This window comes from Sporosarcina pasadenensis (assembly GCF_047228845.1).
Lineage (GTDB): Bacteria > Bacillota > Bacilli > Bacillales_A > Planococcaceae > Sporosarcina.
In genome coordinates this window covers 57672-115342 of record NZ_JBFEGM010000004.1, presented here as the reverse complement: position 1 = coordinate 115342, position 57671 = coordinate 57672, and the positions used below count along the sequence as shown (strand labels likewise).

The following is a 57671-nucleotide window of genomic DNA, read 5'->3' as shown; positions in this document are numbered from 1 at the left end:
CCCGTGAGCTGCCGCTTGGACCAGTGCTAACTGTAAAGGCGTGCCGGTAGAGGGCCGTTATCCCAAATGAAGTGATTATGCGTTCTGCATAATAATCAGGGTGGTACCGCGAACTCGTCCTCGTCCCTTTTTGGGGGCGAGGTTTTTTTATTTTGGCTCTGTTTTATTACATTGTAGATTTCAGGAAGCTTCTTCTTGATTGTAGCGAAAGGCGGCGACTCCTGCGAAAGCCGTTACGAAGAACGGCTTTTGCGAGGAAAAGCGCAGCGTTGCGAGCAGGATATGGCGGATGCCTTAATTTCTGCAAAGTCCGCAGAAATACGGCAAATCGAACCCTTCGCAGTTCGATTGGCTGAGGCGACGCCCGCGGAAAGCGTCCGCCTGTAGCGGAAATCTATAGTCTAAGTAAACAAAGCCGTTTATTTTGAAAGGAGAATGACAATGGAGCAACAATTGCAGCAACTGAAAGAAGAAGCGTTGACGAAAATCCAGGAAGCGACGACCGTCAAGGAATTGAACGACGTCCGTATCGCTTATCTCGGCAAGAAAGGTCCCATTACTGATTTATTAAAAGGGATGGGAAAACTGCCTGCTGAAGAACGTCCTAAAATGGGAGCTTTAGTCAATGTCATCCGTGAAGAGGTTACGGAAACATTGGAAGCGAAAATGACAAAGCTTGAAGAAGAAGCGATTAATGCTCAATTGGAAAAGGAAGCGATCGATGTTACATTGCCTGGCCGTCCGGTTCCAACTGGCAACCATCATCCGCTTACACGTGTTGTTGAAGAGATCGAAGACTTCTTCATCAGTATGGGCTATGAAATCGCAGAAGGTCCTGAAGTCGAAAAAGATTACTATAACTTTGAAGCGCTAAACTTGCCAAAAGGGCATCCGGCGCGTGATATGCAGGATTCTTTCTATATTTCAGAAGATGTTCTTCTTCGTACACATACATCTCCTGTCCAAGCGAGAACGATGGAAGCTAAAGGCGGAGGCGCTATTAAAATCATCTGCCCGGGGAAAGTGTATCGCCGGGATAGCGACGATGCGACTCACTCCCATCAATTTACGCAAATCGAAGGGCTCGTTGTCGGAGAAGATATCCGCATGAGCGATTTGAAAGGGACGCTTGACCTGTTTGCGAAGAAAATGTTTGGCGCTGACCGTGAAATCCGTTTGCGTCCTAGCTTCTTCCCATTCACCGAGCCGTCAGTAGAAATGGATATTTCCTGCTTCAAATGTGGCGGGGACGGCTGTAATGTATGTAAGAAGACAGGGTGGATTGAAATCTTAGGCGCAGGGATGGTGCATCCGAACGTATTGAAGATGGCTGGCTATGACCCTGCAGTCGTAACAGGATTCGCATTCGGCATGGGGCCCGAGCGGATTGCGATGCTGAAATATGGTGTGGAAGATATCCGTCATTTCTATACGAATGATGTTCGCTTCATATCACAATTCCATCGGACGGAAGCTTAAGGAGGAGATTGCATGTTAGTATCAACAAAATGGCTAAATGAGTACGTCAATATAAACGGGATAGACCCTGCTGACTTAGCGGAAAAGATTACGCGTTCAGGCATCGAGGTGGACTCCATCATCGATCGGGCGCAAGGCATGACGAATGTAGTTGTCGGACATGTGTTGGAATGTGTGAAGCATCCGGAAGCGGATAAATTGAACATTTGCCAAGTCGACGTTGGAGAAGAGACGACCCAAATCATTTGTGGTGCGCCGAATGTCGCGCAAGGTCAAAAGGTGATCGTTGCACGACCGGGAGCAGTCCTTCCAGGTGATTTCAAAATCAAAAAAGCGAAGCTGCGCGGTGAAGAATCGAACGGTATGATCTGTTCATTACAAGAGCTTGGAATCGAAGGCAAGCTCGTTTCGAAAGCTTATGCTGAAGGAATTTATGTTTTGCCTCAAGATACAGTGCCGGGTGAAAATGCCCTCCCATTGCTTGGCTTGGATGATACAGTGCTCGAATTCGACTTAACTCCAAACCGCTCCGATGCGTTGAGTATGCTAGGCGTCGCTTATGAAGTGGGTGCGATTTTATCCCAAGGGATAGCACTTCCAAAAATCAATTATCCTACGTCGACTGAAAAAGCGGAAGATAAGCTTAAACTCCGTATCGATGCTGCAACGGATAATCCGATGTATGTTGCGAAAGTCGTAAAAAATATTAAAGTAGCAGAGTCACCTTTATGGTTGCAAAATGCTTTAATGGCTGCGGGTGTACGTCCTCATAATAATGTTGTCGACATTACGAATTACGTCTTAATGGAGTACGGCCAACCGTTGCACGCATTTGACTATGATCGTCTCGAGACAGGCGAAATCGTCGTCCGTCACGCAGAAGAGGGCGAAACGATGACGACGTTGGATGATGTTGAACGGAAATTGAACTCGCATAACCTTGTCATTACGAATGGAAAAGAGCCTGTTGCGCTGGCTGGCGTCATGGGCGGGGCCAATTCGGAAGTTCATGATGGAACAACGACGGTCGTCATCGAATCCGCATACTTCTCACCAGCATCGGTACGTCGTACATCCAAAGAAGTCGGGCTTCGAAGCGATGCAAGCACCCGATTCGAAAAAGGGGTCGATCCGAACCGTGTTGAAGAAGCGGCAGAACGAGCAGCACAGCTAATGGCTGAACTCGCTGGCGGGGAAGTCCTAGCGGGATCGGTCGTCTTTGATGAACTTGATAAAACGGCTGAACGTATTACAGTTTCTCCGGACTATATTAATAGCCGCCTCGGCATGAAGATTTCGTTGGAAGAAATGCTTTCCATTTTGGAGCGCCTGCGTATTCCGACGCAAGCAATCAATGGACAGCTTGTCATCGACGCGCCGACACGTAGACAGGATTTGAAGATTAGGGAAGATATCATCGAGGAAATTGCACGTATGTACGGTTACGATGAAATTCCGAAGACACTTCCAGTATCCGAGTCAACACCTGGAGGATTGACACCATACCAGGCAAAACGCCGGATCGTACGCCAATTCCTTGAAGGTGCCGGACTTTACCAGGCAATAACGTATTCATTGACATCCAAGGAGCAAGCCCAATCATATGCATTGGAAACGGCTCCGGTAACGGAATTGCTTATGCCGATGAGCGAAGACCGGAGCATACTCCGTCAAAGCTTGATCCCCCATTTATTGGAGGCGACAACGTATAACGTCGCGCGTCGTATTGATTCAGTCGCACTTTACGAAACAGGCTCTGTTTTCCTCGGGGAAGAAGAGGATGGCCTTCCTCGTGAAGTGGAACATTTGGCGGCGGTCTTGACTGGCAAGTGGGTCGATCATGCTTGGCAAGCGGAGACGAAGAAAGTTGATTTCTACGTTGTAAAAGGGATTGTTGAAGGCATGATGGATCTTCTCGGTCTGCTTGATGGCTTGTCGTTTGAGAAAGCAGTAATCGATGGCATGCATCCTGGACGGACGGCGAATGTTTTATTGCGTGGAGAGCGCATCGGCTTGATTGGCCAAATCCATCCGACCGAGCAGAAAAAACGTGACTTGAAAGAGACGTATGTCATGGAGTTGAATCTTGAAAGAATCCTATCTGTCGAAACGGATGAGCTTCTGTATGTTCCGGTTCCACGTTTCCCATCCATCTCAAGGGATATTGCACTCGTTGTCGCGAGCGGAACTTCCGCAGGCATGCTGGAAACAATCATCCAGAAGGCGGGCGGCAAACTGTTGAAAGAAGTGAAGCTGTTCGACTTATACGAAGGGGATAATGTAGAGGATGGCAAGAAATCACTCGCCTTCTCATTGACCTATTTCGACCCGGAACGCACTTTGACAGACGAGGAAGTCGTCAAAGCGCATGAAAAGGTATTGAATGCTTTAACTGTAGAAGCAGACGCTCAGCTTCGCGGATAAAGGTTATGATAAGAATAGTGAAAGACCGCTTATGGAGACTAATCCTCCATGAGCGGTCTTTTTTGTTGGAATTTACAGATGTTTATTTTTCATGGATGCAATCTTTTTCGCCTTCTGTGCATTGGCAAAATGCCATTTCGTCATCGATTTCAAAGTCGCTTCGCCGCTCTTCAATAAAATCTTCGCGGCTGCTTCATCCACTACTTTTCCTGCACCTTTAGGAAGCCGTACGCCTGCAATTGCACTCAAACGATCCATCTCTTCCAAAAAAGCAACCCTTGCAATAATGGATGCTGCAGCGACAGCTATATGCAGGCCTTCAGCTTTCGTTGAAAACAATACGTTTTCACGAACGATTTCAGGTTCGTTTTTAATATGATTGTAATAAATTCCGCGTTCCGCGAACTGGTCGATAAGAATGTAATCAGGCTTTTCGTCATTCATTTTGCGTAAGACATGTTTAAGTGCCTGATTATGAAGCAATGCCTTAATTTTACCTTGCGACCATCCGCTTGCTTGCACCTCGTTATACTTCTCATTCGGCAAGGTCAAAACGCTGTGTACGAGTGTTGCTTGAAGATCCGGTGCTATTTGCCGCATCCAATCATCGGTTAACTGCTTGGAATCTTTTACACCTAATTCACGTACGAGCTCGATTTGGTCGGAGCTGACGAAACAGGCGGCAACCGTAACAGGGCCGAAGAAATCACCTGTGCCCGTTTCATCAGAACCGAGGACGGAAAGCTCTGAGAAACGTTCAGGCAAAGTCTCTCCTTTTGCATTGGTCTTTTTAAGGGTCGGCGTATCGATAGTTCCCCAGTTAGCAGCCTCCCGAAGCGCACCTCCGCCTTGGAAAAGCACTTTCCCCGATTTGTATGCCGTAATGGCAACATCCGGCAACTTTGCCGCAAAGACGACACCAGGTGCATTTCGTACAACTTTAAAGGCGGCATAATGCGCCATCAGCTTATCCAACTTTGCTTTATCCATTTGAAGCACACTTTGGCTCATATACTACTTCCTTTCCTACCTTACCTTATTTGTATATTGTACAATAATAACGAAGGAAGATATATCAAGGATATGTACGATACATAGAAGGAAGATATATCAAGGATATGTACGATACATAATAGTTGATTGAAGTGAAAGGCGGCGACTCCTGGGGGATTAGCGAACGCCGTTACGAAGAACGGCGTTTGCGAGCAAAAGCAAAGCGTTGCGAGCAATGTTTTCTGTGACCCAAAGGGAGCAGGCTGCCTTAATTTCTGCAAAAGGCGCAGAAATACGGCAAATCGAACCCTTCGCTGTTCGATTGGCTCACCGCCCGCCCCCGGAAAGCGTCCGCCTGAAACGGAAATCGACGGCTGCACCTTTTCCGAACTATTTTTCCAATCCCACAAGCGAAACCATCCCCTTCCCTTTTCAACTAAAACGATTTCATGGTATGATTGGGTACAGGATTTCAGATGGTATCATTATGTATATAATTTGAATGGGGGGGTTCATCATTGGCAGACGAGCAAAAGACGCGCGTTGCGGTTGACATATATGGACAGACGTATACTATTGTCGGGACCGAATCGAGCAATCACGTACGGCTCGTCGCATCGATGGTCGATGATAAGATGAGGGAGATCAGTTCTCGCAACCCATATTTGGACATATCCAAAATTGCTGTCCTCACAGCTGTAAATAGTGTACATGATTATTTGAAACTGAAAGAACGCATTGAGCAATTGGAAGAAGAATTGAATAAGTTGAAGGGTTGACGGTCGTATATGCTTGATTTACTAATTTTAATCCTCTTTTTAGGGGGATTGATCACCGGATTTAGGCGGGGGCTTATCGTACAGCTTATACATATGACAGGCTTCATCATCGCTCTTGTCGTCGCTTACATATATTATAAACCATTATCTGAGAAGTTCGTATTATGGATTCCGTACCCTGGCGTTACTGCAGGTTCCAAATTGAGTTGGACGGTCGAACAGCTTGATTTGGATCAGACGTTTTACAGGATGCTGGCATTTGTCATCATCTTTATCGTAGTTAAATTCGTGTTGCAGCTGATCGCGTCCATGTTTGATTTCCTGAAGTTCCTGCCGGTATTAGGTTTTTTATCGCGTTTCGGTGGAGCTGCTTTAGGATTTATCGAGTTTTATATTCTCATATTCCTACTACTCTATCTACTGGCGATGCTGCCGTTAGAGTTCATTCAAGGGCTAATTGGAAAATCTCTTTTGGCGGATGCAATATTCGAACATACTCCGATCTTTTCGGAAACAGTGAAAAAATGGTGGTATATATATATGAAATGACGTATCACAGCTTGTACAAAAACGCAGGCTGTTCTATACGAACTATCGGTACGGCTTCCCCCCTGGTTGGAGGGAAGCCTTTTTTCAAGAACGATTCGGGTTAAATGGAGGAGTGGTTACTCATGAACAAGAAAACGATCATTCGCACATTTGAAAAAATCGCGTTGTATATGGAGTTGTTAGGGGAAAATCCTTTTAAAGTAGGAGCGTTCAGGAAAGCGGCGAATGTGCTTGAGTTAGATCCGCGGAGCCTATCCGAAATGGATGACATTTTAAAGTTAAAAGGGATCGGCAAAGGGACAGGCGCGGTCATCATCGATTTAATGGAAAAAGGGGAGTCCGATTTGTTGAAGGAGCTTGAAGAGGAAGTTCCAAAAGGGCTCATTCCGCTATTGAAAGTCCCTGGACTTGGTGGCAAGAGAATTGCCAAGCTTAGAGAAGCAATTGGAATCGATTCCATCGAATCTTTGCGCCTCGCTTGTGAATCGAACAAAGTGAGCGTGATTCCTGGATTCGGCAAAAAGACCGAGGAGAAGATACTGCATGAACTTGAACAGCTCGGCACTAAGAAAGGGAAGTTGCCGGTTTGGCAAGTGGAATCGATTGTTAATGCAATCGAGGAGGAATTGCGTGAAATAGAGGAAATCATCCGTTTTTCAGTGGCGGGGAGCTTCCGACGTGCTGAGGAGGAAAGCAGCGATGTCGACTTCATCATCGTTACGGATGAACCGGCTGTTGTTCGGGAAAAACTGATGGAAGTGATGCCGATTGAGGAAACGGTTGCGGCCGGTGATTCTAAGCTTTCCGTCGTCCTCGACATGGCCGAATTGGTCGATGCGGACTTCCGCTTCGTGACGAAAGACCAATTCGCGACGGCATTGCACCATTTTACAGGCTCGAAAGACCATAATGTGAAAATGCGTCAACTAGCCAAGTCAAAAGGGATGAAAATAAGCGAATACGGTGTTGAAATGGAAGATGGAACAGTAAAGACTTTTGAATCGGAAAGCGACTTTTTCGCCTTTTTTGATCTGCCATTCATCCCTCCTTCTTTGCGCAAGGACGGGACGGAAATCGACCGCGCTCAAGAAATTGCGGATGTAGTGACGTTCGAAGATATCCGTGGCGACTTTCACATGCATACGACATGGTCGGACGGTGGATATTCCATACGGGAAATGGTCGAAGCCTGCAGGGAGCGGGGATACTCGCATATTGTCATTACAGATCATACGCGATATTTGAGAGTGGCAAACGGATTGACGCCTGAAAGGGTTCGAAGCCAAATAGAAGAAATACGGCGATTGAATGAGGAATACGAAGATATTGAGATTTTCTGCGGGACGGAGATGGATATCCTGCCGGATGGGACACTTGATTTTGATGACGATTTATTGCAAGAGTTGGATTTTGTCATCGCCTCCATCCATTCAAATTTCAATCAGTCGCAAGAGCAGATTATGAATAGGCTGCATGCGGCGATGAAGAACCCATACGTTTCGATGATCGCTCATCCAACAGGCCGGATCATCGGTCAGAGAGACGGCTATAATCCAGATGTGCCGCAATTGATCGAATGGGCGAAGAAGTACAATAAAATACTTGAATTGAACGGCAATCCGCATCGGTTCGACTTGGCTGTCCGCTATTTGGAGATGGCGCAGGAGGCGGGCGTCAGAATTGCTGTGAATACCGACGCGCATACAATTGATCAATTAGAACATATGGAAATCGGTGTGCAATACGCGCAAAAGGCATGGTTGAAAAAAGAGACGGTCGTGAACACATGGCCGCTTGAACAATTCATCCGGGAAATCGTCCGGAAATGAAAGGAAGTGTAAGGCATTGGAAAACCGTGTCTTGAAAACACTTGAGTTTGATAAAATCCGGGATGTCGTAGCGACATACTGTACGTCATCCGCAGGAAGATCATATATGGAAAAACTGGTTCCTGTAAGCGATTTTCAGGAAGTTGTCCGCTTGCTCGAAGAGACGGACGAAGGGCTCGCTATATTGAGAGTTAGAGGGAACGTGCCAATGGGGGGCATCAGCGACGTACGCCCGCATGCAAAACGTGCGCAAATCGGCGGTGTGCTCAGTGCATATGAGTTGATGGAGACTGCGAATACGATACGTGCGAGCAGGATTCTGAGACAATTCATCGAATCGGTCGATGAGGATGAGGATATTGAAATCCCTCATTTTATAGCCAAGAAAGAGGCATTGCCGATCCTTACCGGACTTGAGCATGAGATCAACGCTGCCATTGACGAAAATGGACATGTCGTCGACAGTGCTTCAGGCACGCTCCGATCGATTCGTCAAAGCTTGCGCATCCAAGAGGGGCGTGTCCGCGAAAAGCTCGAAGGGTACACACGTGGACGGAATGCATCGAAAATGCTATCAGATTCAATCGTCACGATTCGGAACGACAGATACGTCATCCCCGTAAAGTCCGAATACCGATCTCACTTCGGGGGAGTCATCCATGATATGTCATCATCCGGGCAGACGTTGTTCATAGAACCGGATGCTGTCGTGCAAGCGAATAATGAAATCCGCAACTTGAAGATGAAAGAGAAGGATGAAATCGAAAAGATCTTGCAGGAGCTGTCCGTGAAAGTGCAACAGGTTGCCCATGATCTTTTTGTCCTTGTGGATATATTATCGGAAATCGACATCATTCTCGCAAAATCGAAATATGGAATTGCCCATAAATGTACGAAGCCGGAAGTGAATGATGAAGGTTATATCCGCCTGGCGAAAGCACGCCATCCTTTGTTGCCGATCGATCAAGCAGTTGCCAATACGATTGAATTTGGCAAGGATATTACTACAATCGTCATTACGGGCCCGAATACAGGAGGGAAGACCGTCACGTTGAAGACGGTTGGTCTATGTACATTGATGGCTCAGGCGGGGCTACCAATTCCTGCACTTGATGGGTCGGAAGTTGCCGTTTTCGATTCCGTATACGCGGATATAGGCGATGAACAGTCGATCGAGCAAAGTCTCAGTACGTTTTCATCTCATATGGTGAACATTGTCGATATCCTGAAAAAATTCGATTCGCGTTCGTTGCTCATTTTCGATGAACTAGGTTCAGGCACTGATCCACAGGAAGGGGCCGCATTGGCTATCTCCATATTGGATGAAGTGCATGGGACTGGCGCTAGAGTGATGGCAACTACGCACTATCCCGAGTTGAAGGCTTACGGCTATAATCGTCCTGGTGTGGCGAATGCGAGCGTGGAATTTGATATTGATACGTTGAGTCCGACTTATCGTTTGTTAATAGGGGTACCAGGTAGAAGTAACGCATTTGAAATTTCAAAACGTCTCGGTCTGAATGAACATATCATCAATCGGGCGAAGAAATTCACGGGAACAGACCGCGGAGAAGTGGATTCAATGATCGCCTCATTGGAATCAAGCAGAGTCCAATCCGAAAAAGACGCCGAGCAGACACATGCCTTGCTCATTGAAACGGAAAAACTGAAACGTGAATTGGAGACGAAGCTTTCCGAATTCGATGATATGAAAGAAAAGCTAATTGATGGTGCAAAAGAGAAAGCGAAAAAAATTGTGGAAGAAGCGCGTGTCGAATCGGAAGCAGTCATATCCGATTTGCGGGCAATGCGCTTAAATGTTGGAGCGAACGTCAAAGAACATGAGTTAATTGAAGCCCGTAAACGTCTCGAAGGTGCAGCGCCGGAAGAGAAGAAGAAAAAGCTTCAAGCGAAGGCGGCTCCAAGGCCTTTAGAAGCCGGTGATGAAGTGAAGGTCATCACATATGGGCAGAAGGGGACGCTTGTCGATAAGGTTTCCGCAAATGAATGGATTGTCCAAATCGGCATTTTGAAAATGAAGCTGGATGAATCGGTGCTGGAATATACAAAGCCTGAAAAAGTAAAGGACACTGTCGTCTCCGCATCTGTAAGAGGAAGGGATTCGTACGTCAAGTTGGAGCTTGACCTACGTGGTGAACGATATGAAGATGCATTGCTCCGAACGGAAAAATATTTGGACGATGCATTGCTATCCAATTATCATCAAGTATCGATCATCCACGGAAAAGGGACAGGTGCATTGCGGCAAGGGGTTCAAGCATACTTGAAAAGCCATCCGCGCGTGAAAAGCTACCGTTATGGGGAAGCGGGTGAAGGTGGCCACGGAGTGACAGTCGTAGAGTTGAAGTGAAAAGTTAAAGGAAAAATGAAACTTTCCCGGTTTTCTTTCGTAGAGGAAAGGATGAATGAATTTCAAAGGAGTCAAAATGAATGACGAAAACTGAGTTTTGGAGTCATCCCCTTGTGGAAACTACAGGCTATTTCAGTGTTGTAGTCCTTTGCCTCATCTTTTCGATGGTGCTATTTGAACTTGTAACGAAATATAACAACTGGGAAGAAATTCGGAAAGGGAATATGGCGGTCGCGATGGCGACTGGCGGAAAAATATTTGGAGTGGCAAATATTTTCCGATATTCAATTGAGCAGCATAATACATTGCCGCAAATGATCGGATGGGGTCTATTCGGTTTTATCCTGCTCGTCATCGCGTACATCCTTTTTGAGTTCCTAACGCCGAAGTTCAATATTGATAAGGAAATCGAAGAGGATAACCGATCCGTCGGTTTCATTTCACTGACAATATCGGTAGGCTTATCGTTTGTCATCGGTGCCAGCATTTCATAGGAGACTTATTATGGAAAAACTATCTAAGATATTAATCGTCGTCTGTGTACTTTTTGTTGTTGTAGGAGTCTATTGGATGGTAACGAATACGCCTTGACTGAAATTTGCCGGTCAAGGCATTTTTTCTCTATATAAATAATATTCTATTTGAAAGCGGATTCATTTACCGATATAATATATAAAGAAGGAATTTTCTAAGTATTGGAATGGGAAAAGGGGGGTTACAATGATAGAAAGACCATGGCTGGATATGTATCCGCCAGAAATACCGAAGTCGATCGACTATGATCGGATTCCGCTTCAAGAATTCTTGACGAGATCAAGTACCAAGTTTCCCGCAAAGACGGCAATGCATTTCATGGGCAAGGACATTAGCTATAAAGAATTCCATGAATCGGCATTAAAATTTGCTAACTATTTGCATTCGCTAGGCATTGAGAAGGGAGATCGCGTCGCAATCATGCTTCCGAACTGTCCTCAAAGCGCAATCGCCTACTATGGCATCCTCTACATGGGAGGAATTGTCGTGCAGACGAATCCGCTCTATACAGAGAGGGAATTGGCTTATCAGATGGTGGATTCCGGAGCAAAGGCGATCATCTCACTCGATATTCTATTCGGACGGATTACGAAGGTCGTCAAGGAGACAAAGTTGGAGCATGTCATCATAACAGGAATTAAAGATTACTTACCATTTCCGAAAAATCTTATTTATCCGTTCATCCAGAAAAAAGAACATGGTATCATCGTGAAAGTGGAACATCGGGGTATGAACCATCTTTTTACCGAAATAATGAAAATAGCAAAACCAGATCCGGTTTCATATGATTTTAATTTCGAGGAAGATATTGCATTGCTTCAGTATACAGGGGGAACGACGGGACCGCCGAAAGGTGTTATGCTGACTCATGCCAATCTGATCAGCAATGCGCAAATGTGCAATGCATGGTTGTATAAATGCAAGGATGGCGAGGAGACTGTGATGGGAATTCTGCCATTCTTCCATGTGTATGGAATGACGACTGTCCTCGTCTTATCGGTCATGTTGGGCAATAAGATGGTGTTGATACCAAAATTCGATTTCGATACTGCGTTGAAGGCGATCGATAAACAAAAACCGACTCTATTCCCGGGAGCTCCGACAATTTATATCGGATTGCTGAATCATCCGGAGCTGGCGAAATATGACCTATCATCCATCAAAGCGTGTATAAGCGGATCAGCTGCGTTGCCTGTCGAACTGCAGGAGCGATTTGAAAAGGTTACCGGAGGGAAGCTTGTTGAAGGATATGGTTTGACAGAGACATCACCTGTAGCCATCGCGAATTTCGTATGGGAGGAAAGGCGCGTGAAAGGCTCAATTGGTGTTCCTTGGCCGGATACGGATGCGTGTATTCTAGGTCCGGAATCGACGGAGCCTCTGCCGAATGGTGAAGTTGGGGAGATTGCAGTAAAAGGCCCTCAAGTGATGAGAGGTTATTGGAACCGACCGGAGGAAACTGCTGAAACATTCCGGGATGGATGGCTATTGACTGGAGATTTAGGGTATATGGATGACGAAGGCCATTTCTATGTCGTTGACAGGAAAAAGGATATGATCATTGCGAGTGGCTTCAACATATATCCGCGCGAGATCGAAGAAGTCCTCTACGAGCACGAAGCAATTCAAGAGTGCGTCGTCGCGGGCATTCCAGATCCATATCGAGGAGAAACGGTAAAAGCGTACATTGTTCTAAAAGCAGGGAAGTCGGTGACGGAAGAAGAACTGGATACGTATTGCCGTGAACATTTGGCTTCATTTAAAGTGCCGCGCAAATATGACTTCAGGAAAGAGTTGCCGAAAACTGCTGTCGGAAAAATATTGCGGCGCGCTCTCGTAGAAGAAGAGAAGAAAAAGATGGAACAGGAATTGCAAACTTCCTGACGAAAGACTTGACGACAATCAAATAAACGATTAATATGAAAATATGAATGAATCATCATTCATATTTTCTTTTTTTGGTGGTGAAAAAATTGAAACGCGATAAACCTAAATATAAACAGATAGTGGATGCCGCCGTCATCGTCATTGCCGAAAACGGTTATCATCAAGCGCAAGTCTCGAAAATCGCCAAGGAAGCAGGCGTTGCCGACGGAACGATATACCTTTATTTCAAAAATAAAGAGGATATCCTTATTTCCGTCTTCCGGGAGAAGATGGGCGTCTTTGTCGATAACGTGAAAGAGATCTTGCAAAAAGAAATCTCGGCGACAGAGATGCTTGCAAAGATGATTGAAAACCATTTCAGTTTGCTCAATGGCGACCGCCACCTAGCCATTGTAACCCAATTGGAATTACGGCAATCCAACAAAGATCTTCGATACAGGATCAACGAAGTATTGAAGGAGTATTTGACGTTGCTCGATACCATTTTAAAAGAAGGTATCGAAAAATGTGAGTTTGATGAGCATATCGACATCCGGCTGGCACGTCAAATGGTATTCGGGACGATAGACGAAACAATCACCTCATGGGTAATGAATGATCAAAAATATGATTTAATGAAATTGGCACCAGAAGTCCATCGCTTACTTTTAAATGGAATGAAAGCGTAAATCCGGAAACGAATGAGCGATGTGGAAACGAGCATTTCGGAAAGGGTGGGAATGAATGGAGTTCTTGAAAATCGTTGTTGAAGATGGAGTAGCATCCGTTGCAATCGACCGACCGCCGGCCAATGCCCTATCTAGCGGTCTAATCCAAGAGGTTGACCAAATGTTGGATAAAGTGGAGAATGACGAATCCGTCAGAGTCATCGTGCTCCACGGAGAAGGAAAATTCTTTTCAGCGGGTGCCGACATTAAGGAATTCACGACAGTGACATCCGGCGAACAATTTTCACAGCTTGCTTCAGCAGGTCAGGACGTGTTTGAACGGATGGAAAGCTTCAAAAAGCCGATCATTGCCGCCATCCATGGAGCAGCGCTCGGTGGAGGATTGGAATTGGCGATGGGTTGCCATATCCGGTTAGTTACGGAGAAGGCTAAACTCGGATTGCCGGAATTGCAATTGGGTCTCATTCCCGGGTTTGCCGGCACACAGCGCTTGCCACGGTATGTCGGGGTGGCGAAAGCGGCAGAAATGCTGTTGACGAGCGATCCAATTTCCGGAGAAGAAGCTGTCCGGTGGGGACTAGCTAATCATGCATTCTCGGAGGAAGAGCTGCTTCCAAAGGCAATGGAATTGGCAAAGAAGATTGCGAAGAAAAGTCCTATTGCAATGAAGGCAGCCCTTCGCATGCTTCAATACACGAAGACAGACTCGTTCTACGAAGGGGTTAAGGCTGAGGCCGATTCATTCGGAGAGGTTTTCGTCTCAGAGGATGCAAAAGAAGGTATCCAAGCATTTATTGAAAAAAGGGAACCACAATTCAAAGGGAATTAATAAGCCAGGGAGGTTTACGATATGAACATTTATGCATTGGTGAAACGGACTTTTGACACTGAGGAGAAGATCGCTGTAGCAAACGGGAAAATCGTTGAAGATGGCGCGGAATTCATCATTAATCCTTACGACGAATATGCAATTGAAGAAGCGATCCAAGTACGCGATGAGCACGGCGGCGAAGTGACAGTCATTACAATCGGTGACGAAGAAGCGGAAAAACAACTTCGTACGGCGTTGGCAATGGGGGCGGACAAAGCTGTCCTTATTAATACCGAGGATGACTTGGATGAGATGGACGAGTTCACTGCTGCTAAAATCATCGCAGAATACTTGAAAGACAAAAATGCGGATCTGATCCTTGCAGGGAACGTCGCGATCGATGGCGGCTCCGGGCAAGTCGGACCACGTGTTGCGGAACTGTTAGGAATCAATTACATTACGACAATTACAAACCTAGACATCGATGGCACTTCCGTGAAAATCATTCGTGATGTCGAAGGAGATTCTGAGACTATCGAAACTTCGTTGCCATTACTAGTCACAGCACAACAAGGATTGAACGAGCCTCGCTATCCTTCTTTACCGGGTATCATGAAGGCGAAGAAAAAGCCGCTTGACGAACTAGAATTGGATGATTTGGACCTTGACGAGGATGATGTGGAAGCGAAAACGGTGACGGTTGAAATTTATCTCCCACCTCAAAAAGCGGCTGGACGCATTCTTGAAGGCGACTTGTCCGATCAGGTGAAAGAGCTCGTGGATCTTCTGAATAAAGAAGCAAAAGTGCTTTGATTTGATTCTGCCGAATCAAATCAAAGCGACTCCGGCGGATGTCACGTATTTTTAAGGGAGGTTTTCGAGCAGGCTCGAAAAATCCGGACGCAATCACGCCGAGGCGTGATCGATTGTTGCAATTCATATCGTAATGGGAGGGACTCTATATGTCTAAAAAAGTAGTAGTACTTGGTGAAGCTCGTGATGGTGCATTACGGAACGTTTCATTCGAAGCGGTTGCAGCTGCCAAAACAGTAGCTGGCGGTGGGGAAATCGTTGGTTTACTATTTGGGGATTCAGTTCAATCATTAGGGGAAGAAATGATCAAATACGGTGCGGATCGTGTCATCACTGTGGAGCATCCGCATTTGAAACATTATACATCAGACGGCTTCGGCCAAGCTTTCATGGCGGTCTATGAGCAGGAAAAGCCAGACGCCATCGTTTTCGGCCATACTGCTTTAGGAAAGGATCTCTCTCCGAAGATTGCTAGTAAACTAGAGTCGGGATTGATTTCCGATGTGACAGCTATCGAAGGGGAAGGCGATGACGCGGTATTTGTCCGCCCAATCTATTCCGGCAAGGCGTTTGAAAAAGTAAAGAATAAAGAAGGACTTCTCTTCATTACCGTTCGTCCAAACAATATTGAAGCGCTTGCGAAAGACGAAAGCCGCTCAGGTGACGTTTCTTCCGTTTCGGTTGATATTACGAATCTACGCTCAATCATTAGCGAAGTCGTCCGGAAGTCAACGGAAGGCGTCGATTTATCAGAAGCGAAAGTCGTTGTCGCTGGAGGTCGCGGTGTGAAGAGTGCAGATGGCTTCAAGCCGCTTGAAGAATTGGCACAATTGCTCGGCGGTGCAGTAGGTGCATCCCGAGGAGCGTGTGATGCGGACTACTGTGATTATTCCTTGCAAATCGGGCAGACAGGTAAAGTCGTGACACCTGATCTGTACATAGCTGCTGGAATCTCAGGCGCAATTCAGCACATGGCTGGAATGTCCAACTCAAAAGTGATCGTCGCCATCAATAAAGATCCAGAAGCAAACATTTTCAAAGTGGCAGACTACGGCATCGTAGGAGACTTGTTCGAAGTCATCCCGATGATGATCGAAGAAATCAAGAAAATCAAAACGAATTAATTAATGAGGGGCTCCTGCAATGGTAGGAGCCTTCTTGGTTTGACGCATTAATAATTTGGTTTGGAGAAGCGCTTGCTCGACTCCCGCGAAAAGCGAGCAGTAAGCTTCGGATAACCGGGATGCTCAAGGGCGAAGCAGATGTTTAGCTCGCCTTTAACCATCATGCTATAATGCAAACATAGTTAGATTTACTAAAGGAGGAAATAAAGAAATGGCTATTCTTCATGCAACTGACCAAGATTTTAAAGATCAAACTAAAGACGGCCTCGTCCTTGTTGACTTCTGGGCAACATGGTGCGGACCTTGCAAAATGATCGCTCCAGTATTGGAAGAACTCGACCAAGACCTAAACGGCAAAGCGAAAATCGTTAAAGTCGACGTAGACGAAAACCAAGCAACTGCCGGCGAATACGGCATTATGTCAATCCCGACACTTGTCCTCTTCAAAGACGGGGAAATTGTCGATAAAGTTGTCGGTTTCCAACCGAAAGAACAACTTGCTGAATTGATCGAAAAACACGCGTAATGGATTACTTGAAACCGGGACCTTCATAGGAGCCCGGTTTTTTGGTAGGTGAGGAAGATGAATGAAAAAATAGAGCATAAATTGTCCTTGCTGCCGGACTTGCCTGGCTGCTACTTAATGAAAGATCGCCAAGGCACAATCATCTATGTAGGTAAGGCTAAAATATTGAAAAACCGGGTCCGGAGTTATTTCACCGGGTCCCATGACGCAAAAACACAACGCCTCGTTGGGGAAATCGTAGACTTTGAATATATCATCACATCATCGGATATCGAGGCGCTCATCTTGGAGTTGAACCTCATCAAACAGCATGATCCGAAATACAATATCATGCTGAAAGACGACAAGACGTACCCTTACTTGAAAATCACTTCAGAACGTCATCCGAAACTGATTGTGACAAGGCAACTTAAAAAGGATAAGGGAAAGTATTTCGGCCCTTATCCGAATGCCACAGCTGCTCATGAAACGAAAAAGCTGCTCGACCGGCTATATCCATATCGAAAATGTCATCAGCTGCCGGACCGTGTCTGTCTGTACTATCATTTGGGACAATGCCTGGCACCATGCGTGCATGAAATAAAACAGGAAACATACAAAGAAATGGTCGACGATATTAGCCGTTTCTTAAATGGTGGATATAAGAGCGTGAAAAAAGATCTGACGGAGAAAATGTCCGCAGCCGCCGAAAACCTCGAATTTGAGCGCGCAAAGGAATATCGGGATCAGATCGCCAATATCGAAGCGGTCATGGAGAAACAGACGATGATGATGAACGACTTCACAGATCGTGATGTGTTCGGATATGCGGTTGAAAAAGGATGGATGTGCGTCCAAGTATTTTTCGTCCGACAAGGTAAATTGATTGAAAGGGATGTTTCCATTTTCCCTCTATATCAGGACCCTGAGGAAGAGATGCTCACATTCATCGGTCAATTTTACGGCAAGACTGGTCACCTGCTGCCGAAGGAGATATTGTTGCCGGAAGGGATCGATCAAGAACTCGTGCAGCAATTATTGAATGTGAATGTGTTCATCCCACAGCGAGGGAAGAAAAAGGATTTAGTGAAGTTATCGAATAAAAATGCTGAAATTTCATTGCGGGAAAAATTCCAGCTAATTGAACGCCAAGAACAGAGGACAATTGGTGCTTGCGAAGACCTCGGAGAGGCGATGAGGATTTCGACTCCATTGCGGATTGAAGCGTTTGATAACTCCCATACCGGGGGCGTCGATCCGGTCTCCGCGATGGTATCTTTTGTTGACGGGCGACCGAACCGGAAAGATTACAGGAAATACAAAACGAGGACTGCGGCTGCTCATGACGATTATGGAGCGATGCGTGAAGTGATCAGAAGACGCTATGTCCGAGTTTTGAGAGACCATCTGCCGTTGCCTGATCTGATCATCATCGATGGAGGAAAAGGACAGATGGAGATTGCTCGGGAAATAATCGAGGATGAACTCGGCCTGTCCATTCCAATAGCTGGCCTGGCGAAGGATGAAAAGCATCAGACTGCCCAATTGTTGTACGGGAATCCAGTAGAAGTCGTCCCGTTGAAGCGAACGAGCGAAGCATTCTATTTGCTCCAGCGGATACAGGATGAAGTGCATCGGTTCGTCATTACGTTCCATAGACAACGTAGGGATTCCAATTCATTAACATCTGTTTTGGACGGATTGCCAGGAGTTGGACCAAAGCGGAAGCAGCAACTGTTAAAGCATTTTGGTTCAATTAAGAAAATACGCGATGCAACTGTAGCCGAGCTGAATGATGCAGGTCTCCCAATGAAAGTTGCCGAAACGGTGATGGAGTATTTTAAAGAGGAAAATGAAAAAGGGCTCTGATCGATTAACGATGAGCCCTTTTCCCTATCTAGCAATTTTTCATATTAAGAAGAATGATGGGTAGCAAGAAAATTCATATTTTTGTTTTCAAGTCCCATTTTACAAGAAAGCGGACAAGCTTCTCTTTCGGGAATTTCTCACCATAGCATTCCGTGAGGACTCCATTCAGCTTTTGGAACTGTTCAGCAATGAAGCCGGCTTCCAACTGGTATGATCTGTTCTCAATCAATGTTGCATCACTTTGCTCCAAAATGAACAATGCCTCGTCCTTTGCAGTCTTGCCTTCATGAGATACGAGAATACCCCAACCTGCCTCTTGGAAAAAATCCGGGAGTTCATCGATTGAAAAAATGGGGAATTTCCTCGCAATATCTTTACCAGACCAGTAGAGGATCTCATCTTCATGTTTACCTAGTATGTTAGGGAGCACATGGTCCCTTATGATTTCATATCCTAATCGTGTCGGAGCTTCATATGTTTGTTTAGTCAACGATTATGCAGTCCTTTCAGGAGAATCGGGTCGTGTATGAACTTTTTGACAACGGTCTGCAAAAAGTCCAGATCGCCTTGACCTCCTCAAAAGTGAGGAGTACAATGAACATGTTATCATATTGTACCATTAAGAGGCATGCCGTCAACGTCCTTCATTTGTACAAACAGTGACGACGCAATCGGACATATCTCTTAAATAAGGGAGGGTAAAAGACTTGTCGAGAGAATCAGATTTTTACTTGCGCCGACTTCATTCATTGCTCGGAGTTATTCCGGTTGGGTTGTTCCTAACTCAACACTTGGTCATCAACCATTTTGCAACGCGCGGTGAAGAAGCGTTCAATAACGCATCCAATTTCATGGGGAGCTTGCCGTTCGTCCTGTTCTTGGAATGGTTCATTATCTATATTCCGTTAATGTTCCATGCGTTTTATGGTGTGTACATAGCTTTCACTGCGAAAAATAATGTTCAGCGCTACGGCACATTCCGTAACTGGATGTTCATGTTGCAACGTGTAACAGGTGTTTTCTTAGTCATTTTCATAGCGTGGCATATCTATGAAACGAGAATCCAGAAAGCACTTGGAGCAGAAGTGAACTTCAACATGATGGAAGAGATCCTTTCTAATCCGTTCATGCTTGCGTTCTATATTGCAGGTGTTTTGGCAGCGACATTCCACTTGGCAAATGGCCTATGGTCGTTCGCTGTGACGTGGGGGATAGCACAATCGCCACGTTCACAAAAAATCGTTTCCTACATTACAATCCTAGCATTCTTAGTACTTTCCGTAATAGGTATACAAGCATTATTGGCATTCGTCTAATACAATCTAGTTCCTGAATTACAAGTATATGTAAAATTTGAGGAGTGAAACAACAATGGCAAAAGGCAGATTGATTGTCGTCGGTGGCGGACTTGCCGGCTTGATGGCAACTATCAAAGCTGCGGAAGAAGGGGTCGGGGTAGACCTGTTCTCACTCGTTCCGGTTAAACGCTCCCACTCCGTTTGTGCACAAGGCGGCATCAACGGCGCAGTGAATACGAAAGGTGAGGGCGACTCGCCTGCAATACACTTTGATGACACTGTATATGGTGGGGACTTCCTTGCGAACCAACCTCCTGTCAAAGCTATGGCTGAGGCTGCTCCAGGAATCATTCACTTAATGGACCGGATGGGTGTCATGTTCAACCGTACACCTGAAGGATTATTGGATTTCCGCCGTTTTGGCGGTACGTTGCATCACCGTACAGCTTTTGCTGGCGCTACGACAGGCCAACAACTTCTATATGCATTGGACGAGCAAGTTCGCCGTCATGAGGTTGCGGGTCTTGTTCAAAAGTTCGAGCACTGGGAATTTCTTGGTATCATCATGGATGATGAAGGAATTTGCCGAGGCATCAAAGCGCAAAACATGCAGTCTATGGAAATTAAGGCGTTCCCTGGAGACGCGGTCATTATGGCGACTGGCGGACCTGGAATCATTTTCGGTAAATCGACAAACTCAGTAATCAATACAGGTTCCGCAGCTTCGATAGTTTATCAGCAAGGGGCTAAATATGCGAATGGTGAATTCATCCAAATTCACCCGACTGCTATTCCTGGAGATGACAAACTTCGTCTTATGAGTGAATCAGCACGTGGTGAAGGTGGCCGTATATGGACGTATAAAGACGGTAAGCCATGGTACTTCCTTGAAGAAAAATATCCTGATTATGGAAACTTGGTACCACGTGACATTGCGACACGTGAAATTTTTGATGTCTGCGTTAATCAGAAATTGGGTATTAACGGGGAAAACATGGTCTACCTTGACCTTTCCCATAAAGATCCTAAAGAGCTTGATATCAAACTTGGCGGCATCATTGAAATCTATGAGAAATTCACAGGCGATGATCCACGCAAACTGCCGATGAAAATCTTCCCTGCGGTCCACTATTCGATGGGCGGACTATGGGTCGACTATGAGCAGCATACGAATATCCCTGGTCTGTTTGCTGCTGGTGAGTGTGATTACTCCCAACACGGTGCGAACCGTCTTGGAGCGAACTCATTGCTATCTGCTATTTATGGCGGAATGGTTGCAGGTCCGGAAGCGGTCAAGTATATGCGTGGAGTAAAACGCACTGCAGACGAGCTTCCATCGACATTGTTCGAAACAGCTGTGAAAGACGAACAGCAAAAATGGGACGCGACATTGAAGATGGATGGAAACGAGAATGCGTATATTCTGCATAGGGAACTCGGAGAAATCATGACAGATAACGTGACGGTTGTCCGTTACAACGATAAATTGCAAGAAACAGACTACAAGATTCAAGAGCTTCTAGAACGTTATGAAAACATCAATATTGTAGATACACAACAATGGTCTAACCAAGGCGCGACATTCACTCGCCAGTTGAAAAACATGCTATACTTGGCACGAGTCATCACTTTAGGAGCACTGAATCGTAATGAGAGCCGTGGTGCACATTACAAACCGGACTTCCCTGAACGTGACGACGAAAACTTCTTGAAAACGACGATTGCAGAATTCGACGGGAAATCTGCGCCGATCCTATCTTATGAAGAAGTGGATGTATCCTTGATTCCGCCGCGTAAACGTGACTATTCAGCGAAGAAAGGAGATTGACATAAGTGACTGAGCAAACAACTGCTGTCCTTGAGCAGCAAACTGCAGAGAAAACGGTCCATTTTGAAATCCAGCGTCAAGACACGCCTGATTCAAAACCGTATTGGGAAAGCTTTAAAATCCCATACAGACCGAATATGAACGTCATTTCCGCACTAATGGAAATCCGTCGTAACCCGGTGAATGCTGAAGGGAAGAAAACGACGCCAGTCAACTGGGACATGAACTGCCTTGAAGAAGTTTGCGGCGCATGTTCTATGGTGATCAACGGACGCCCTCGCCAATCTTGTACAGCTTTGGTCGATCAGCTTACACAGCCGATCCGCCTTGAGCCGATGAGAACATTCCCGGTAGTACGTGACTTGGTTGTAGACCGTGAATTCATGTTTGATTCCCTCAAGAGAATCAAAGCTTGGATTCCGATCGATGGCACATACGATTTGGGCGAAGGTCCACGTATGCCGGAACGTAAACGCCAATGGGCTTACGAATTGTCAAAATGCATGACGTGCGGCGTCTGCCTAGAAGCTTGTCCGAACGTCAACGACAAAACGAACTTCATCGGACCAGCATTATTGTCTCAAGTTCGCCTATTCAACTCGCATCCAACAGGTGCAATGAACAAAGACGAGCGCTTGGAGACAATTATGTCTGACGGAGGTATTGGAGAATGCGGTAACTCACAAAACTGTGTCGTCGCATGTCCAAAAGGCATTCCTTTGACAACATCCATTGCTGCGATGAACCGCGCAACGACAGTACAAATGTTCAAAAACTTCTTCGGAAGCGACCATATGGTTGACTGATTATACTTTTTTAAGGAACTGTCCGGAAAGTCATAAAATGACTTTCCGCGACAGTTCTTTTTTTGTAATCAAGTGGCCCTGCGCCCAAAGCAACCGGACGTGCGTCCAAAGAAGCCGCTTTTGCGTCCAAAGTGAGGGGTTCCGCGACCAAAGAAGCCGGTTTCGCGCTCAAAGTGAGACGTTCTGCGTCCAAAGTGGCTGCTTCCGCGACCAAAGTAGCCAGCCCCGCGCCCAAAGCCAGCTGCAGATTTTGGAAATCTAATGTTATATTGGATGTTTGCCAACTATTTGCTATAATAAAAGAATGAATGTTCATTCATTTTAGTAAAGGGAGTGGGAATGTTGAGGATTGCATATATTGATAACATGGAGAAGTGGATGGAAGAGTTCACGTTTTCCGTACCTGTGTCCGTTAGGTTTTCAGAAACGGACATGTACGGCCATTTAAACAATACTGTCACCTTCGCATATTTTGAATATGCACGGATTGAATACTTAAAGCACGTCGGCCATATGGAAGAGTGGCTTGACCCCAATGGAACGACAATACCAGTCGTTGCTGATCTGCAATGCGACTATATGAAGCAAGTATTCTTTGACGAACAGTTGTCGATATTTGTCAAAGCAGAATCTGTCGGAAACAGCTCCGTCGACATTCATTATATGGCAAAAAATGCGAAGAACGAAATAGTGTTTACGGGAAGAGGAACGATTGTCCAAATCGATAGGACAACAGGCAAATCGGTTCCATGGAAAAGTAATCAAAAATCCGGGTTTTCCTTTTAAAATGATGAACGAGCCGGCACAGCCTAAACCATCTTCACATATTGTAAAGTGAACGTGGATAGGAGGGGGCGCGTCTTGACAGGAGAAATGAAAAACCGTTCTTTGCTTACAGCAAGGGAGCGAGAAATCTTTCATCTATTAGTGGATGATCATACGACGAAAGAAATCGCAGGACGGCTCGGCATTAGCGAAAAAACCGTCCGGAATCATATTTCGAATACCATTCAGAAATTAGGAGTATCCGGAAGGGCACAAGCGATTGTCGAATTGTTGCGATTAGGGGAACTGAAACTGAATTAAGCAAATCTATTGTCGTTCCTTAATTATAAGGCTCAAATGAACCGTCATTTACATGTGTATGCTCAGTTCCCTGAAAAAACTTCCAATACTTATAAACCTTTTAAAACTGTTGCGTTCTATGGCGAAAAAGGTGACAATAAGTAAACAGTATTTGTTTTCAGGGAGCTGGTATATGTGGCGGAACATAACGCAATGAGTCTTGACGGCGCCGAGAACATTGCTCGGATGGAAAAGGAACTTCGATATATATCTGGGATCATAAAGCAGCAAGGCCGAAAAATATTAAGTAATTATACGATCACACCTCCTCAATTCATTGCATTGCAATGGTTGTTCGAGCATGGGGACATGACGATCGGCGACTTGTCGAATAAAATGTATCTGGCGTTCAGCACGACGACGGATCTTGTCGATCGCATGGAAAACAACAAGCTCGTGAAGAGGGTGCGGGATGAGCAGGACCGTCGTGTCGTGCGCATCCATTTATTGGGTGAGGGTGAACGTATTATCGAAGAAGTAATCGACAAACGACGGAAATATTTGAATGCAGTTCTCGAGGATTTTTCAGAGGTGGAAATAAACGAGTTTTCCCGATTGTTGACAAAACTGCACAAAGAGATGATCAAGGATTGAAGATCCCGAAAAATGCACCAATCGGAGTCATTGATTCCGGTGTAGGCGGATTGACCGTCGCAAAAGAAATATTACATTTTTTACCCGATGAAACAATTATATATATAGGCGATGATGCGCGTTGTCCATACGGGCCACGTTCAGTAGAAGAAGTGAAGGAATTTACGATGGAAATGGCTACTGCTCTTGCCAAAATGGGTGTTAAAATGCTGGTGGTCGCTTGCAATACCGCGACAGCCGTGACGCTAGATATGTTGCGAGCTAGGTTCCCTTTCCCTGTGTTAGGAGTAATCGAGCCGGGGGCAAGGGCCGCCGCACTCGCATCATCTACCGGGAAAATTGCGGTGTTAGGGACAGTCGGCACAATTAAAAGCAAGGCGTATGAGAATGCTATCTCCGCTATTTCGGAAGAGGTGGATATTATTCCTCTTGCCTGTCCTGAGTTTGTGCCTCTTGTTGAAAGCGGCCAATACAAACAAATGGACATTCGACCGATAATAAAACGGTCATTGCAGCCGATAGCACATTTGGAATTTGACACAGCCATTTTAGGCTGCACACATTATCCACTTCTACATGATCCTATTAAAGAACAATTACCGGTTGGTGTGAAAATCGTATCGTCTGCGTACGAGACGGTGCGGGATGTGGAGAGTACTTTATCCGGCCTTGACCTTGCAAACATCTCCGGTAATCGAAATGAGCCGATATTTTACACGACCGGACAATTGGATGGCTTTACATCGATCGCAATCGATTGGCTCGGTATTGAAAACCCTGATGTCAGGCATATTGTTCTAAGTAACCCCGGATGCCAATAAAGGCAACCGGGGTTTTGCTATGCCGAAAATGAGTATGGTAAGATGGATGCTGAATTCGAATAGTGGAGGTTGTCCAATATGAGGCATGATGGAAGAACTGCAGATATGGGAAGGCTGGTTACAATTGATACGGATTATTTAATCCATCCTGAAGGATCGGTGCTAATTTCTGTCGGAAATACGAAGGTAATTTGCACGGCATCCATAGAGGAAAGAGTTCCACCGTTTCTAAGAGGAAGTGGACAAGGCTGGGTGACCGCTGAGTATTCAATGCTCCCGCGAGCGACTGGTCAGCGGACTCAACGGGAATCGTCACGTGGAAAAGTTGGCGGAAGAACGATGGAAATCCAGCGTTTGATCGGCCGCGCGATGCGAGCGGTAATAGACCTTCGTGCACTTGGAGAACGGACAATCTGGATTGACTGCGACGTTATTCAGGCAGACGGGGGGACACGAACAGCTTCCATTACAGGGGCGTTTGTCGCTATGAGCATGGCGGTCTCCAAGTTAGTGAAAGAGAAAGGATTAACCCAATTTCCGATCCGTGACTATTTGGCCGCTACAAGTGTAGGGAAGACAGCGGAAGGCATCTTGCTGCTTGATCTCGATTATCCAGAAGACTCGACGGCAGCTGTCGATATGAACGTCGTCATGACGGGGGCGGGGGAATTTGTTGAATTACAAGGGACTGGCGAGGAAGCGACATTCACGAGACAGGAAATGAATGATCTCGTCGAGCTTGCAGAAGCGGGCATCCAACGACTGATCAGTATCCAAAAAGATGTGCTTGGTGAAATTGGTACGCTTATTGGCGGAAAGGATGAAGAACGGTGAAGAAGATATTGATTGCCACGAACAATAAAGGGAAGGCAAAGGATTTTGAAACGCTTTTCAGTCCTTACGGCTTCAAAGTGCAGACTTTGAATGACTTGGAACAGGATATCGATGTAGAAGAGACGGGTGTTACTTTCGAAGAAAATGCTATTTTGAAGGCCGAAACGGTTTCTAAACTTCTGGGAATCATGGTCATTGCAGATGATAGCGGTCTGGAAATCGATAAGCTGCAAGGGGCTCCAGGCGTCTATTCTGCGCGTTATGCGGGCGAGCCGAAGAATGACGAGGCGAATATCGACAAGGTGCTCTCAAAGCTTCAGGGAGTACCTGAGGAGGAACGTACGGCACGTTTCCGTTGCGTACTCGCCGTAGCAGGACCTGATAGGGAGACAGTCACGTTTTCAGGAAGCTGCGATGGAGTGATTTTAGAAGAGAGAAGAGGTTCGAACGGCTTCGGTTATGACCCGATTTTCTATTCTGTTGAAAAGGGAAGTTCGATGGCTGAGTTGTCACCGGAAGAAAAAGGTGAAATTTCACATCGGGGTGCGGCACTTCGCCAGTTGAAGGAACATTTGCCACAGTTGCTCGATTTAGGAGATGGGCAATGAAGATCGTTGTAATGAGCGATTCGCATGGCGATAAGGAAACGGTGAAGGCCGTTTCCGCGTTGCAGGCGGATGCACTTTTCCATTGCGGGGATAGTGAATTGTCATGGGACGATCCGGTAATACAAAACATCCATATTGTGAAGGGTAATTGTGATAGGGATGATCGTTTTCCGGATTCGGTCATCATTCAATTGGGCGGCAAAATAATATGGATGGTGCATGGGCATGAGCATGATTGCAAACGGACAATGCTACCATTGTATTATGGGGCTCAGGAAATCGGGGCCAACATCGTCTTGTTTGGTCATTCCCATTCGTATGCAGCTGAACTGAGGGAGGGGATATTATTCGTCAATCCGGGAAGCACATTGCTTCCGAGGGAAGGTAAGCAGCCGACTTTCGCCGAAATAGAATGGGACGACGGATACCGAATTCACTTCAAAAACATGGACATGGAACCTGTTATTACAGCGGAAATGAAAAATATCGCAAATTAGTGTTGACTTTTCCAGCGGGCCTGCCTATAATAAAACTTGTCGTTAGGCAATCAACAGTTGCCAAACAACATGTCTCAGTAGCTCAGTTGGATAGAGCAACAGCCTTCTAAGCTGTGGGTCGGGGGTTCGAATCCCTCCTGGGACGTTTTTGAGTTAAAGTTAAACACGTTAAGAAAAAGCAAGATGGCCGTAAACGTTGATTTAACAGCGTTTACGGCCGTTCTTCATTTTGGGGGTATACGTTTAAAAACGATTAGAATTAAACGAACACAACACAAATGCAACACATTATAAGCACAATCAAGCATGCATCGAAGTCATTATGCTTACCGATTTCTCCTCTTCCTCTTTCCGCATCTCTTTTAACACATGCGTATAATACTTCAATGTGGTCTCTATATCCTTATGACCTGCTCTTTCCGAAATAAACTGTATTGATACCCCTTTGTATAACAGAACTGAAATATGCGTATGCCGTAGCCCGTGAATGGATATGGGTTGAATCCCTAACTTTTTTAAAGTGTTGCGGAGCAGTTTGTTTGTTGCTTCATTCGTTAAAGTACCTTTGATCGATTGGGGGTTGAAGAATACGGTTTCGTAAATATTTGATGGTAATTTGGAAAACAGGTCTTTGAATAGAGCCATTGTTACTTCATCGATAGCAACGTCCCTTTTAGACTGAAGGTTTTTTAGGGAGGTGAATCCAGTCCCTTCTTTATAGTCCCAAGCCTGTCTAACTTTTATAATGTTATTCTTAAAATCGAAATCACTTCTTTTCAATCCACATAATTCTCCGAACCTCAAACCCGACACTATTGCCAGCAATAATAAATAATACCCCAAACTTCTATCTAACCGATTTTTCAATTCGGCAATCAACGCTACACTTTCTTCATAATTCAAGTGACGCTCTTCAGGCCTCTTAGAAACGACGCTGCTGTTGAATTCCACTCCACGGGTAAAGTCTACCCGGATTCTTCCCTCGTCGACTGCATCCTTCACACAGGCCCTAATATGCATGTTTAATTTCCTGATCGTTTCATATGATCGTGTTTTCCCATACTCATTCAAAAATCGTTGATATTTTCGTTTTGTCATGTCTTGTAGTGTTGTCCTGCCAAAAGATTCTTTTATGTTTTTATACGTATTTAGGTAGCGCTCATATGTGACTTTTTCTTTCGGTGACTTTAAATCCTTTACCCACTCATAGAAATAGTCAGCAAAGACGTCTTTTGATAAAACAGGGGATATACCTCGTGCCAATTCGCCCTCAATTATATCAGCCGCTACTTTCGCCTCTCCTTTTGTACGAAACCCTCCTTTTCGAATAGGATCATATTTTCCTTCAGTGTATCGGCTGATGGTGTATTGCCATGTCTTTCCCCTCTGTTGAAATGTAGCCATAAAAAATTACCTCTTTTCTATATTAAATTACGAACTGTATAGAAGAGCCTTTCTGTTTAGTAACCATTTGTCCAATCGTTCAGCTGCAAAATTTAATTCCACGTTAAAAGTATTCGCAATGAGCCAGACAGCCTCACACCGTAGTTGTGGCAGATCTAATTCATTCAACATAAATGTGGGTATGCAAAAATGGTGAGCAAATTGTATTGCCTGCCATTCTTGATAATTGCGAAAGGGTTCAAACATGAATTTCTGATGCCCTTCATGTATAAGAATGTGTCCTAGTTCATGAGCGAAATCCTGCCAAATCTTTTGTGAGGTTTGATTTTCATTTAAAAAGATCCGATACTTTCCCCCTAAATTGTTTGCCTCGCTTGCCTCATCAAAGTAATAAGTGCTTATATCAAACTTCTCGGAAATCATAGCAATCAATTCATCGCAATTAAATGAATCTGGATCTGTTACAGCGAGTGAATGATATATTGATAAAACCATATCTTCTAAGAGACTAAAATTTGCAATCCTCAAATTTACACATCTCCTTACAACGTTAAACGAATGTATGTTCGCTTTTAAATTATAATGATACCCTATCTAAAAATAAAAGATAGGGTAATTTAATCATATTTTTAAAATACGTTTCATTTGTCCTTATTTTTAATGAGTTCCCACATTTTTCTCAACTTCCTTAAGTCTTCCTCATCAGAATTAGGTAGTTCCAAATACCATCTTTTGAGGTCAGGGTCTTTTATAACACTTTCAAACTCCTGGTCATCCTGGTCATCATCAGCTGGATTAGGACTGTCAGAAAGGCCGTAAAGAAAGTCAGTTGAAACGTTATAGAGTGTAGCAATTTCCTTAATCATGTTACGATCTGGATGTCTTGTGCCGTATTCCCAACTGGCATAGGTAGATACAGTTTTAATACCTAGTCTTCTTGCCGCCTCAGTTTTGGTCCATTTTCTTTCTTTCCTAAGTGCTTCTAATTTCTCGGAAAGTTTTTTAGCCATATTAAACACCATCTCATGATCATTTTCTATATTCTATCATAGTTTTCCTGATTCTTATAGCATTTTTACCCGGGAAGAGTAACATTTATCTACTAAAATACTCATAATGAGTAACGAAATATGTTTATTACTCGAAAAGAGTAACGAATTATTTGACTTACGCGAAATGAGTAAGTATAGTAATCTGTAAGGTTACTCAAAAAGAGTAGAAAGTAGCTCTTAATTCTTGTTTCTTTAATTTTGAGTTACTAAACGACTCATTTGGTAAATTTTTTTACACTTTAGTTACGCATAATGAGTAACTGTTATTTATCTCAATGTATACATTACCTACAAAATCTACTATTCAAGGAGGCAAGAACTGATGGAACAGCAGCTGGAAGTGAATCTTACAATTCCTATACCAAATGACAAAGTCTTAATCCGGAAGGTGGAACTTGAAGAATTGAGGAGCCGCGAGTTGGTGGGGGTCTACTGGAGCATGAAGGATCTTGAAAAAAGGACAGGCAAGAAAAGTGAATGGCTTAAAGAAAATATCCTATTTAGACCAGTGTTTAAAAAAGAACTCGACAGTCAGAACGGTGGATTTGTCTATTATCCAAAAGGCAAAGGACAGACTTGGTCATTTCAAGCATCAAAGATGGCGATTTTCCTGGACAGAAATTTTCATCTCGTTTTTCGATAACAGTTGCATTCCAGTTCTGATATATAACTTTTGAAAGGATGAAGAGAGATGGCATACTTTGTAGTCCAAGTGCGTTCCGGCAAAGAGATCGAAGTAAAAGAAATGTTGAAAGCGGTCTTGTTGAGGACAGGTGAATCTATGGTCAAAGCAATATATGCAATGGAAACATTCACTGAAATCGTTCGAAATGAACATGACATGATTGATCTATCTGCATTAAAAACCGAAGACATTTCGGATCATTTATATATGAAACGGATTCAGGCCGGTTTAAGTAACCTCCGTGCAGCTTGTGACAATCTCAAAGTATATGAAGATGCCAACTCGCTTAAATTGCTCAACAGTTATAAGGAGAACATCCGGGAACTATCGACTGAGTTACGGGAAGCTCGTAAAGGTGCAAGGAAAATCAGTAGCGTTTTAAGTGGGTACATTTTAGTTGAATTGAATGTTAACTTTCATTATTTCCCGGATAATCTTTGGCATCTAGTTAAATCGATTCCGAATGTAGCTGGGATTCCAAGTAAGTATAATATCCCTCAAGAAGAAGTGGATGCTTTCTTTACTCAGGTTGATGTTAGCCCAGAAGTGGAAATGCAGCTAGATGAACTACTCTCCCATGAGGAAATCCAAGATACGAAAAAAGAAATGCTTCATGAAGCGAACACGGTTATAGGGACTGAAGAAGAAGGTGAGTTGCTTGAAAGTATTGATTCACTTGAAACTACGCTGAGTGAATCTTTAAATGAGATGAAAGCGACAGTCGAGACTTCCAGTCCACTTAGGAGTCTGGTAGAGCGTTGCAAAGCGTTGGTTCGTCGAAAACGTCAATCAGTTATCTTGCCGCGCACCTTGTTTCTGAGCCTATACAATGAAATTGAAATACAGAACCTCTATCCAGCCACAAATGCCGATGATTTTCTCCATCGGTTAAAGGATTGGATCTTCCGGCATAGTAACGAGGTGAGAATGGAATGAACGTCTATATTGGGAAAGTCTCTAAAGTGCTGTATCGAAATGAAGAGTTTTTAATCGCTAAATTAAAGACCGAAGAAGAGGAATTCATTGTTAAAGGAAATATCTATGGGGTGGATAAAGGTGAGGAAATCCAAGTGCAAGGTACTTGGGAGATGCATCCGAAATTCGGCAAACAACTTGCTGTAGCTTTTTGGGAAAGGCCAATCCCGCAAACGAAAGACCAGATTATCGCATTCCTTTCCTCTCCACTTGTAAAGGGGTGCGGAGCCAAACAAGCGGCACTCATTGTTGAGAAGTTGGGCGAAGAAGCGTTACCCATCATTTCTCAACAAGGAGAACAAAGTTTACAGGGCATCAAAGGGATAGGAAAGAAGAGGGCCAATCAAATTGTTGAAAGTATCAGGTCCACATTTGAAGTCCAAAGAATTCTTGCGGAGTTGCTTGGCTATGGGATAACGGCAAATATGGCTATGCGCTTGTATAGGGAATATGAATCCAATACGGTTGCCATAATTACCGAAAATCCATATAAGCTCACAGAGTTGAATCTGATAGGATTTCTAAAGGCTGATGAAATTGCTCGCAAGATGGGGATTTCCCCTTTGTCTGGATTTCGAATTGATGCTTGTGTAAATTATATCCTGAAGGAAACGTGTTTTAGTTCCGGTCATTGTTTCGTTCCGGAAGACGAGTTATTCACGGAAGCGGAACGAGCCTTAAACCATAATGCCTTAGATGCTGATAAGGTTTCTATGGATGAATTGACTCAAAGTATCTATCGCTTAGAAGAAAAACACATCGTAATTGAAGATGGGTGTGTTTATCCAAAGTTTTTATTCACATATGAAGACAGATTAGCCCGGAAACTTTCAGAAATGAAGGGTTCTCGGGGTGGCGAAGCATTGCCTTCGCTCGAAAAGCAGATAATGAAGTATCAGAGGAAACAAGGAATCATCCTGGCTGAAAAGCAACGAGTAGCAGTTAGGCGCTTATTCGAGGAACAGATTCTAATACTCACCGGTGGACCTGGAACTGGGAAAACAACTGTTATTCGTGCCATGTTGGATATGTATAAAGATATGTTTCCCCAAAAAAATGTCTGCTTGGCAGCCCCCACCGGTAAAGCAAGTCGTCAACTGTCTGAAGTGGCAGGGTGTGAAGCTTCGACAATTCATCGATTAATTGGATTCCAGCAAGGAGAGATTCCCCTATACAATTGGGAAGACAAGCTGCCTTGCGATTTCTTGATCGTTGATGAGATGTCGATGGTTGATGTTCAGTTGGCCAGTTTGTTGCTGGATGCACTTGAGCGCGACACGAAGATTCTCTTTGTTGGTGATATTGATCAACTGCCTTCCGTAAGCCCAGGTAATGTTCTCAGCGATATGATTAAGGCTGGTCTCCCTACAGTCAGCCTGACAGAAGTATTCAGGCAAGCTGAAGAAAGTCAGATTATCAGCAACGCCCATAGAGTCAATAAAGGGAAATCACTTCTTATCGATCAAGATAAAGGTGATTTTTATTTTATCAAACAAGAAGACCCGAAGCGGATAGCTAAACTGATTGTCAGAAGTGCTCTCCGTTTTCAAGAGTTGGGGCACCCCTTGTCCGATATCTTAATTTTAAGCCCGATGAAAAAAGGTCCCGTCGGCACAGTCACGTTGAATGAACAGCTTCGGGAAGCCTTAAATCCTGCTGATCAAACGAAAAGTGAATGGAAAGTCGGCAAAAGGCTTTTCCGTCAAGGTGATAAAGTAATCCAGATTAAGAACAATAAAACAAAAGGCGTTTTCAATGGAGATATTGGGGTCATCCTCCAAATTTCAAGTAAGGTGAATCAAGATAACGAAACAGTGGAAGTGATGACTTGCGATTTTTCTGGATTAACAGTGACATACGAAAAAACGGATACAAAAGAATTGGAGCTTGGCTATGCCATTACCATCCACAAGTCACAAGGGGGTGAAGCACCGATTGTCATTATCCCCGCTACTACCAGCCATTATGTCATGCTTGCTCGCAATCTTATGTATACAGGAATGACAAGGGCAAAGGAGAAGATTGTTCTAATCGGCACACTGAAGGCCATGAATATGGCTATCCAGAATAACAAATTGGCTGAAAGAAATAGCGGGTTGGCACACCGGATTAGGGCATATATGGATTACAATAATCGATTTGCAAATGAAGCAAGCACAGGTAGGCGGTGAATGTATGAATTTGAAGGAGCATCTAGAGTCAGCGGAAAAGAAAGCTAGATTGCGTGATAGTAAGTCAGTCGTTGATTTATTGAGTGTAGCCAATGAGGAACGTAAAGCGAATGAGCAGGGGTACGGCCTCTATAAACTGGAACAGAAGAACAAGGCGACCTTTGTGCAGGGAATCAAAGATAACCTAGATGTGCTAGTCAGGAATGAATACCTGACGAATGCAGAGCTAGGTTTTTTATTTTCACTGTCGCCATTAGTTGAGTTTCATTCGAATGCAGTCACGGATCAAGAGACTGGACAATTTATGACTGTATCAGATTTAGCAATTTATTTGAACAGGAGCAGGGAGAGTTGTAGCCGAGTATTAAGCAAGTTAATCGAAAAAGGGGTGGTTTATGAATTTGTGGACGCCCAGGAAATTAAAGAGTTTAACCGGAATGTTTCACGAAGACCTTTGTTCATGAATCCTGAAATTATCTATGCAGGTGACCGAAACAAGGTGGATGCAACTTTATCCAAACTGATTACCACCTTTGATCGATTGGAAAGGAAGAAAGTATTGCTGCCGTGGAAATTATGGATTAACCAGAACGAAGAACACGGGAAACTGTATAAAAGGAAAACCTTTTTGGAGTTCAAAAAGAAGCAAAAAACCGGTAAATGACCTTTTAGGGTGTGACATATTTATCACACCCCTTGACTTTTTGAAATGAAGGGGAATTTCTCGGAAGTGGGTGTGACAATTAAATCACACCCCTGTGACTTTTCTGTCACACCCTAAAACGGCAACAAACGTTGTCATAAAGGGATTCTTGGCCGTTTTTCCAATGGTGTCCTATCTCACTCTTATATATAGGGCTACACTTCGGAAATGCACTCATCAAATGCAGGTTAATATCATCGAAGCAAAGGCGGGTGGATAAAGAAAAAATGACACTCACCATAACAGGTTCGGTTGTTGGGGTAACCCATGAATTAGCACATTAATCGAATACAAATTGAAGCGACCGAATAAATTTGCAGTGTTGTATTTGGAGACTTATGGTAAAGTAAATTTAAATGTTGCGAAGGTTCTCACTTAAACTAACGGAGCAGGTTAGTTGAAGAAGGGAGTATTTGGATTGACGTAGAATTATAATTGAAAAAAGGGGGGGTAATATGAATAGAAATACAAGTGTAATTATGGGTTTAATCTTCATTTTGACAAGTGGATTGATTTTTACAATCGAACGGTTAAGTTCCTATATTTATTGGTTTGCACAAAAAACCAATTCGAGTTCGTATCCTACTGTTCCTGAACCATTGTATTTTGGGAACATATTCACGTGGTTATTTTTGTTAATTGGAATTGTATTGTTATTTATTACTTTTAAGAAAGAGATTTATAATTATTTAAATCTCGGGAACGTTGAACCAGAAGAAAAAGAACGTCCAGTTGATTGAATTTATTTAACTAACGGGTGCTTTACTTGAAGAAGGAGTAAAGCTTTTTTCTTATTGAACTAACGGGGCAGTTTAGTTTAACAAGCAATGTCAATTTGATGATTTTAGCGAATCTGGGAAGACTACACCTAAAGATAATTTGAGGTGATTAAAAATGACCAGAACTATTCCGCTATTGTTGATTTCATTTTGTTTGTTTTTTTTCTTGACCATATATGCAACTGCAAACGATAAACCCAGTTCTTATGAAGAAATTTATTCTGAAGGAGGTTACAAAACTGTGGAAGCTGCGTTGGACGATTTTGAACAGCATTTCAAACAAAAACTTAAGCTTCCGCTTAGAGTACCACCAATAAGCTTTACCCATCATTTTGGCAGGTTTAATGATTTAGATGGCGACATTAATGACTCATTTGAAGTGATGTTTATAAATGATCAAATATCTGAAAATCATTATAAAATTAATGTTCGACCGATAAAGAATAATATTCCTATAAGGGAGAAGTACGTGGTAAAAACCTTTGAATTAAAAAATGGGGTTATAGCCACTTATATGACTATTTCAGGATTTAATGTGCTTGTTTTCGAGATAGATGATTGGCAATATATGTTAAGTATTGATAAACGAGTATCAGATAAAGTTACACCTGAAACCTTGTTAGATATAGCCAATTCAATTGATTATTGATTCAAATTGAAAGTTTTGTTATTCAACTAACGGTTGCTTAAGTTGAAGAATCGGCTGCCTTTACATGGCAGCTTTTTCTTATTGAGTACTGGAATATTTCAGCGTCAGGCTGCCTAATCAGAAGATACAAAAAACAATCTGAAACATGGGCTGGAAAAAGGATGGTGTAGCGATGTATTGTTCGCTCTCCTTCAATTTTTCAGCCCATGTTTTCCTTTGTTAGGAAAAAGGATAGGTGAGAACGGAGATGGAAGGGACATGGAGGCTGATGAATTAAAAGGTGAGGTGTTGCCTGGTGGAGTGGTCCACTCACGCTATTTCGGGAATGGTAGCAGGATATACGGTGACAGGGGGTGATTGGAAAGGGGCTGCTGTTGGAGCTGTTGCAGGAGTCATTCCAGATCTTGATGAACCGAAATCAAAGTTTGGGAAGCTGTTTTTCTTTGTATCCCTTCCAATCCATTCATTGTTTGGTCATCGTACCTTTACTCATTCGCTTCTATTTGCTTTCGTTGTCGGCATACTGGTTTATCCATTTGCCGAGTGGTGGGTGACATATGCATGTATTGGTGGCATCCTGGCTCACATTACAGGAGACATGCTGACCGGAAAAGTGAAGCTGTTCTATCCCTCCAGTAAATACGTGGGCATTTCAATACCGTCTTTGAGTTTTACATTAATTGATAGAATCGCAAGGCTATCACTCATTATTTATGTATGCTGGGTCATCGTAGCAAAGTTGAATATGAAATTCTAGGAGGTAATTAGGTTGGAGAACGTTGCAGTCGATTTGGGCTATGGTTTTGTTAAGGCGATATCATCATCAGGGAAGCGTGTCATTTTCCCTTCATTGGTCGGGAAAGGGTACGACAGGGGAATTACGAATATACTCGGAGATACACCGAATGACATGGCAAACATGCATGTAACCATTGAGAATGAAGATTATTTTGTAGGTGAACTTGCCAATGAATCACGTTCGTTATCCCGTATCTTTGAACGTGAACGGTTCAATCATGTTTACACACATATCCTTTTGAATACAGCCATACAACTTGTCACGAGTGGCAGAGGAGGCTCAGTCAATCTTTCAACCGGTTTACCGCTTGACTTCTATCAGGCACAAGCCAAGGACTTTCAATCTTCCATTACTGGCATCCAGTCGTTTATTGAATGGAAGTCAGGTCCGTTAGTTGAAGGGGCGAAACAAGTGAACGTAGAACGTGCATTAGTATTTCCGCAGGGTGCTTCAGCCATCTTTTCAGCCCTGATCAATCATGAAGGGAAATTCACTTATTCTCAATTCATGAATCAAGGGTCTCTGATTGGATTAATTGATATCGGTTTTAGAACAACTGATTTTGTTGTAGTTGAGATACAGGAGAACGGATCGTTTGTTCCAAAGGCGAAATTATCCGGTACTGTGGATGACGGTGTAAATAATTTGTATAGGGATATTCGACAATCCTTCAAGGCGCAAACAGGTGGCGCGGATTTGAGTGAGCTTTATATCAATCGAATTTTAAAGGATGATCAATTGAAGTATAAAGGAAACAGTATTGATTTCAGCCAAATTATTCAATCCAGTAAGAAGTCCATAGCCTCTAACATTGTGGATCGCTTGAAAAACGTATGGGCCGAAGAATCAGATCTGTTTGACGCGATTTTCTTGGCAGGTGGGGGTGGCGAACTGTTCGAGCCTTTTATCCAGCCCCATTTTGATAACCGTTTGTTGAAGATAACGGAAAGCCAATTTGCAAACACAATCGGCTATTTGAGATTAGGCAAGTCAGTATTCGATCAGTTGGATCGCCGTCATAAGTCAGTGATGTGATATGAATGCAAATTGGGAAAAGCGGTATAGCTTCCGTCTTCAAGAAGAGGATGAAGAAATCTATAACTTGTTGGCACGCGTTCCGGACAAGAAGCGAAGCGAGACCATCAGGCAGATGCTACGTTTGGCTGTACGGACAATATCAAGAGATCAAAAATCGAATGAGGAAAACAGGCGATTGTTAAAAGAAGTGCAGCTATTACGTGAAGACTTGGCGAAACAACATTTGGAACTATTGACGAAAATCGAAGGCGGTCTTTCAGCCGGGTCTGTCCAGTTGGATGATACCAATAAAGATTCAATAATAACTGAACGAGCGATAGACGACAGCGCTAGTGCGATGCTGTCGTCTTTTGGCATTGAATTCTAATCATTTATGGAGGTGCGAAACATTGAAGACTAAGGAAGAGCTACGTATGCGTAAGAAGAAAAAGTTCTTGAAAGTTTGTGAAACGTTGAGGGTGTGTGATTCCTGTCTGTTTAAAGAAATGGTAATGATGGGGGATCGATCAAATGATAGGGAGATGGTCGAAGCTCTATGCGGCGGCTGTCCCAATTATATAGAAATGCGCAAAGTAGGTGATGAACTTTGGAATACAGATACGTATCTTGAAGCTATCCTTGAGAAAAAACAGGATATAACCACCCAGGAAATATTAACGCTACTTGAGGAGGGGATACCAAAGAGGAGAATTAGAGAAGCGCTGGGAATCCGTTCGGTGATGGAGTTCAGAACATTTATTTCGGGACTTGTTGAAAATGAAAGGAGGCTGTACCAATGAAGCTACTAGAAACAACGATCAATTCTTATGTTGAAGCTGAATATCAAATCAAACGTCTTTTAACAGATACGCGGAAGCTCATGGATAATATAAACGTGTTCAATTTGAATGCCGAAGATGTCCAAAAATATCACATATTGTACAAAGCAATGGAGGGACTTGAAAAGGCTTATTCCTCCATCGTCGATTTAAATAAGAAGGTTTTGATAGAAGGGCACTTGGTGAAGAATGACCGAGGTCGCTATGAGCTATGTGGGAAAGAATTTACGAGTGGTTCCTTGATTGATGTGTGGCGCGAAGACTCGGATATGAAAGATGGAGGCTTTTATATTTCTTCTCGGATCGAACATCGTGGAGGTGACTATTACTGCGTTGATATACCTTATATCAAACTGGAAGGATTGAAAGCTCGGTATAGGGCTGCTTTCTGACGATTTCATTGTGAAAGGAGTGAGGAATATGCAGATGAATTTAGAACAGACCTATAAGGCGGTTGTCCTGAAAGAAATGCTGGAACAGGAATTAATGGAACTTGAATCCGTTCAAAAAAACATGGGTAGTGAAAAAACGATAAGCAAGGCAACCATGCGTAAGATCGTGAAACGATCGTTCATCTGGTTACCTGTTTTTATGATCTTCGTGAATTATGCACGAAATGGAATTGACCCTTTTATCTTCATCTATGCACCTGTGTTCCTGTATTACACTTCTGTCTATATAAGTGTAATAGTCTTTTTCATATGGATTTACAATACAGGCGTCAGGTGCTTTCTTAGGGCAAAGAAGAACCCTAAAGAGTTGGCGTTTTATGAGCAAAATAAAAAAGCCGTCCAGGTGAATATCGAAACTGTTGAGCAGGCCTTGAAAAATCAATCTTCATTGATGCCGAAATATCATTCCAAAGAGGTTTTGGAGCAATTGATTGCTTATAAGAGGGAGGGGAGAGCGAAAACCGATGATGATGCTATCAATCTGTTTGCAAAGGAATATCCTGCACATGCTCGGCCTGTATCTTCAAAATCAGGAAGACGATTAACAGCATTGAGTTTGCTCATTCGAAAATTCATAGGAACGCTGGCAGCTGCATCTTTTTTTACCAACGGTATTGATGACCACCGAAAATATCGCAAGGGATGGTGATGCACGATTCTGTGAAAGGGGGTGAATGAATGTTTAAGCTAATTATCGGGACTATTCTTATGGTCTTCCTAATCGTTGTGATTGGTAGCCTGTTGTTGGAGCAATTTCCAACGTTAATCCCTTTATGGAAAGAACTGAAGATGCACGTTATCAATCTTTATGAGTCATCATTAGTTAAATACGGGACAGTGACTACACTTGTATTGATTGTCGCGATTTTTATCGTCGTTGGTAGCTCGAAGAAGTTTTAACGATAGGAGAACGAGAAAAATGGAGGGAGGTAATCGATATTGAGGAAGAGATTAAATAAGTCGGGAACTCCAAAGGACGGTCTTTTAAAAACGGCAATTGAGATTTTCAAAAGAGCGAATGAAAATGAAAAACGAAAGAAAGAATTTAGAATACGGGAAAACAAAAGCAGACCGAAAGGATACCGGGCTAAGAAGCTTGGGGCATTCACTTTCTGGTTGCTTTTTTCATTTATGCTGCTGACTGTTTTCGTTAGTCTGTTTTCTTCTAATCGTCTCTCGAATGCAGAGAATGAAGGAGATAAGTCAGAAATAAACAAAGCAACTTCCGCCGAGGGAATTGAGTTCTCAAAAAGTTTCCTCGTAACCTATTTCAATTGGAATTTAGATAACGAGAAAAGGAGTGATCGAATCGGGCGGCTTGGTCGTTATCTTCCATATAAATTGAGTGAGCAGGCGGTAACAGGCGGTAGCAACTGGAACTCGACACTTACCCGTGAAAACATTGTGCTGAAGGATATAGATAATCTTGGAGATTCCAAAGCACTTATCACATTTCAAGTGAAAGTGTTGTTCCAACAAACGGCAATCAATAACCAGACGGAAGACAAAGCGAAAGTCGCTCCGGAAAAGGTGAAGGCTGATAAGTTTATTTCCGTCCCTGTTTTATTTGACGAGGAAGAAAATCGTTTTATTATTTATGAATTGCCAAGTTTCACCTACGTGGAGCAGGAGAAGATTGATGGATCGATTGCTCTTGAAACAGACGGTCTAAAGTCAGTCACAGACGGTAGTACTCAAAACATCAAGGCATTCCTAGACACGTTCTTTGAAGCTTATTCAACAGACTCCAAGGACAAGCTAACTTATATCGTGGAAGATCCGAAACACCAAAATGGACTGAACCAGACAATGAATTTTGTCAGATTGAACAACACGGAAATATTTACAGGGAAAAAAGCGGAAGAAAAGGTGATTAGAACCGAAGTTATCCTTGCTGAACCGGATACTGGAATTGAATTCACTTCCTCCTATCTCTTAGTGTTGGCCGAGAAGGAAGGACGTTACACCGTATTGTCCATCAATAATAAGTCATACATCGATGAACTGAAAGATATTAAATTTGAAGAGGATAGTAAAGCGACTGAAGATTGAGAGTCCCGGCCCCATATGGAAGATGGTCTGGAAAAGGGTCAACTAGATGAATAGGTAAGGATGATGCAGACAATCGTCTGTTTTTTTATTGTGTAGGGAGGTGAATTGAATGAGTTTAGAAGGACTGTTTACATGGTTTTCACAGGAAATCAAGTGGGCGTTGTTCATCGTTCTGTTTGTTGCCCTGATTGTCACGGCTTTTAAGAGAGCGTGGATCGCGATGATCGGTGTTGTTATCGGTCTTGCCTTTATTGGAATTTTCATCGTGAATCCGGATGTCTTGATTGGTATTTCCGAGTTTTTTGCGGAGAAATTGAATTTAGGCAAATAAAAACCAGCATTTATTTAACGGCAAGGAGGGTTCAGTAACCTCTTTGCCGTTCCTTGATAGTGAAAAGCATGGGGGTGAAAGCTCATTAATAGGATTCCGCTTTATGTGCTGAACAATTTCATTCGTTTTGAAAGGCAGCTTTATCAAATTTTCGGTTTGGAATTAGGAAGACCGCTACGGTTGAAAACAGTCCTGTATTTCATTTCAATTGCAATATTGGAAGCAGCCATTTACTTTACGCCTGGAATCGGTCGCTTAATCAATTGGATGCCGGTGGGGATTTTGATTCTAATTCCGATTGGACTTGCTTGGTTACTTGCGGACGTCGGGACGGAAGGAAGGTCACCAATTCACTTTTTCCGTTCATTCTTTTCCTATCAAATAAGGAAATTGAAGAACAGTACATCTTATAGAGGACGGGAAGTGGAAATAGAAAGGGATTATCAATTCAATAACTATTATACCTATGCCGGATCAAACATGGCTGACGAATTGTTTGTTTTGCCTAGAGAAGTTGATGAAGAGCATGCAATAGCTATGAATTATCTGACCCGTATCTTAAACGACGACCCGGAGTTAATTGAGGTACCAACCACTGATGCAAAGGGGGAAGTTGAGGAGACGATAAAAGTGCATGAGGAAAATACGTCAATGACGTAAATCGGGAAGAAGCTGTTCTCTAAGGGCAGCTTTCTTCTTTCTAATAAAAATCAAAGGAAGTGGTTAACATGAAAATCGAGTTTCCCGTAAAACATATAGAAAATAACTTGATCTTCTCCCATGACGGTACCGTTTGGGCTTACTATAAAATAGACGGGTTCAACTATGACTTTTTGGAAGATGACGAGAAGATTCTACCCTTCCAACAGCAAATGTCGTTCCTGACGAATGTAGGGCTTGACCTTCATTTTCTTGTCGTACCTAACCCAACAAATATAAAAGGAATTTTGAACTCGACAATCGAGGAAATGAAATTGAAAGATTATCCCCTGAAAGAGAATGGGATTCAATTTATTGAGCAAGTCAAAAAAGCCCTTGAAAATGAACGGGAATTGAATGAATCAAGTGAATACCATCATTATATCGGTATTCAATTAGATCCTGAGAAAAACAGATACGTTTCAGGTAATGCCGGTATCAATGCATTGACTTCCATCAAGAAGTTCTTTGAAGGATTTAGTTCACCGCTTTACCAGGCTGTAGGTTTGTATCCGGATGACATCCTTGAAAGTGAGATTAGAGCATACCAAAGCCAAGCGGTTTCTATAGAATCCACAGTTGCGAATTCATTTGGCTCACGTATCCAAAAAGTCACAACGGAAGAACTGGTCTTCATTACCGAAAAGGCTTTTAGTACACGAAACAATAACACGGATGTTAAACCTCGAACTTCTTTCGAAATTGGGACTGTTGTTGAGGGGATGGACAAGCATGGGACCAAACATAAAGCAATTCGAAATAATAAAAGAGATTTTTTCGACTTGCAGAATACGAATATTAGGGAAATCGGACCGAAGACTTTGCAGCTGAGCCGAATCACAGACGACAATGAAATTGAAGACCTGTACTGTCAATACTTGACCATAGAATATATGGATGACGTGCAACATCATCCCGGCAGCGAATGGCTGTATCGTATTCAATTACGCATGCCATTCCCTTTGACAATTTCCATACGTGCAGAAAATCAACCGAATGAAATGATAAAGAAGAAATTGACGAACGCAAAACTAGAATTCAGGGACCAACGAAAAGAGGCTGAAAAAGGCGGACAAGTCGTTGATATGAGCGTGGATGTATCCCAAAGCGGAACCATACAGATGGAAAACTATTTCAAACAAACTGGATTCCCTGGTTTCGCCTGTTCGTTTATTTTCAAGGTTACCGCTGAATCCGAGGAACAGTTGAAGACTCGCGTCGGTTTATTAAGAAATGAATTGTCTAAGTTCGGCTTGAAAATCGTGGCACCATATGGTGAACAGCTTCACCTTTTGTTGGAGTCAATACCCGGCTCACGAAAATACCATGACGATTATAAGATGGAAGTCGCCCCGGGAGTGCTTGCTGGCATGATGTTCGGTGCCACCACGAATATCGGGGATAATAGAGGGTTTTATATCGGTCATACTTCACAGTTTTCCAAGCCTGTCTTTATCCAGCCCGATCTAGCAGCAAAGGCTTTCGATGGATTAGGGAACGTAGTGGATTCCATATCTGTACTCGTAGCAGGGATGACAGGGCGAGGGAAATCGTTTTTCATGAATCTGTTCATTTATCTAGCCACATTGACAGGTTCGAAAGGGTTGATAATTGATCCGAAAGGAGACAGGACTGGATGGGATAAGGGGCTGCCGTTCATTCCGAAAGAGTTCATTGAGGTATGGACACTTGGCTCTGACCCTGATGATGCTGGCTCGCTCGATCCATTTAGGACGAGTACAAGCATCGAGGAGGCAAAAGATATCACAATGGACATTCTATCGTATCTATCAAACATCGGTCTGAATGATGATGCCTACAATATCTTGAGCGAAGCAGTGGAGGAAGTCGCTAATATGCCTGACCCGTGTATAGGCCGCGTCTTGACATATCTCCATGACTTGTATGAGGATCGCCCTGAAAGCATGTCGAGTAGCCGTTATGAGTCATTGGAAAGGTTGAGAGGTACTTTAGAAACTTTGAAACGCAATCAGTTGTCTATGTTGCTATTTGGTGAGGTAGGTCAAGACTTCAAAGTCTTGGGTCACGATAAACCGATTCAGGTATTGATGATACAGAACTTGAATCTTCCTTCATCCAGTGAAAAGAAGAATCCGCGAACAGTCCATAAGATCTCCGAAGCCATTATGATATCCATCACCGCTTGGACAAAGCAATACATGTTCAAAGGGGATAGGGGGACCCATAAATTCATCCTTCAGGATGAAGCGAGCGCCATTGAGCGGAGTGCTATTGGTTCTGAACTAATGGATTTCATTGTTCGTATGGGTCGTTTCTATAATACTACGCTTATGAAGGGGTCTCAGAATGCTTCCGACCATGGGAACGACGTCGCAAATATGGGGATGAAATTCAGCTTTGGTTTACGTAAGACGAGTGAAGCGGAAGAGATGCTGGACTATCTCAATCTTCCCAAAACAAATGCAAATATCGACATATTGAAGTCGTTGGATCGTGGTGAAGCATTATTCCAAGACATTTATGGTCGGTCAGCCGTTGTGAAAATCAATCCTGTCTTTGTTGAATTGCTAGATGCTTTCGATTCCTCAACTTCATCCGAAGAGGAAAGGGAACGTGAAAAAGTGAGAGTTGTATGATAACATAAAAACCATTGAAAGGGAGTGTTGAATTGTATAAAAAAAGTATGCGGAGTTTCTTTCTGCTCATAGCCATGACTTTTCTTATGGCAGCGTGCTCCGCTGAAAGCAAAGAAGGAACGAATGAGAAATCTGTTGATAATACGGAGAAGTATGCGGATGTATTTAAAGAGACGGATAAGATAGCTCATGATTTTATGGTTGCGAAGATTGAACAAAATTATCCCGAAATCTTAAAGTACTTGTCCTCTGATGGTGTTGAAGAGCTGAAGGAGAAAAAGAATTATTTATTGGAGGCTCATGAATTTCCGAACAAGTTTGAAGAACTAGATGGTAATTATGAACTCAGAAGATATGATAATTTTTATGATGAGAATATCGGAGAAGCGATCTATCGATATAGCAGAAAAAACGATAATGGTGATTTAATTAATGATTGGATTATCCTAAAACAAAATGATGAAAAAGAATGGAAAGTAGAGTCGTTTTATGGTCAAAGACCGGAGATGATCAATGATGGAGATGCCGAAACTGGAACAATAATTCATGAACTCTCTCAAAAAGAATAAAAGGATTTTCACTAAGTCCGAGAGGAGGCAGTAGGCCCCATTAAACCCTTTGCAATAAGCGAAGGGTTATTTTTATGGCCTGAAATCAAATGAAATCTCACTACAAGAAAATAATTTTGTTACTAACGCTGATTCTTTTTTCTTTTGGAGTTGGAACTACAGAATTAGGAATGGCGAATGAAGGCCAGACTAATAGTAAGAAGTCTGACATCATGGATATTATTACTGATCAATACGGTGAATTTAAAGACGATGGAAAATCTTATTATCACTTAGATGCGGTTTCGGATAAAGATGTTGAGACATTCGATGACGGAGCTGATTTCTGGGCTGATACCTATGACAAATTATTTGGTTGGGCAGATGTAAAAGAAAACGTTGGAAACAAACTAAGTGAAATGGTCAATCTTGTAAACAATATCGTTTTTGATATAAATATATTTTTGACCTATACCATGTTGGTCATGTACGACTTGGCATATACAGCGGACTTTACTGAGAAGATCATAATTGAATTAGAGTCAATTATGGATAATATCACAGGCATTTCCGGAGGTACCTTTAATATTGGAACTGGTCTTTTCGGGAATCTCGTAAAGCTTATTGCTGTTTTGACCGGTATGTATGCGTTGTATATATTCATCGTAAAGAGAGCTTTCTTTGAGACGTTTTCTTCTGTTTTTCAGACAGTCATTGCACTTACAGTTGCGATTTTCATGTTTGCGAATTATACAGCTCTTTTAACAGGAGCTAACAAGATTACAACTGAACTAAGTGGTTTTGTTGTGAGTCTTCCTAGTCATTCAGAAGGTCAAGAATCGAATATTGAGGACCCAAGAACAAAAATGAAAGACAGTATTTGGGGAATGTTTGTTGATAGGCCTTACCTTTATATGCAGTATGGTACGCATGATGTTGCTGCTCTTGGAGGTGGAGATAGATCTATGGGAGTTGAACGAGTCAAAAGTATACTGAAAGAGCCTGTAGGTGAAAGCAGACTTACGAAAGTAGTTGAGGATGAGGCTTCCGAAAAAAGTGGAAAAGGTAATAACATGATGAAATATTCCGCTGTGAACAGCCGTTTAGCCTTTACTTATTTTTACATGGTAATTAACGGTCTTGTTTCGCTTCCTATCTACTTATTATCACTTTGTTTAATACTCTTTCAGTTTTGGTTCATGGTGATTGCTACTCTTGCACCCTTTGCTTTACTCATAGCGGCCATTCCAGGTCAGTTCAATGTAATGAAACGATATTTCATTGAGTTGGGCATACCATTGGCCTTGAAGATATTTGTTTCGTTCGTTGCGTTGATTGTATTTGTTATCTCAGACATCATATATGCTGCAGATTTCAAATCACTCACAGGAGGATCCAATCCGTTTTATAGCTATGTAGGTGCAGCAACTTTCAATCTGTTGTTGTTTGCTACAATCTTCATATTAAGGAACAGGATCAAGGACATCTTCTCGTCAGGTTCAAATACCATTCGAGCACTTCGAGAGAGTTCGGGAACATTCAACGCACCATTTAAAAAGGGAATGCAAAATGTCGCAACAGCGGGCGGTGCCGTCGCAGGGGCTGTTACTGGCGGCCCAGCTGGAGCAATGACAGGAGCAGCAATCGGAGGTTCGGTTGGTAGAGTCGTGACTGGTGAAGGTAGCGTAAGTGATGTGGCAGGTTCCGCTATGAAGGCTCAGCATCTAGTCCATCTAAGCAAGATGTCTCAGTCAGGAAAAGACAAAACATTATCCGGTATGGATAAGAGTAGGCCAGAAAACGTCCTGACTGGTAAAGAACATAACCCTCAGATGAAGAAAGAAGCGATGAAGACATTCGAAAAGGCAGGACTTAATCAACTTTCAGATGATGAGCTTGCTGAGCAAATTGAGAAGAACAGTAGTGAAGGAAATTTCGCTAAAACAATTGAAAATGGAAGTATTACCGATGAAAGAAGATCATTTCAGTTGCAAGCAGAAAAGCAGAATTTATACGGTGAAGAGGAAAACGGACTTCCCATGAACAGAACAATGATAACCAACGAGCTTTCGAACAGGGGTCTCCCGTCAGAAATGATTGACCTGACGTTAAATACTTTGAAATCACAAGGAATAGATGACCTTAGTCAGTCGGAAATGGAAAGGCATTTTGATTTAGTTGTAGATAAAGCAGAGCAGGGCGAATGGGAAAATGGGTTTGCCGATACGTTTGTCGCGAATATCCAAAATGAAAGAAATACTGTTGAGGAGAAAGAACGTAAAGCCCTTATGAAAGAAAATAACCTAAAATCACTTCGTGATCTTCAAAAATAATAACTGTCTGCCTTTGTAAGCAAGAAATGTTAATGAAGGAGTTGGAACCGTGTGAATGAACAAACAAAACGGATAATAATGATTAGCGTGATAGGTCTCTCTGTCACGCTTTTATTATTGGGATTTATTGTGGGTGTCGTTGATAAGGCGAAGGAGAAGAAAAAAGAAGTGAATGCAGTTGAGGATTTAGCGTCAAGCGAGAATCGTAGGATTTGGCAATACACCTCGAAGGAAGGTGGATCAGAAAATCAAAACGTCAGTAATAAAGAAATGAAATCTGAAGAAGTGAACAAAAACACGGATGATAATTTTACCAAAAACTATTTGGAAGTACCCGATGAAGTCACTAAAAAACCAACACAAATTGATATGTTTCCTGAAAAGTATTTAGATGAAACGAAGATGCTGGCCGAAGACTTTGTAACCAAATTCCACATGTTTGATAGGAAGAAACCAACCGAACAATTAAATTCTGTTGAGGGGATTTTGATTCAAAGCCATATTGATTACCTGAGAGATGCCAAGGCTGAAAAAATCGAAGGGATGAAGGATGTTGAAGGTATCGTTTCACGAAAAGTTCTATCCGTAGAAATAAAAGAACCTGCCGCGCCTACTTTGATTGCTATCTCATGGGATGGGATCGTTGTAAGCGAAGTGTTGGATAGGGATGGCAATGTCAGAAAGGACACTGATATTTACAGCATGATGTTTGAAAAGGACAGTAACGGAAAATTCCAGATCACTGATTTCTATTTGAACTATGACCAAAAAAGATAGGGGGAACCAAGGGATATGAAAAGGTTGCTATGGCTGGTGCCTATCTTAGCCAGTCCGGGTTTGCTTCTTCTGTTATCCATACTCGCCCTTTTCCTCTTTTTTAGCGTGTTCATAGTTTTTACTGAGGAAGATGATGAAAGATGGAATTTTGCAGGAGGTGCAGTATGCCGACCGGATGGGGAAATCAGTGAGGAATTGTTTTTCTCCCAGTTCAACAATGCCGGCAAATTTACGGACAAGGGAGCGGTTTTTATTGAGGTTGCTGAAAAATATGGCATAGACCCGGTATTGATGGCTGCTATCGCTTTTCATGAAACCGGTTCAGGAACGTCTGCAGCTGTCATGTTAAAGAACAATCCAGGTGGCTTGATGGACCCTGCAACCGGCAGTCGTTTTTTATATTCCTTCTTGACGATTGAAGATGGCATAGAAGCCATGGGGAAAACATTGCACAATCGAATTATAAAGGATGGATTGATTACGATTGACGATTTAGGAAGCGCCTATGCGCCAATTGGGGCTGAGAATGATCCCACTGGTCTTAACAACCATTGGGTGCCAGCAGTTACAAAATTCGTTGCTCAATTTGGCGGTTTGACAATGAACTGCGAGGCTCATGTTGTAGGTGACTGGATGATTCCCTTATTGACGGGATTAAAGATAAACAGCCCTTTCGGTTATCGGATACACCCTGTCTACGGTGATGAACGATTCCATACAGGTGTAGACCTTGCCTGTACGAATGGCGATCCGATACTTGCTGCACAAAGCGGAAACGTCATTTTCGCCTCCGAGAACGGGTGGTCAAACGGTTATGGCCTTCATGTAATAATCAATCACGGGGAAATCACTACGCTATACGCTCATATGGATTCGGTAGCAGTTGGGATAAATAAGACTGTTTCCCAAGGTGATGTGATCGGCACTTGCGGTTCAACAGGAACATCAACTGGCAATCATCTCCACTTTGAAATCATTCGGGCTGGTGAGAAGGAAGATCCGATGCCTTATTTGTCGGAATACAAGCCGGTCGATGATGAATAACCTTTTGTCCGACGTTAATATAGCCTTTAATCGTTGATAGTAAAGCAATTTCAACTGTTAACGTCCGACGTTGAACAAAATGAACGTCTGACGTAAAAAGATTGATTTACCTTTGATGCTATAAGGTTTCTACCTCCTAACGTCCGACGTTGGGTTATTTGTGTTTCAAAAATATCGATAACGTCCGACGTTAGATATTCAAAATGTAGTCATAGCAAGGGTTCATGATATGAAATAACGTCCCCGATGCAGAAAGGAATGAAATAGATGGATGAAGAAAAGACGTTGCTGCTCGAACAGCTGAAGAATATCGAGAGAATGAAGGTTTACCTAATGTCCCGAATCAATGAGGCAGGCGGGAACAGAAATGCAATTAGACGGACAACGGTCTATCCGTTGGCGAAAGTGAAGCCTATGGAAATCGATGACTATCCCGTTTTTCAATTTTCCTATGAGGGAGCTCTTCCTTTATATAAAGAAGAAGACCGGGATTACCTTGCAATGATTAGGCACTATTATTTCAGAGCAACCCTCGATGCTTATGATTTTTCAAAGATTGATTTCCAATTCGATAAATCTGTCATTATCATTGCTCAGCATTACGAGAATAAAATCATACGCGATTTGGATAATCGCAACAGAAAGCTAATTCAGGATGCAATCCGGCACACGGGTTTAATTGGTGATGACAGCTGGTGGCGAGTATGGAATGTGGATATCGGATTTTTGGATCCGCGAGGCAATCATGTCCAGGTTTATGTAGTGTCACAAGAGAATTTTGCAGAATTTATTAAGGTCCTTACAAAGAGAAATTTTCACTTGGCCCATATTCCTGACCCATCAATTAAGGAAGGGATATTGCAGAAATACGAATATGGTATCAAGGAGAAAGACAATGAAAATGAGGAGCAATTATCGGATGTCATAGCTACTCATTTTTGGGGCTGACCGATTGAAAGGTTCTGCTATATTGTACCCAACAAATTAACGGCATTTTCGGGTGCAATATAAGGATTCATATCAAAATGCAATGTTGTACCCGATTTAAGCATTATATTGTACCCGTTGCTTCCAATTTGAAATTACGGAGGAAGTGGCTTTACAGAAATTCAGTCGAATTGGACAAATTCAAGTGGTTTAGTTGAGGCAATTCGTAACACCGTGTAGAAGTGACCGAAAATAAACAGCCCTTACGAATTAACGAAAGGAGAGGATTCAATGACGCGGGTCAACAAAAAACAGGTGGTGAAGATACTCCAACCTTTGGATATTGCGATACTGACGGGACTCTACGAATACCGTGCATTGAGTACGGAGCAGATCATGCGACGCTACGAACTGTCACGGTGGTACACGTACAAGAAACTCCGCATCTTGCGGAATTCCAGATTGATCAGCACGCATCCAATCAGCGGCTATCTAGTGAATCAGAACAGACAAGGCTCATATCACCGTATCAGTGAGACGGGTATTTCCTGCTTGCGAGAGCAGGGGGTGCCTGTTGAACGGCGAGCAGACCAATTACGCATCAACGTCCGTCACTTACCTTTCCTTCTTTCCACCAATGACGTTATGATCGATTTGGAAGCGTATGGTTGGCAAATGGAAGATAGCAGAAGTGTGAAAGCAAAATTGAAACTGAACCGAGGAGCGAATGTACAAGGGATGCTGAAGAGTCCAAGAGGAACAGAATATCTCTTCTACATGTTTCTTCACGGCGTAGGAATGAAAAATCTTATGAAGGTGTCCAGCGAACTGATGGATGTCAGCAATTCAAACTACATCCTGTTCGCCAAAAGCGCAGCTAGCTACAAGACAATCGTCGAGCACCTTTCAACCAATACGTCTATCATCGTCCAATGCCAAAGCCTGAAAGTTTTCCCGTACACGTTCGCGAAATACTATTTGCGCCATTTTGAAGATGAACAAAACGTTATGAGGTTTCTGGAGAACTATGAAGTATACGACTTATCCTTTAAAACTAATTTTAAAGATACCCGAAAGAAAATATACGATGGATTGGAGCGAATCATCCGTCACGAAGGTGAGGAAAAGTATCTCGTGAATCTACTCGATACCGATTTGGTCAAAATCTACAATGTCCGTCAATACCGTAAAGAAATGTACGAAATGGACGGTCGTAAAGTGCTCCTGATTACCACTTCCATGACGAGGCGCATGCACGAACAATTACTAGGCGAAATCCATCATGTCGATTACCTTGAAATTGATTCGAGGGAGCTGATCGATTATCTGAAGGCAATCCAACCCGTTACTTCTATATAAAGCGTCCTTTGAAATGCATTCTGTAGTTACACAAACTAACTTATGAAAGGGGAAGTTACATGGAAACCAATAATCAAGTCATTCCCGAACTACTAGAAATGACAAAACTCACAGCACACGAAAAGTTCCTCAATAATGAAATAGCCGTACATCTCGGCAAAAAGGAGCAAAAGAGAATGTACCGAACCATGCGCGAACTGTTGACTGATGAACTCGTATTCGTCTTGAATCTGGAAGTGTCGAGTGCTCGAAGCAGAAAGGGTTGATTCTATTGCAAGTTATTATAGTGGCGATTAGTTTTCTAACGGCAGCATTGGGCATTACATCCATGTACAATGCCGTCTATATCCCGACATCAAAATTGATCCTTATTTCTGGGTTAACAGTCACGGTCATCTATTTCATCGTTAGGCGACTTCAACAACAGAAATATAAGAAACTGGATAGGTTAATGTCGTTGACACTGTCCCTGTTAGCGGCCATGTTTCTTTCGAGCCTTGTTCATGCAGCGTGGAATATGGAAAAGTTCCTTTCTCGATTAACGATGATGAAAATGACTTTGGTGTTGCTTGTGACAGTTGCTGTTTATTTAAACGTTGTCTTCATCCGGGCCGAAATATCATACAAGAAGAAACGTGGCAACCAACGAATTGAGCAACAGCCGAACAAAAGTTATTTTGAAAAACGTAAGGAGGAAAGGGAGAGAATAAAACGGGGTGATGTCAGAATCGTGCTTGGTGCATCAACTGATAATGATGATAATTGATCAAAAGTTGAAATTGCAGTATATTTATTTGGGTTGAGGTGGCATTGGAATATTTTGAAATGTAAGATATAATTCTGTTTATAGAATGGCTAGGAAACTTCTGGTGTGTTATAGCTAGAGAAATGCCCTTTATTCTTGAACTAACGAGGCAGGTTTATTGAAGAAGGGTAATCACAATTGCGTTTAATTACCATTGCAAATTGTTTTCCTAATGTTGATAATCAATATAGAATTCGTCAACATCCGTGCTATCAAAGGAAATAGTAAAGGGGTTAAATGCATGAAAACAAAGGTCACTGTAACTCTAAATGATTACGAAATGAAAAAACTCAAGCTAGTAGCGGAAATGTATGGGAAGAACGTTTCGGCAATCGCAAAATTAGGCGTACAGCTTTACCTTGATCGATTTATTGATTTTGTATTAGAAGAATTAGAAGAAGAAAAAGAAAGATCCTCCATTGTGCATTAAAATATCTTGGCGTGGCGGTGTCTAAAGAGGGCTTGCAAGCGGTAAATCATTAAAATTAATCTCGAATTGCACAAGGAATAACAGCTACACTAGTATTTTTTGAGTTTAGCATCCTCGACCAACGGTGTGCTTTCATTCAAGATCATTGGACTGCTCTTTATTCTTATTGAACTAACGTGACAGGTTAGTTCAATAAGGAATTCCATTTTTATAACAAAAAATAGAGTTCTAAATGATATGATAGAATTTGAACAGGGACTTAATGGGAGGAGTGGAAATATTGAAAGTATTAAGAGTTATCTTATCAGCTATTGTTATAGCATTAGCAGGTTATGGTCTAATTACTAAAAACTTTGAGTTTATGCCATATATGATATTGTTCTTAGGTGTGTTTATGTTGGTTACGGGGGTTTCGGAACTACAAGCAAAAAAGAAAACAAGCGCGATATTTTCTATCCTTGCGGCTACATTTGCATTTTTTGTTGCCATTTACACTTTTTAAGCTAACGGGTGCTTTACTTGAAGATCGTTGAGTTGCTCACACAGCTCTTTTTTCTTCTTGAACTAACGGAGCAGTTCAGTTTAACAAGAATACTAAAATGAATTAAATGTAAAGCGTCTAAATTGGGGAGTGAAACATGAAAATAATCCTTTGGCTTGTAAATGCTGTTATGTTATTTGGTGTTTGGTTGTTTGCATCTGTCTTTCTGGCAGGGGATGAATGGTGGTCCTTATACACTTATAATATGGAGGAAATATCTCCTTTCAATTTAGAAATATCTTGGCTAAATGTCTTTATATTTGGATTCATTTCCTTAGCAATTTCTTTTTTCCTTGTGAAGATAACTTCAGTAAAAAAAATAACAACTTAGTTCTTCTTCAGCTAACGGGTGCAGTGTAAGGTTTAAAACAACCTCATTATATTTTAGATGATAAATAAAAAACATGTTGCAAACCTATACAAAACACGTTTAATTCAGCCATTGAATGAAACGTGTTATTTTTATTGTCATTTTACCGAAGGAGGAAATCGCAAAGTGTTTTTTAAAACTAAAGTAAGTAGAAATAAGCTTCACATCTACCCGGAAGTTGAAGCCCACGTTGCAAAACAAAGCCCAGCCGAATTAAATGAGCTGGGTTTTCTTGTACTTCAAACTTCCATCCAGCTATTAAGAACGTTGAAAACCAAAAATTACAGCAAGAAGATGAGGTTTTGGATTCAACGTATTTCACACGATGTTCAAAGACTACCTGAACTGTTGTGGGAGGTGAGTGATCAATCAAATCATTTGAAGGTTAAACAGCAGAGTAAAGAGGATTTACAGTTACTAAGACACAGGATTTCTAGAACACTCCACACCCTTTTCAGTTTTAAAGATACAAAACGCACGCCTTTCAAAATGGATTCGATTTATGAATTCTTCGGCAAGTGTGATTGGAAAAAGAAATGACATTGAGAGGAGGTGAGTCAAATGGGAATGCCTATTGTATGGCAGGGAAGTGACTGTTTTACTCACATGTTGGCAGTTGGACCGACCCGTTGCGGTAAGACAGCTACAATATTGAAACCGATGATTTATCAATTGCTGCTTCAAAAGAAAAGAGGTGTCCCTTTAGGGCTATCCGTTGTTGAACCCAAAGGAGATGTGGCTGAAATGGTGAATGAAATGTGTTACGAAATGGATATCCCTTGCATCCATGTAGACCCGAACAAGACCGATTCTGCCAGTTTCAATCCGATGGAAGGAGAAACCGATACTGTGGCGGAGGCGACGGTCGTAGTATTGAAAGGGTTATTCGGCAAGCAGGATGCATTCTTTGCAACTGTACAGGAACTGTCGGCCCGGAATGTCACCAAATTGCTGAAAGAACTGCACGGGGACGACATGGATATTATCGATGTGATGAATACGTTGCGTGACCAGCACGTCCTACAGCAAAAAGTGGCGGAACTCAAGCACAGGGACGGAATGACAGATCTTGTTCATTTCTTTGAATCGGAATTGCTCGGCAGCATGCGTGAGAAGTACCAGCAGTTCGTTATAGGTTTACGTGCGCAACTTGAAAACATTGTCAGTAACGAAGCCTTACGAACCATCATGACAGGAAGGAGCGATGTGAACATTGATGAACATTTGGAAACAGGCGGTGTCCTAGCGGTCAATACGGCACTTGGTAAGCTTAGAAAAGCCGGAGATGCCTTTGGTCAATTTATGATCATGCACCTGCAGAACGGTACATTCAGGAGACCGGGAACGGAGGATACACGTATCCCCCATTTTTTAATTGTAGATGAATACAGCCGATACATTAATCCAGACGTTGAGATTTTTTTATCACTCGCTGCCGAATATCGGGTAGCGGGTATCTTTGCGACTCAATCGCTCGGCCAACTTGAAATCGAGTCGGGAAATCTTGGTCCTAGGGCAATGAAGCAAGCGATTCTTACATCATGTAGAAACAAAATTTGTTTTGGGGGCATCTCTGCACAAGATGCAAAGGAATTCGCGGAGGAGTTCGGCAAGGACAAGGTCATTATGAGGCAGAGCACTTACAAGAACCGTGTCTTGCTGCCCCGCTTGTTTCCAGATTCATATCGTGACACAGAGGATGAAGAATACCGTTTCGATCCAACTGATTTGAAGGACGGAATACCTCGATTCAATTTTGTTCATAAGCTTCTTCGGGATGGCACACCCCAGAAGCCCGCTTTGGCAAAGGGACAATTTGTTCCACGCAATTGGAAAGAGCTAAGGGAGTGGGAGGATGAAGCTTCTGGCAATAAATTGAGTAATATTATAAGTCGGTTCAGACAGCGCATTGATAAGAAACGAGAAAAAACGACTAAGGATAAAAATACGGAGCAAACGCTTGAATTTGAAACACCAGCTCAACCCAATATCCAGCCGGAACTTAGTCCGCTGCACTCCTTCGAGGCAATAAGTAGTGATAAATCACCTACCGCTATACAAAAAGAAAAGGTAGAACGAGACGAAATTATGTTCCGACCTATAAATAAAAAGGAGGCTGAACCTGCACCGATGCCAAACGTAAAAGTGTTAGTCACCAAAGAAGAGGAGGTTAAGGAAGAACAGAAACGAACTGGGAGTGCAATCAAATCGAATGACGGCTTTTGGGATTAAGGGCTCGATGCAAACGGTAGTTGTTTCCTTATGTCAATCCAAAAAAATAAGGTTTTCAATTTCCCAGCACTGTTCAATTAAGGGCAGTGGTTTTTTATTACTTTTAAAACACAAAAACTAATGAAATGGAGAGATTTGAAATGGCTGAAAACAACGTACAAGTATTAATTGAGGGTTTTGACCCGTCGAAAGTGGAAGCGGTAAATAACTTTGATAAGGATTGGAAAGAGGTCTATGGTGCACATCAGAACAATTCCATCATCCAAGCACCTATCGTCGGTATTGAGAAACTGCTTGATAAGCCGTGCGCAGTGGTGAGTGTAGGGAATATTCGGGGATACATTCCTATGGAATTTACAGGAGCAGCCAACCTTCGTCACTTACGTGCCATGACAGGCCAATCCGTTGCATTCAAGGTCTTGAATTATGACAGGGAAGCGGAGGTTTTCACAGGTTCGAGAACTGCTGCATTAGATCACATGGCAGCAATCACGCTAAGGAAAATAGAAGTTGGGGACGAAATCATTGCAGTTGTTCGCAGTGTCAGCCCCTCACTTGTCCGTGCAGATATTGGAGGTATAGAAGTGAAGATTCCTCTCGAAGAGATCAGGTATGGTTGGATTGACGACTTAACCGAGGAGGTCAAGCAAGGTGACCACCTAAAAGTGAAAGTGTTGGAAATTAACAAAGAAGAGAAGACCGTGACTGTCAGTGCAAAGGCATTGCAGGATAACCCTTGGCTCCGTTCAATTGGTCGATATACCTCTGGCAACGAATACGTTGGCACGGTCTCTGGTGTCCGCGAATACGGTGTGTTTATTAACCTGGAGGCAGGTGTAGATTCATTGGCCCGTCACTTGAAATTTCAAAATGTTAAAAAGGGTGATCGAGTGCTTGTCCGTGTATTGGAAACTGATGCACAGAAAGAGCAAATCCGTGCTCGTATTACGCGGGTGCTGTAAATAACAATGGGGTGCGTCAAATCGACGTGTCCCTTATTCAATATAAATTAGAGGAGGAACTTCACATGGATATCAGTCCATATTCTATATCGCACAAATGGTCCTTGCATTGGACACGAATACCATCCAATATTAAACGATCGCCTTTTGTGAATGGAGAATCACCGAAAGAACGCAAGGCGTTAGAAGCACTAGCAGCTGTTGGATTAATTGGCGGAAACCAAATTACCCGGTTATTTTCTTTAGATAAGAAACGAATAAAGCGGATGGTAGCCGAGAAGAAAATTGTTCGTCATGAAATCCATCGAAACAAGCAGGTCAAACCTGTTTATACTTTAGGAATTAATGGGGCAGTCGTTGCCGGGCTGGATGATTGTTATGAAAGTAATTATTGGGTCGAATACAAAACAGAAGATGTTTTGAAACGTCTTCTGTTCTTTCAATTATATAAACATTTTTCGGAATCAAAAGTTCAGCCAACACAGGAACCGTTCATTGGTGCCATACAATTTCAAGGCAAACAAATTTATGTGTATGTAGTACGAGGTGAGATAAACGATCTGCTCATGTATTTTAAATGGAATGGGAAACATTTCGACGAGCGACTTATCGTTATTACTGAATCAATTAAGCATCTACAGCCAATAAAGCCAATTGCTAATACCCTTAAAATGAGGGTTACTGTTGACGGGGATTTGCTGAAGGATATTGAGGATACTCAAAATCCCTTTTATTTTTTTGATGAAAATGGTCAGTTTGTTAATGAAAGAATATAGAGTGTGAATATTATCATAATTTGTATAATCGTGGGGTATATTCTATTTTGGAGTAAAACAGGATACTTGCTATAATCGTATGTAAAAAATAATGATAAAGAATAGTTTGTTAATTTTTATTAACAAACAGGCAACAGGCAGATGTTGAACAACACCTAGATATCTAAGTTCATAAGAAATATATGGCTTATCGAACTAGGAAGTCGGATTAGTCCAATAAGAATTAATTATATCAAGTAACAGCCTTATAAGTTACTTGATAAGGCGAGGGTTCACGTTCAAAACCAACAATATGA

At 42.7% G+C, this 57671-nt stretch carries 63 protein-coding genes, 1 tRNA gene and 1 other annotated feature (1 of these 65 only partly in view); of the genes, 58 read left to right on the top strand and 6 right to left on the bottom strand.

The annotated features are described in order from the left end of the window. Window positions 1-131: a binding site (T-box leader), on the top strand (it extends 98 nt beyond the left edge of the window). A 64-nt stretch (window positions 132-195) separates the two neighbouring features. The 3 genes from AB1K89_RS07475 to pheT are packed head-to-tail and all read left to right on the top strand — an operon-like array spanning window position 196 to window position 3903. After that, on the top strand, window positions 196-387 hold the full coding sequence (locus AB1K89_RS07475) for a hypothetical protein (RefSeq protein WP_413054145.1): 192 nt from the start codon (window positions 196-198) through the stop codon (window positions 385-387). A gap of 54 nt (window positions 388-441) precedes the next feature. Beyond that, a complete protein-coding gene (gene pheS, locus AB1K89_RS07470) occupies window positions 442-1479 on the top strand; it encodes a phenylalanine--tRNA ligase subunit alpha (protein ID WP_413054144.1) in 1038 nt (345 codons plus the stop codon). A gap of 12 nt (window positions 1480-1491) precedes the next feature. Beyond that, window positions 1492-3903: a phenylalanine--tRNA ligase subunit beta gene (gene pheT, locus AB1K89_RS07465; RefSeq protein WP_413054143.1), complete on the top strand. Its 2412-nt coding sequence runs from the start codon at window positions 1492-1494 to the stop codon at window positions 3901-3903. Window positions 3904-3975: 72 nt separating this feature from the next. Here pheT and rnhC read toward each other — a convergent pair whose 3' ends face one another. Beyond that, a complete protein-coding gene (gene rnhC, locus AB1K89_RS07460) occupies window positions 3976-4914 on the bottom strand; it encodes a ribonuclease HIII (RefSeq protein ID WP_413054142.1) in 939 nt (312 codons plus the stop codon). 500 nt (window positions 4915-5414) lie between these two features. Here rnhC and zapA point away from each other — a divergent pair, with 500 nt between their 5' ends. From zapA to uvrC, 12 genes are all read left to right on the top strand, one after another. Beyond that, on the top strand, window positions 5415-5675 hold the full coding sequence (gene zapA / locus AB1K89_RS07455) for a cell division protein ZapA (RefSeq protein ID WP_413054141.1): 261 nt from the start codon (window positions 5415-5417) through the stop codon (window positions 5673-5675). 9 nt (window positions 5676-5684) lie between these two features. After that, a complete protein-coding gene (locus AB1K89_RS07450; RefSeq protein WP_413054140.1) occupies window positions 5685-6224 on the top strand; it encodes a CvpA family protein in 540 nt (179 codons plus the stop codon). A gap of 122 nt (window positions 6225-6346) precedes the next feature. Beyond that, window positions 6347-8053 carry a DNA polymerase/3'-5' exonuclease PolX gene (polX, locus tag AB1K89_RS07445; protein ID WP_413054139.1) on the top strand — a complete coding sequence of 569 codons (1707 nt, stop codon included), beginning with the start codon at window positions 6347-6349 and terminating at the stop codon, window positions 8051-8053. Window positions 8054-8069: 16 nt separating this feature from the next. Further along, complete coding sequence (locus AB1K89_RS07440; protein WP_413054138.1) at window positions 8070-10424, top strand: endonuclease MutS2; 2355 nt, start codon at window positions 8070-8072, stop codon at window positions 10422-10424. Between the two features lie 80 nt (window positions 10425-10504). Beyond that, entirely contained in the window at window positions 10505-10918 is a 414-nt protein-coding gene (locus tag AB1K89_RS07435; protein ID WP_252502687.1) for a DUF350 domain-containing protein, read from the top strand. Window positions 10919-11144: 226 nt separating this feature from the next. Further along, window positions 11145-12842 carry a long-chain-fatty-acid--CoA ligase gene (locus tag AB1K89_RS07430; RefSeq protein ID WP_413054137.1) on the top strand — a complete coding sequence of 566 codons (1698 nt, stop codon included), beginning with the start codon at window positions 11145-11147 and terminating at the stop codon, window positions 12840-12842. A gap of 89 nt (window positions 12843-12931) precedes the next feature. Next, on the top strand, window positions 12932-13513 hold the full coding sequence (fadR, locus tag AB1K89_RS07425) for a fatty acid metabolism transcriptional regulator FadR (RefSeq protein ID WP_413054136.1): 582 nt from the start codon (window positions 12932-12934) through the stop codon (window positions 13511-13513). Between the two features lie 55 nt (window positions 13514-13568). Continuing rightward, window positions 13569-14342 (top strand): enoyl-CoA hydratase, encoded by a 774-nt coding sequence (locus AB1K89_RS07420; protein ID WP_413054135.1) that lies wholly within the window; start codon window positions 13569-13571, stop codon window positions 14340-14342. A gap of 21 nt (window positions 14343-14363) precedes the next feature. Beyond that, a complete protein-coding gene (locus tag AB1K89_RS07415; RefSeq protein ID WP_413054134.1) occupies window positions 14364-15137 on the top strand; it encodes an electron transfer flavoprotein subunit beta/FixA family protein in 774 nt (257 codons plus the stop codon). A gap of 149 nt (window positions 15138-15286) precedes the next feature. Beyond that, window positions 15287-16261, top strand: coding sequence for an electron transfer flavoprotein subunit alpha/FixB family protein (locus tag AB1K89_RS07410; protein WP_413054133.1), 975 nt, complete (start codon window positions 15287-15289; stop codon window positions 16259-16261). 211 nt (window positions 16262-16472) lie between these two features. Then, window positions 16473-16787, top strand: coding sequence for a thioredoxin (trxA, locus tag AB1K89_RS07405; RefSeq protein ID WP_413054132.1), 315 nt, complete (start codon window positions 16473-16475; stop codon window positions 16785-16787). A gap of 57 nt (window positions 16788-16844) precedes the next feature. Beyond that, complete coding sequence (uvrC, locus tag AB1K89_RS07400) at window positions 16845-18635, top strand: excinuclease ABC subunit UvrC (protein ID WP_413054131.1); 1791 nt, start codon at window positions 16845-16847, stop codon at window positions 18633-18635. A 73-nt stretch (window positions 18636-18708) separates the two neighbouring features. Here the strand turns inward: uvrC and AB1K89_RS07395 are convergent, their stop codons facing one another. Then, complete coding sequence (locus AB1K89_RS07395) at window positions 18709-19125, bottom strand: YslB family protein (RefSeq protein WP_413054130.1); 417 nt, start codon at window positions 19123-19125, stop codon at window positions 18709-18711. A gap of 217 nt (window positions 19126-19342) precedes the next feature. On the opposite strand from AB1K89_RS07395, the gene AB1K89_RS07390 reads away from it, so the two are divergent. From AB1K89_RS07390 to sdhB, 3 genes are read left to right on the top strand one after another with little or no spacing between them, the layout of a single operon-like run. Continuing rightward, window positions 19343-19951: a succinate dehydrogenase cytochrome b558 subunit gene (locus tag AB1K89_RS07390; protein WP_413054129.1), complete on the top strand. Its 609-nt coding sequence runs from the start codon at window positions 19343-19345 to the stop codon at window positions 19949-19951. Between the two features lie 55 nt (window positions 19952-20006). After that, the gene (sdhA, locus tag AB1K89_RS07385; protein WP_252502699.1) at window positions 20007-21761 is read left to right on the top strand and encodes a succinate dehydrogenase flavoprotein subunit; all 1755 of its coding nucleotides are present in this window, start codon (window positions 20007-20009) and stop codon (window positions 21759-21761) included. Between the two features lie 5 nt (window positions 21762-21766). Further along, entirely contained in the window at window positions 21767-22567 is an 801-nt protein-coding gene (gene sdhB, locus AB1K89_RS07380) for a succinate dehydrogenase iron-sulfur subunit (RefSeq protein WP_252502700.1), read from the top strand. A 10-nt stretch (window positions 22568-22577) separates the two neighbouring features. Here the strand turns inward: sdhB and AB1K89_RS07375 are convergent, their stop codons facing one another. Then, complete coding sequence (locus AB1K89_RS07375; protein ID WP_413054128.1) at window positions 22578-22781, bottom strand: hypothetical protein; 204 nt, start codon at window positions 22779-22781, stop codon at window positions 22578-22580. Window positions 22782-22906: 125 nt separating this feature from the next. Here AB1K89_RS07375 and AB1K89_RS07370 point away from each other — a divergent pair, with 125 nt between their 5' ends. The 8 genes from AB1K89_RS07370 to AB1K89_RS07335 all read left to right on the top strand — a co-directional run bounded on the left by AB1K89_RS07370 (window position 22907) and on the right by AB1K89_RS07335 (window position 27191). Beyond that, on the top strand, window positions 22907-23353 hold the full coding sequence (locus AB1K89_RS07370) for an acyl-CoA thioesterase (protein ID WP_413054127.1): 447 nt from the start codon (window positions 22907-22909) through the stop codon (window positions 23351-23353). Between the two features lie 87 nt (window positions 23354-23440). Then, complete coding sequence (locus tag AB1K89_RS07365; RefSeq protein ID WP_060204861.1) at window positions 23441-23653, top strand: helix-turn-helix domain-containing protein; 213 nt, start codon at window positions 23441-23443, stop codon at window positions 23651-23653. A 192-nt stretch (window positions 23654-23845) separates the two neighbouring features. Continuing rightward, on the top strand, window positions 23846-24286 hold the full coding sequence (locus tag AB1K89_RS07360) for a MarR family winged helix-turn-helix transcriptional regulator (protein ID WP_252503206.1): 441 nt from the start codon (window positions 23846-23848) through the stop codon (window positions 24284-24286). Next, entirely contained in the window at window positions 24283-25107 is an 825-nt protein-coding gene (gene racE, locus AB1K89_RS07355; RefSeq protein ID WP_413054126.1) for a glutamate racemase, read from the top strand. The genes AB1K89_RS07360 and racE overlap by 4 nt, the downstream gene beginning before the upstream one ends. Before the next feature lie 78 nt (window positions 25108-25185). Then, window positions 25186-25941, top strand: a complete 756-nt coding sequence (gene rph, locus AB1K89_RS07350) for a ribonuclease PH (RefSeq protein ID WP_413054125.1) — start codon at window positions 25186-25188, stop codon at window positions 25939-25941. Continuing rightward, window positions 25938-26549 (top strand): XTP/dITP diphosphatase, encoded by a 612-nt coding sequence (locus AB1K89_RS07345; RefSeq protein WP_413054124.1) that lies wholly within the window; start codon window positions 25938-25940, stop codon window positions 26547-26549. Before rph ends, AB1K89_RS07345 begins: the two co-directional genes overlap by 4 nt. Further along, on the top strand, window positions 26546-27046 hold the full coding sequence (locus AB1K89_RS07340) for a metallophosphoesterase (RefSeq protein WP_413054123.1): 501 nt from the start codon (window positions 26546-26548) through the stop codon (window positions 27044-27046). Before AB1K89_RS07345 ends, AB1K89_RS07340 begins: the two co-directional genes overlap by 4 nt. 71 nt (window positions 27047-27117) lie before the next feature. Continuing rightward, window positions 27118-27191: transfer RNA gene (locus tag AB1K89_RS07335), tRNA-Arg, on the top strand. A 155-nt stretch (window positions 27192-27346) separates the two neighbouring features. On the opposite strand, the gene AB1K89_RS07330 is transcribed toward AB1K89_RS07335, so the two are convergent. From AB1K89_RS07330 to AB1K89_RS07320, 3 genes are all read right to left on the bottom strand, one after another. Next, on the bottom strand, window positions 27347-28450 hold the full coding sequence (locus AB1K89_RS07330) for a site-specific integrase (RefSeq protein WP_413054122.1): 1104 nt from the start codon (window positions 28448-28450) through the stop codon (window positions 27347-27349). 27 nt (window positions 28451-28477) lie between these two features. Further along, on the bottom strand, window positions 28478-28978 hold the full coding sequence (locus AB1K89_RS07325) for an ImmA/IrrE family metallo-endopeptidase (protein WP_413054121.1): 501 nt from the start codon (window positions 28976-28978) through the stop codon (window positions 28478-28480). A 113-nt stretch (window positions 28979-29091) separates the two neighbouring features. After that, window positions 29092-29460, bottom strand: a complete 369-nt coding sequence (locus AB1K89_RS07320) for a helix-turn-helix domain-containing protein (protein ID WP_413054120.1) — start codon at window positions 29458-29460, stop codon at window positions 29092-29094. Between the two features lie 364 nt (window positions 29461-29824). Between AB1K89_RS07320 and AB1K89_RS07315 the strand changes: the two genes are divergently transcribed. The 32 genes from AB1K89_RS07315 to AB1K89_RS07160 all read left to right on the top strand — a co-directional run bounded on the left by AB1K89_RS07315 (window position 29825) and on the right by AB1K89_RS07160 (window position 57375). Then, complete coding sequence (locus AB1K89_RS07315; protein WP_413054119.1) at window positions 29825-30145, top strand: DUF771 domain-containing protein; 321 nt, start codon at window positions 29825-29827, stop codon at window positions 30143-30145. A gap of 48 nt (window positions 30146-30193) precedes the next feature. Further along, a complete protein-coding gene (locus AB1K89_RS07310) occupies window positions 30194-31123 on the top strand; it encodes a transcription termination/antitermination NusG family protein (protein WP_413054118.1) in 930 nt (309 codons plus the stop codon). Continuing rightward, entirely contained in the window at window positions 31120-33333 is a 2214-nt protein-coding gene (recD2, locus tag AB1K89_RS07305) for an SF1B family DNA helicase RecD2 (RefSeq protein WP_413054117.1), read from the top strand. Before AB1K89_RS07310 ends, recD2 begins: the two co-directional genes overlap by 4 nt. A 4-nt stretch (window positions 33334-33337) precedes the next feature. After that, complete coding sequence (locus AB1K89_RS07300; protein WP_413054116.1) at window positions 33338-33997, top strand: helix-turn-helix domain-containing protein; 660 nt, start codon at window positions 33338-33340, stop codon at window positions 33995-33997. Window positions 33998-34491: 494 nt separating this feature from the next. Then, entirely contained in the window at window positions 34492-34776 is a 285-nt protein-coding gene (locus AB1K89_RS07295; RefSeq protein WP_413054115.1) for a hypothetical protein, read from the top strand. Window positions 34777-34930: 154 nt separating this feature from the next. Then, window positions 34931-35464, top strand: a complete 534-nt coding sequence (locus AB1K89_RS07290; RefSeq protein WP_413054114.1) for a hypothetical protein — start codon at window positions 34931-34933, stop codon at window positions 35462-35464. Between the two features lie 295 nt (window positions 35465-35759). Continuing rightward, the gene (locus tag AB1K89_RS07285) at window positions 35760-36221 is read left to right on the top strand and encodes a metal-dependent hydrolase (protein WP_413054113.1); all 462 of its coding nucleotides are present in this window, start codon (window positions 35760-35762) and stop codon (window positions 36219-36221) included. A gap of 12 nt (window positions 36222-36233) precedes the next feature. Then, window positions 36234-37298 (top strand): ParM/StbA family protein, encoded by a 1065-nt coding sequence (locus AB1K89_RS07280; RefSeq protein WP_413054112.1) that lies wholly within the window; start codon window positions 36234-36236, stop codon window positions 37296-37298. Window position 37299: 1 nt separating this feature from the next. Continuing rightward, window positions 37300-37668 (top strand): hypothetical protein, encoded by a 369-nt coding sequence (locus tag AB1K89_RS07275; RefSeq protein ID WP_413054111.1) that lies wholly within the window; start codon window positions 37300-37302, stop codon window positions 37666-37668. A gap of 22 nt (window positions 37669-37690) precedes the next feature. Continuing rightward, on the top strand, window positions 37691-38080 hold the full coding sequence (locus tag AB1K89_RS07270; RefSeq protein ID WP_413054110.1) for a hypothetical protein: 390 nt from the start codon (window positions 37691-37693) through the stop codon (window positions 38078-38080). Then, window positions 38077-38511 carry a DUF5348 domain-containing protein gene (locus AB1K89_RS07265; RefSeq protein ID WP_413054109.1) on the top strand — a complete coding sequence of 145 codons (435 nt, stop codon included), beginning with the start codon at window positions 38077-38079 and terminating at the stop codon, window positions 38509-38511. Before AB1K89_RS07270 ends, AB1K89_RS07265 begins: the two co-directional genes overlap by 4 nt. Window positions 38512-38539: 28 nt before the next feature. Continuing rightward, complete coding sequence (locus tag AB1K89_RS07260; protein ID WP_413054108.1) at window positions 38540-39220, top strand: hypothetical protein; 681 nt, start codon at window positions 38540-38542, stop codon at window positions 39218-39220. A 29-nt stretch (window positions 39221-39249) separates the two neighbouring features. Beyond that, window positions 39250-39471 (top strand): hypothetical protein, encoded by a 222-nt coding sequence (locus tag AB1K89_RS07255; RefSeq protein WP_413054107.1) that lies wholly within the window; start codon window positions 39250-39252, stop codon window positions 39469-39471. Between the two features lie 39 nt (window positions 39472-39510). After that, window positions 39511-40623 carry a conjugal transfer protein gene (locus tag AB1K89_RS07250; RefSeq protein ID WP_413054106.1) on the top strand — a complete coding sequence of 371 codons (1113 nt, stop codon included), beginning with the start codon at window positions 39511-39513 and terminating at the stop codon, window positions 40621-40623. A gap of 109 nt (window positions 40624-40732) precedes the next feature. Continuing rightward, window positions 40733-40954, top strand: a complete 222-nt coding sequence (locus tag AB1K89_RS07245; protein WP_413054105.1) for a hypothetical protein — start codon at window positions 40733-40735, stop codon at window positions 40952-40954. Between the two features lie 105 nt (window positions 40955-41059). After that, a complete protein-coding gene (locus tag AB1K89_RS07240; RefSeq protein ID WP_413054104.1) occupies window positions 41060-41614 on the top strand; it encodes a TcpE family conjugal transfer membrane protein in 555 nt (184 codons plus the stop codon). A 68-nt stretch (window positions 41615-41682) separates the two neighbouring features. Further along, window positions 41683-44271: an ATP-binding protein gene (locus AB1K89_RS07235; RefSeq protein WP_413054103.1), complete on the top strand. Its 2589-nt coding sequence runs from the start codon at window positions 41683-41685 to the stop codon at window positions 44269-44271. Window positions 44272-44303: 32 nt separating this feature from the next. Further along, entirely contained in the window at window positions 44304-44840 is a 537-nt protein-coding gene (locus AB1K89_RS07230; RefSeq protein ID WP_413054102.1) for a hypothetical protein, read from the top strand. An 89-nt stretch (window positions 44841-44929) separates the two neighbouring features. Further along, window positions 44930-47152: a CD3337/EF1877 family mobilome membrane protein gene (locus AB1K89_RS07225; protein WP_413054101.1), complete on the top strand. Its 2223-nt coding sequence runs from the start codon at window positions 44930-44932 to the stop codon at window positions 47150-47152. Between the two features lie 51 nt (window positions 47153-47203). Beyond that, a complete protein-coding gene (locus AB1K89_RS07220) occupies window positions 47204-47929 on the top strand; it encodes a hypothetical protein (protein WP_413054100.1) in 726 nt (241 codons plus the stop codon). A 15-nt stretch (window positions 47930-47944) separates the two neighbouring features. Further along, on the top strand, window positions 47945-48973 hold the full coding sequence (locus tag AB1K89_RS07215) for a peptidoglycan DD-metalloendopeptidase family protein (protein WP_413054099.1): 1029 nt from the start codon (window positions 47945-47947) through the stop codon (window positions 48971-48973). Between the two features lie 267 nt (window positions 48974-49240). Further along, window positions 49241-49921, top strand: coding sequence for a hypothetical protein (locus tag AB1K89_RS07210; protein WP_413054098.1), 681 nt, complete (start codon window positions 49241-49243; stop codon window positions 49919-49921). A 270-nt stretch (window positions 49922-50191) separates the two neighbouring features. Beyond that, a complete protein-coding gene (locus AB1K89_RS07205) occupies window positions 50192-51259 on the top strand; it encodes a replication-relaxation family protein (protein ID WP_413054097.1) in 1068 nt (355 codons plus the stop codon). A gap of 59 nt (window positions 51260-51318) precedes the next feature. After that, the gene (locus AB1K89_RS07200) at window positions 51319-51525 is read left to right on the top strand and encodes a hypothetical protein (protein WP_413054096.1); all 207 of its coding nucleotides are present in this window, start codon (window positions 51319-51321) and stop codon (window positions 51523-51525) included. Between the two features lie 5 nt (window positions 51526-51530). Then, window positions 51531-52025, top strand: coding sequence for a hypothetical protein (locus AB1K89_RS07195; RefSeq protein WP_413054095.1), 495 nt, complete (start codon window positions 51531-51533; stop codon window positions 52023-52025). Window positions 52026-52305: 280 nt separating this feature from the next. Beyond that, entirely contained in the window at window positions 52306-52494 is a 189-nt protein-coding gene (locus AB1K89_RS07190; protein ID WP_413054094.1) for a hypothetical protein, read from the top strand. 271 nt (window positions 52495-52765) lie between these two features. Then, entirely contained in the window at window positions 52766-52996 is a 231-nt protein-coding gene (locus tag AB1K89_RS07185; protein WP_413054093.1) for a DUF3953 domain-containing protein, read from the top strand. A gap of 136 nt (window positions 52997-53132) precedes the next feature. Continuing rightward, window positions 53133-53366, top strand: a complete 234-nt coding sequence (locus AB1K89_RS07180; RefSeq protein WP_413054092.1) for a hypothetical protein — start codon at window positions 53133-53135, stop codon at window positions 53364-53366. 165 nt (window positions 53367-53531) lie between these two features. Then, entirely contained in the window at window positions 53532-53945 is a 414-nt protein-coding gene (locus AB1K89_RS07175; RefSeq protein WP_413054091.1) for a hypothetical protein, read from the top strand. Window positions 53946-53966: 21 nt separating this feature from the next. Next, entirely contained in the window at window positions 53967-55637 is a 1671-nt protein-coding gene (locus tag AB1K89_RS07170; RefSeq protein WP_413054090.1) for a type IV secretory system conjugative DNA transfer family protein, read from the top strand. 140 nt (window positions 55638-55777) lie between these two features. Next, a complete protein-coding gene (locus tag AB1K89_RS07165) occupies window positions 55778-56599 on the top strand; it encodes a S1 RNA-binding domain-containing protein (RefSeq protein ID WP_413054089.1) in 822 nt (273 codons plus the stop codon). 65 nt (window positions 56600-56664) lie between these two features. Further along, entirely contained in the window at window positions 56665-57375 is a 711-nt protein-coding gene (locus AB1K89_RS07160; protein ID WP_413054088.1) for a hypothetical protein, read from the top strand. Window positions 57376-57671: the final 296 nt, after the last annotated feature.

Bases quoted from the DNA above. Each gene is read 5' to 3' on its own strand.
- pheS (WP_413054144.1), top strand. From the start codon at position 442: ATGGAGCAACAATTGCAGCAACTGAAAGAAGAAGCGTTGACGAAAATC.
- pheT (WP_413054143.1), top strand. From the start codon at position 1,492: ATGTTAGTATCAACAAAATGGCTAAATGAGTACGTCAATATAAACGGG.
- rnhC (WP_413054142.1), bottom strand. From the start codon at position 4,914: ATGAGCCAAAGTGTGCTTCAAATGGATAAAGCAAAGTTGGATAAGCTG.
- AB1K89_RS07450 (WP_413054140.1), top strand. From the start codon at position 5,685: ATGCTTGATTTACTAATTTTAATCCTCTTTTTAGGGGGATTGATCACC.
- polX (WP_413054139.1), top strand. From the start codon at position 6,347: ATGAACAAGAAAACGATCATTCGCACATTTGAAAAAATCGCGTTGTAT.
- AB1K89_RS07435 (WP_252502687.1), top strand. From the start codon at position 10,505: ATGACGAAAACTGAGTTTTGGAGTCATCCCCTTGTGGAAACTACAGGC.
- AB1K89_RS07430 (WP_413054137.1), top strand. From the start codon at position 11,145: ATGATAGAAAGACCATGGCTGGATATGTATCCGCCAGAAATACCGAAG.
- AB1K89_RS07420 (WP_413054135.1), top strand. From the start codon at position 13,569: ATGGAGTTCTTGAAAATCGTTGTTGAAGATGGAGTAGCATCCGTTGCA.
- AB1K89_RS07415 (WP_413054134.1), top strand. From the start codon at position 14,364: ATGAACATTTATGCATTGGTGAAACGGACTTTTGACACTGAGGAGAAG.
- AB1K89_RS07410 (WP_413054133.1), top strand. From the start codon at position 15,287: ATGTCTAAAAAAGTAGTAGTACTTGGTGAAGCTCGTGATGGTGCATTA.
- trxA (WP_413054132.1), top strand. From the start codon at position 16,473: ATGGCTATTCTTCATGCAACTGACCAAGATTTTAAAGATCAAACTAAA.
- uvrC (WP_413054131.1), top strand. From the start codon at position 16,845: ATGAATGAAAAAATAGAGCATAAATTGTCCTTGCTGCCGGACTTGCCT.
- sdhA (WP_252502699.1), top strand. From the start codon at position 20,007: ATGGCAAAAGGCAGATTGATTGTCGTCGGTGGCGGACTTGCCGGCTTG.
- AB1K89_RS07370 (WP_413054127.1), top strand. From the start codon at position 22,907: ATGTTGAGGATTGCATATATTGATAACATGGAGAAGTGGATGGAAGAG.
- AB1K89_RS07365 (WP_060204861.1), top strand. From the start codon at position 23,441: ATGAAAAACCGTTCTTTGCTTACAGCAAGGGAGCGAGAAATCTTTCAT.
- AB1K89_RS07360 (WP_252503206.1), top strand. From the start codon at position 23,846: ATGAGTCTTGACGGCGCCGAGAACATTGCTCGGATGGAAAAGGAACTT.
- rph (WP_413054125.1), top strand. From the start codon at position 25,186: ATGAGGCATGATGGAAGAACTGCAGATATGGGAAGGCTGGTTACAATT.
- AB1K89_RS07340 (WP_413054123.1), top strand. From the start codon at position 26,546: ATGAAGATCGTTGTAATGAGCGATTCGCATGGCGATAAGGAAACGGTG.
- AB1K89_RS07330 (WP_413054122.1), bottom strand. From the start codon at position 28,450: ATGGCTACATTTCAACAGAGGGGAAAGACATGGCAATACACCATCAGC.
- AB1K89_RS07320 (WP_413054120.1), bottom strand. From the start codon at position 29,460: ATGGCTAAAAAACTTTCCGAGAAATTAGAAGCACTTAGGAAAGAAAGA.
- AB1K89_RS07315 (WP_413054119.1), top strand. From the start codon at position 29,825: ATGGAACAGCAGCTGGAAGTGAATCTTACAATTCCTATACCAAATGAC.
- AB1K89_RS07310 (WP_413054118.1), top strand. From the start codon at position 30,194: ATGGCATACTTTGTAGTCCAAGTGCGTTCCGGCAAAGAGATCGAAGTA.
- recD2 (WP_413054117.1), top strand. From the start codon at position 31,120: ATGAACGTCTATATTGGGAAAGTCTCTAAAGTGCTGTATCGAAATGAA.
- AB1K89_RS07300 (WP_413054116.1), top strand. From the start codon at position 33,338: ATGAATTTGAAGGAGCATCTAGAGTCAGCGGAAAAGAAAGCTAGATTG.
- AB1K89_RS07295 (WP_413054115.1), top strand. From the start codon at position 34,492: ATGAATAGAAATACAAGTGTAATTATGGGTTTAATCTTCATTTTGACA.
- AB1K89_RS07290 (WP_413054114.1), top strand. From the start codon at position 34,931: ATGACCAGAACTATTCCGCTATTGTTGATTTCATTTTGTTTGTTTTTT.
- AB1K89_RS07275 (WP_413054111.1), top strand. From the start codon at position 37,300: ATGAATGCAAATTGGGAAAAGCGGTATAGCTTCCGTCTTCAAGAAGAG.
- AB1K89_RS07265 (WP_413054109.1), top strand. From the start codon at position 38,077: ATGAAGCTACTAGAAACAACGATCAATTCTTATGTTGAAGCTGAATAT.
- AB1K89_RS07260 (WP_413054108.1), top strand. From the start codon at position 38,540: ATGCAGATGAATTTAGAACAGACCTATAAGGCGGTTGTCCTGAAAGAA.
- AB1K89_RS07255 (WP_413054107.1), top strand. From the start codon at position 39,250: ATGTTTAAGCTAATTATCGGGACTATTCTTATGGTCTTCCTAATCGTT.
- AB1K89_RS07245 (WP_413054105.1), top strand. From the start codon at position 40,733: ATGAGTTTAGAAGGACTGTTTACATGGTTTTCACAGGAAATCAAGTGG.
- AB1K89_RS07235 (WP_413054103.1), top strand. From the start codon at position 41,683: ATGAAAATCGAGTTTCCCGTAAAACATATAGAAAATAACTTGATCTTC.
- AB1K89_RS07225 (WP_413054101.1), top strand. From the start codon at position 44,930: ATGAAATCTCACTACAAGAAAATAATTTTGTTACTAACGCTGATTCTT.
- AB1K89_RS07215 (WP_413054099.1), top strand. From the start codon at position 47,945: ATGAAAAGGTTGCTATGGCTGGTGCCTATCTTAGCCAGTCCGGGTTTG.
- AB1K89_RS07210 (WP_413054098.1), top strand. From the start codon at position 49,241: ATGGATGAAGAAAAGACGTTGCTGCTCGAACAGCTGAAGAATATCGAG.
- AB1K89_RS07205 (WP_413054097.1), top strand. From the start codon at position 50,192: ATGACGCGGGTCAACAAAAAACAGGTGGTGAAGATACTCCAACCTTTG.
- AB1K89_RS07200 (WP_413054096.1), top strand. From the start codon at position 51,319: ATGGAAACCAATAATCAAGTCATTCCCGAACTACTAGAAATGACAAAA.
- AB1K89_RS07190 (WP_413054094.1), top strand. From the start codon at position 52,306: ATGAAAACAAAGGTCACTGTAACTCTAAATGATTACGAAATGAAAAAA.
- AB1K89_RS07180 (WP_413054092.1), top strand. From the start codon at position 53,133: ATGAAAATAATCCTTTGGCTTGTAAATGCTGTTATGTTATTTGGTGTT.
- AB1K89_RS07170 (WP_413054090.1), top strand. From the start codon at position 53,967: ATGGGAATGCCTATTGTATGGCAGGGAAGTGACTGTTTTACTCACATG.
- AB1K89_RS07165 (WP_413054089.1), top strand. From the start codon at position 55,778: ATGGCTGAAAACAACGTACAAGTATTAATTGAGGGTTTTGACCCGTCG.
- AB1K89_RS07160 (WP_413054088.1), top strand. From the start codon at position 56,665: ATGGATATCAGTCCATATTCTATATCGCACAAATGGTCCTTGCATTGG.